The sequence below is a fragment of the Variovorax sp. CF313 genome, from assembly GCF_000282635.1.
In the GTDB taxonomy this organism is placed as follows: Bacteria; Pseudomonadota; Gammaproteobacteria; order Burkholderiales; family Burkholderiaceae_C; genus Variovorax.
The window spans coordinates 1-43436 of the sequence record NZ_AKIW01000051.1; the positions used below are offsets into that span (position 1 = coordinate 1).

Annotated in this window: 41 protein-coding genes; 16 read left to right on the forward strand and 25 right to left on the reverse strand. The window is 68.3% G+C overall.

Annotated elements, in window-relative coordinates; genetic code table 11:
* Nucleotides 1–29: 29 nt before the first annotated feature.
* Genes gatB through gatC form a run of 3 tightly spaced genes read right to left on the reverse strand, consistent with a single transcriptional unit; the run spans nucleotide 30 to nucleotide 3311 of the window.
* Entirely contained in the window at nucleotides 30–1520 is a 1491-nt protein-coding gene (gene gatB / locus PMI12_RS14005; protein WP_007833429.1) for an Asp-tRNA(Asn)/Glu-tRNA(Gln) amidotransferase subunit GatB, read from the reverse strand.
* A 1-nt stretch (nucleotide 1521) separates the two neighbouring features.
* Nucleotides 1522–3012, reverse strand: a complete 1491-nt coding sequence (gene gatA, locus PMI12_RS14010; protein WP_007833431.1) for an Asp-tRNA(Asn)/Glu-tRNA(Gln) amidotransferase subunit GatA — start codon at nucleotides 3010–3012, stop codon at nucleotides 1522–1524.
* Nucleotides 3012–3311, reverse strand: coding sequence for an Asp-tRNA(Asn)/Glu-tRNA(Gln) amidotransferase subunit GatC (gene gatC, locus PMI12_RS14015; RefSeq protein WP_007833433.1), 300 nt, complete (start codon nucleotides 3309–3311; stop codon nucleotides 3012–3014). The genes gatA and gatC overlap by 1 nt, the downstream gene beginning before the upstream one ends.
* Nucleotides 3312–3526: 215 nt before the next feature.
* Between gatC and PMI12_RS14020 the strand changes: the two genes are divergently transcribed.
* The 4 genes from PMI12_RS14020 to mrdA all read left to right on the forward strand — a co-directional run bounded on the left by PMI12_RS14020 (nucleotide 3527) and on the right by mrdA (nucleotide 8281).
* Nucleotides 3527–4570: a rod shape-determining protein gene (locus tag PMI12_RS14020; protein WP_007833435.1), complete on the forward strand. Its 1044-nt coding sequence runs from the start codon at nucleotides 3527–3529 to the stop codon at nucleotides 4568–4570.
* Nucleotides 4571–4656: 86 nt separating this feature from the next.
* Nucleotides 4657–5616 (forward strand): rod shape-determining protein MreC, encoded by a 960-nt coding sequence (mreC, locus tag PMI12_RS14025; RefSeq protein ID WP_007833437.1) that lies wholly within the window; start codon nucleotides 4657–4659, stop codon nucleotides 5614–5616.
* Complete coding sequence (gene mreD / locus PMI12_RS14030; protein WP_007833440.1) at nucleotides 5613–6134, forward strand: rod shape-determining protein MreD; 522 nt, start codon at nucleotides 5613–5615, stop codon at nucleotides 6132–6134. The genes mreC and mreD overlap by 4 nt, the downstream gene beginning before the upstream one ends.
* A 176-nt stretch (nucleotides 6135–6310) precedes the next feature.
* Nucleotides 6311–8281: a penicillin-binding protein 2 gene (gene mrdA, locus PMI12_RS14035; protein WP_007833442.1), complete on the forward strand. Its 1971-nt coding sequence runs from the start codon at nucleotides 6311–6313 to the stop codon at nucleotides 8279–8281.
* 126 nt (nucleotides 8282–8407) lie between these two features.
* Here mrdA and fahA read toward each other — a convergent pair whose 3' ends face one another.
* From fahA to PMI12_RS14065, 6 genes are all read right to left on the reverse strand, one after another.
* Entirely contained in the window at nucleotides 8408–9673 is a 1266-nt protein-coding gene (gene fahA, locus PMI12_RS14040) for a fumarylacetoacetase (RefSeq protein WP_007833454.1), read from the reverse strand.
* Between the two features lie 37 nt (nucleotides 9674–9710).
* A complete protein-coding gene (locus PMI12_RS14045; RefSeq protein WP_007833456.1) occupies nucleotides 9711–10688 on the reverse strand; it encodes a Bug family tripartite tricarboxylate transporter substrate binding protein in 978 nt (325 codons plus the stop codon).
* Complete coding sequence (hmgA, locus tag PMI12_RS14050; protein WP_007833458.1) at nucleotides 10685–11998, reverse strand: homogentisate 1,2-dioxygenase; 1314 nt, start codon at nucleotides 11996–11998, stop codon at nucleotides 10685–10687. The genes PMI12_RS14045 and hmgA overlap by 4 nt, the downstream gene beginning before the upstream one ends.
* A 47-nt stretch (nucleotides 11999–12045) precedes the next feature.
* Complete coding sequence (locus tag PMI12_RS14055) at nucleotides 12046–12243, reverse strand: DUF2783 domain-containing protein (protein WP_007833460.1); 198 nt, start codon at nucleotides 12241–12243, stop codon at nucleotides 12046–12048.
* 8 nt (nucleotides 12244–12251) lie between these two features.
* The gene (locus PMI12_RS14060; protein WP_007833462.1) at nucleotides 12252–13889 is read right to left on the reverse strand and encodes an FAD-dependent oxidoreductase; all 1638 of its coding nucleotides are present in this window, start codon (nucleotides 13887–13889) and stop codon (nucleotides 12252–12254) included.
* Nucleotides 13890–14027: 138 nt separating this feature from the next.
* Complete coding sequence (locus PMI12_RS14065) at nucleotides 14028–14987, reverse strand: MBL fold metallo-hydrolase (RefSeq protein ID WP_007833464.1); 960 nt, start codon at nucleotides 14985–14987, stop codon at nucleotides 14028–14030.
* Between the two features lie 143 nt (nucleotides 14988–15130).
* Between PMI12_RS14065 and PMI12_RS14070 the strand changes: the two genes are divergently transcribed.
* Complete coding sequence (locus PMI12_RS14070; RefSeq protein ID WP_007833466.1) at nucleotides 15131–15976, forward strand: IclR family transcriptional regulator; 846 nt, start codon at nucleotides 15131–15133, stop codon at nucleotides 15974–15976.
* Between the two features lie 4 nt (nucleotides 15977–15980).
* Here PMI12_RS14070 and PMI12_RS14075 read toward each other — a convergent pair whose 3' ends face one another.
* The 6 genes from PMI12_RS14075 to PMI12_RS14100 all read right to left on the reverse strand — a co-directional run bounded on the left by PMI12_RS14075 (nucleotide 15981) and on the right by PMI12_RS14100 (nucleotide 21043).
* Nucleotides 15981–16202, reverse strand: coding sequence for a hypothetical protein (locus PMI12_RS14075; protein WP_007833468.1), 222 nt, complete (start codon nucleotides 16200–16202; stop codon nucleotides 15981–15983).
* Nucleotides 16203–16232: 30 nt separating this feature from the next.
* On the reverse strand, nucleotides 16233–16913 hold the full coding sequence (locus PMI12_RS14080) for an ABC-type transport auxiliary lipoprotein family protein (protein WP_007833470.1): 681 nt from the start codon (nucleotides 16911–16913) through the stop codon (nucleotides 16233–16235).
* A 20-nt stretch (nucleotides 16914–16933) separates the two neighbouring features.
* Nucleotides 16934–17893, reverse strand: coding sequence for an MlaD family protein (locus PMI12_RS14085; protein ID WP_007833473.1), 960 nt, complete (start codon nucleotides 17891–17893; stop codon nucleotides 16934–16936).
* 14 nt (nucleotides 17894–17907) lie between these two features.
* Nucleotides 17908–18747 (reverse strand): ABC transporter ATP-binding protein, encoded by an 840-nt coding sequence (locus PMI12_RS14090; RefSeq protein WP_007833475.1) that lies wholly within the window; start codon nucleotides 18745–18747, stop codon nucleotides 17908–17910.
* A gap of 12 nt (nucleotides 18748–18759) precedes the next feature.
* Nucleotides 18760–19926 carry an MlaE family ABC transporter permease gene (locus PMI12_RS14095; protein WP_007833477.1) on the reverse strand — a complete coding sequence of 389 codons (1167 nt, stop codon included), beginning with the start codon at nucleotides 19924–19926 and terminating at the stop codon, nucleotides 18760–18762.
* Between the two features lie 169 nt (nucleotides 19927–20095).
* Entirely contained in the window at nucleotides 20096–21043 is a 948-nt protein-coding gene (locus PMI12_RS14100; RefSeq protein WP_007833492.1) for a LysR family transcriptional regulator, read from the reverse strand.
* Between the two features lie 118 nt (nucleotides 21044–21161).
* On the opposite strand from PMI12_RS14100, the gene PMI12_RS14105 reads away from it, so the two are divergent.
* From PMI12_RS14105 to PMI12_RS14115, 3 genes are all read left to right on the forward strand, one after another.
* Nucleotides 21162–22670 (forward strand): CoA-acylating methylmalonate-semialdehyde dehydrogenase, encoded by a 1509-nt coding sequence (locus PMI12_RS14105; protein WP_007833493.1) that lies wholly within the window; start codon nucleotides 21162–21164, stop codon nucleotides 22668–22670.
* A 166-nt stretch (nucleotides 22671–22836) separates the two neighbouring features.
* A complete protein-coding gene (locus PMI12_RS14110) occupies nucleotides 22837–24465 on the forward strand; it encodes a GMC family oxidoreductase (RefSeq protein ID WP_007833494.1) in 1629 nt (542 codons plus the stop codon).
* A gap of 284 nt (nucleotides 24466–24749) precedes the next feature.
* Nucleotides 24750–25580, forward strand: coding sequence for an alpha/beta fold hydrolase (locus PMI12_RS14115; protein WP_007833495.1), 831 nt, complete (start codon nucleotides 24750–24752; stop codon nucleotides 25578–25580).
* A gap of 42 nt (nucleotides 25581–25622) precedes the next feature.
* Here the strand turns inward: PMI12_RS14115 and PMI12_RS14120 are convergent, their stop codons facing one another.
* The 7 genes from PMI12_RS14120 to PMI12_RS14150 all read right to left on the reverse strand — a co-directional run bounded on the left by PMI12_RS14120 (nucleotide 25623) and on the right by PMI12_RS14150 (nucleotide 32336).
* Nucleotides 25623–26666 (reverse strand): ABC transporter substrate-binding protein, encoded by a 1044-nt coding sequence (locus PMI12_RS14120; protein ID WP_007833498.1) that lies wholly within the window; start codon nucleotides 26664–26666, stop codon nucleotides 25623–25625.
* A 20-nt stretch (nucleotides 26667–26686) separates the two neighbouring features.
* Nucleotides 26687–27841 carry an NAD(P)/FAD-dependent oxidoreductase gene (locus tag PMI12_RS14125; RefSeq protein WP_007833500.1) on the reverse strand — a complete coding sequence of 385 codons (1155 nt, stop codon included), beginning with the start codon at nucleotides 27839–27841 and terminating at the stop codon, nucleotides 26687–26689.
* A gap of 61 nt (nucleotides 27842–27902) precedes the next feature.
* Nucleotides 27903–29306 carry an NAD(P)/FAD-dependent oxidoreductase gene (locus PMI12_RS14130; protein ID WP_007833502.1) on the reverse strand — a complete coding sequence of 468 codons (1404 nt, stop codon included), beginning with the start codon at nucleotides 29304–29306 and terminating at the stop codon, nucleotides 27903–27905.
* A complete protein-coding gene (locus PMI12_RS14135; RefSeq protein WP_007833505.1) occupies nucleotides 29303–29608 on the reverse strand; it encodes a (2Fe-2S)-binding protein in 306 nt (101 codons plus the stop codon). The genes PMI12_RS14130 and PMI12_RS14135 overlap by 4 nt, the downstream gene beginning before the upstream one ends.
* The gene (locus tag PMI12_RS14140; protein WP_007833510.1) at nucleotides 29609–30403 is read right to left on the reverse strand and encodes an ABC transporter permease; all 795 of its coding nucleotides are present in this window, start codon (nucleotides 30401–30403) and stop codon (nucleotides 29609–29611) included.
* Entirely contained in the window at nucleotides 30400–31260 is an 861-nt protein-coding gene (locus tag PMI12_RS14145) for an ABC transporter permease (RefSeq protein ID WP_007833512.1), read from the reverse strand. The genes PMI12_RS14140 and PMI12_RS14145 overlap by 4 nt, the downstream gene beginning before the upstream one ends.
* Nucleotides 31257–32336 carry an ABC transporter ATP-binding protein gene (locus PMI12_RS14150; protein ID WP_007833514.1) on the reverse strand — a complete coding sequence of 360 codons (1080 nt, stop codon included), beginning with the start codon at nucleotides 32334–32336 and terminating at the stop codon, nucleotides 31257–31259. Before PMI12_RS14150 ends, PMI12_RS14145 begins: the two co-directional genes overlap by 4 nt.
* Nucleotides 32337–32541: 205 nt before the next feature.
* Here PMI12_RS14150 and PMI12_RS14155 point away from each other — a divergent pair, with 205 nt between their 5' ends.
* On the forward strand, nucleotides 32542–33393 hold the full coding sequence (locus PMI12_RS14155; protein WP_007833523.1) for an IclR family transcriptional regulator: 852 nt from the start codon (nucleotides 32542–32544) through the stop codon (nucleotides 33391–33393).
* A 2-nt stretch (nucleotides 33394–33395) separates the two neighbouring features.
* On the opposite strand, the gene PMI12_RS14160 is transcribed toward PMI12_RS14155, so the two are convergent.
* Both PMI12_RS14160 and PMI12_RS14165 read right to left on the reverse strand, forming a co-directional pair.
* Nucleotides 33396–33707, reverse strand: a complete 312-nt coding sequence (locus PMI12_RS14160; RefSeq protein ID WP_007833524.1) for a hypothetical protein — start codon at nucleotides 33705–33707, stop codon at nucleotides 33396–33398.
* A complete protein-coding gene (locus PMI12_RS14165; RefSeq protein WP_007833525.1) occupies nucleotides 33704–34249 on the reverse strand; it encodes a hypothetical protein in 546 nt (181 codons plus the stop codon). The genes PMI12_RS14160 and PMI12_RS14165 overlap by 4 nt, the downstream gene beginning before the upstream one ends.
* A 98-nt stretch (nucleotides 34250–34347) precedes the next feature.
* On the opposite strand from PMI12_RS14165, the gene PMI12_RS14170 reads away from it, so the two are divergent.
* From PMI12_RS14170 to PMI12_RS14190, 5 genes are all read left to right on the forward strand, one after another.
* Nucleotides 34348–34767, forward strand: coding sequence for an MAPEG family protein (locus PMI12_RS14170; protein ID WP_007833526.1), 420 nt, complete (start codon nucleotides 34348–34350; stop codon nucleotides 34765–34767).
* A 122-nt stretch (nucleotides 34768–34889) separates the two neighbouring features.
* On the forward strand, nucleotides 34890–36428 hold the full coding sequence (gene amaB, locus PMI12_RS14175; protein WP_007833527.1) for an L-piperidine-6-carboxylate dehydrogenase: 1539 nt from the start codon (nucleotides 34890–34892) through the stop codon (nucleotides 36426–36428).
* A 129-nt stretch (nucleotides 36429–36557) separates the two neighbouring features.
* Nucleotides 36558–37454, forward strand: a complete 897-nt coding sequence (locus PMI12_RS14180) for an amino acid ABC transporter substrate-binding protein (protein WP_007833528.1) — start codon at nucleotides 36558–36560, stop codon at nucleotides 37452–37454.
* Complete coding sequence (locus tag PMI12_RS14185) at nucleotides 37451–38671, forward strand: pyridoxal phosphate-dependent aminotransferase (protein WP_007833529.1); 1221 nt, start codon at nucleotides 37451–37453, stop codon at nucleotides 38669–38671. The genes PMI12_RS14180 and PMI12_RS14185 overlap by 4 nt, the downstream gene beginning before the upstream one ends.
* Before the next feature lie 157 nt (nucleotides 38672–38828).
* Nucleotides 38829–40502, forward strand: coding sequence for a thiamine pyrophosphate-binding protein (locus tag PMI12_RS14190; protein ID WP_007833530.1), 1674 nt, complete (start codon nucleotides 38829–38831; stop codon nucleotides 40500–40502).
* Between the two features lie 22 nt (nucleotides 40503–40524).
* Here PMI12_RS14190 and PMI12_RS14195 read toward each other — a convergent pair whose 3' ends face one another.
* The gene (locus PMI12_RS14195; protein WP_007833531.1) at nucleotides 40525–40824 is read right to left on the reverse strand and encodes a hypothetical protein; all 300 of its coding nucleotides are present in this window, start codon (nucleotides 40822–40824) and stop codon (nucleotides 40525–40527) included.
* A gap of 444 nt (nucleotides 40825–41268) precedes the next feature.
* Here PMI12_RS14195 and PMI12_RS14200 point away from each other — a divergent pair, with 444 nt between their 5' ends.
* Together PMI12_RS14200 and chrA are read left to right on the forward strand one after the other, a co-directional pair.
* Entirely contained in the window at nucleotides 41269–42027 is a 759-nt protein-coding gene (locus PMI12_RS14200; RefSeq protein WP_007833532.1) for a TSUP family transporter, read from the forward strand.
* 20 nt (nucleotides 42028–42047) lie between these two features.
* Nucleotides 42048–43412 (forward strand): chromate efflux transporter, encoded by a 1365-nt coding sequence (gene chrA / locus PMI12_RS14205; protein WP_007833544.1) that lies wholly within the window; start codon nucleotides 42048–42050, stop codon nucleotides 43410–43412.
* Nucleotides 43413–43436: the final 24 nt, after the last annotated feature.

Sequence of the window (43436 nt, forward strand, 5' to 3'; positions counted from 1 at the left end):
GCCGGTTCCGCGGTGTTTCCCGAAGGGCCTTAGCCGAGCTTCGCCTTGAGCAACTCGGTGACTTGCGCCGGATTGGCCTTGCCGCCGCTGGCCTTCATGACCTGGCCCACGAGGGCGTTGAGCGCCTTCTCTTTGCCGCCGCGGTATTCCTCGACGTTCTTGGCGTTCTTCGCGATCACCTCGTCGAGGATCCTGTCGAGCGCGCCGGTGTCGGCCATCGGCTTCAGGTCCTTGGCCTCGATGATCGCGTCGACATCGCTGCCTTCGCCGGTCCACAGCGCGTCGAACACCTGGCGCGCGGCGTTGTTCGGCAGTGTGCCGTCGGCGATGCGCTTCACCAGTTGGGCCAGCTGCTGCGCCTTCACCGGCGCGGCCTCGATGCCGATCTCGGCGGCGTTCAGGCGGCGCGCCATCTCGCCGGTGATCCAGTTGCTCGCGAGCTTGGGCGTGGCGCCCGCGTTCACGGCTTCGTCGAAGTAGGCGGCCAGCGCAGCGCTCTGCGTGAGCTGGGCGGCGTCGTATGCCGACAGGCCGTGCTCGCGCACATAGCGCTCGGCCATCGCGCGCGGCAGCTCGGGCATGGTGGCCTTCACGCGCTCGATCCAGTCGGCAGCGATGACCAGCGGCGGCAGGTCCGGGTCGGGGAAGTAACGGTAGTCGGCCGAGTCTTCCTTGGCGCGCATCGCGCGCGTCTCGCCGGTGTCGGGGTTGAACAGCACGGTGGCCTGCTCGATCTTGCGGCCGTCCTCGATCTCCTCGATCTGCCAGCGGATCTCGTAGTCGATCGCCTGTTGCATGAACTTGAAGCTGTTCAGGTTCTTGATCTCGCGGCGCGTGCCTAGCTTGTCGCCGGGCTTGCGCACCGACACGTTGGCGTCGCAGCGGAAGCTGCCTTCCTGCATGTTGCCGTCGCAGATGCCGATCCAGGTGACGATCTTGTGCAGTTCCTTCGCATAGGCCACGGCCTCGGCGGTGGAGCGCATGTCGGGCTCGGTCACGATTTCAAGCAGCGGCGTGCCGGCGCGGTTCAGGTCGATGCCGCTCTGGCCGATGAAGTCCTCGTGCAGCGACTTGCCCGCGTCTTCTTCGAGGTGGGCGCGCACGAGGCGCACGGTCTTCTGCTCTTCGCCGAGGAAGAACGACACCGTGCCGCCCTGTACCACGGGAATCTCGAACTGGCTGATCTGGTAGCCCTTGGGCAGGTCGGGGTAGAAGTAGTTCTTGCGCGCAAACACGCTGCGCGGCGCGATGTGCGAGCCCAGCGCCAGGCCGAGCTTGATGGCGCGTTCGACCGCGCCCTTGTTCATCACGGGCAGCGTGCCGGGCAGCGCGAGGTCGACCGCGCAGGCCTGCGTGTTGGGCTCGGCGCCGAAGGCGGTGGAGGCGCGGCTGAAGATCTTGCTCGCGGTCGACAGCTGCGCGTGCGTCTCGAAGCCGATGATGACTTCATAGCCGCGCACCAGCGGGCCGGTCGGGCGGCCCTGTTGTTGTGCTTCGAATGTGTTCACGGTTTCGCTCATCTCAAAAGCCCCCCGGCGTGCGTGCGTGCCAGTCCGTGGCCTGCTGGAAGCGGTGCGCCGCGTTCAGCAGCTTCGCTTCGCCGAAGTAGTTGCCGATCAGCTGCAGGCCCACGGGCATGCCGCCGTCGAAGCCCGCAGGCACGCTCATGCCGGGCAGGCCGGCCAGCGATGCGGGCAGCGTGAAGATGTCGGCGAGGTAGTCGGCCACGGGGTCGCCGCCGTGCTCGCCGATCTTCCAGGCGGTGGTGGGCGCGGCGGGGCCGGCGATCACGTCGCACTGCTTGAAGGCCTGCTGGAAGTCGTCGGCGATCATGCGGCGCACTTTCTGCGCCTGCAGGTAGTAGGCGTCGTAGTAGCCGTGCGAGAGCACGTAGGTGCCGATCATGATGCGGCGCTTCACTTCGTCGCCGAAGCCTTCGGCGCGCGTCTTCTCATACATGTCGGCGAGGTCCTTGTACTGCTTCGCGCGGTGGCCGAACTTGACGCCGTCGAAGCGGCTCAGGTTGCTCGAGGCCTCGGCCGCGGCGAGGATGTAGTACACCGGAATCGACAGCTCGGTGCGCGGCAGGCTCACCTCGACGCGCTTCGCGCCGAGCTTCTCGTACTGCGAGAGCGCCGCATCGATGGCCGCGCGCACGCCGGGCGCCACGCCTTCGCCGAAGAACTCCTTCGGCACACCGATGCGCAGGCCGTCGAGCGAGTCGTTCAGCGAGCGGCCGAAGTTCTCGGCGGGCTTGTCGAGCGAGGTCGAATCGCGGTCGAGATCGGGGCCGCAGAAGGCCGACAGCAGCAGCGCGCAGTCTTCGGCCGAGCGGGCCATCGGGCCGGCCTGGTCGAGGCTCGATGCGAAGGCCACCATGCCGTAGCGCGAGGCGCGGCCGTAGGTCGGCTTGATGCCGGTCACGCCGCAGAACGACGCGGGCTGGCGGATCGAGCCGCCGGTGTCGGTGCCCGTGGCCGCGGGGGCCAGGCGTGCCGCGACGGCCGCCGCGCTGGCGCCGGACGAGCCGCCCGGAATGCGCTCGCGGTTCCACGGGTTCTGCACCGGCACGGCGGTGTCGTGGCCGACGGCGGGCACGGCGACGTTCTCGTTGGCCGAGCCCATCGCGAACTCGTCGCAGCTGAGCTTGCCAAGCGTGACTGCACCAGCTTCGGCCAGGCGGCGCACCACGGTCGCGTCGAAGGGTGAGCGGTAGCCCGCGAGCATCTTCGAGCCGGCGGTGGTGGCGAAATCGGTGGTGACGAAGATGTCCTTGTGCGCGATCGGCACGCCGGCCAGTGCGGGGGCATTGCCCTTGGCGATCAGTGTGTCGGCGGCGCGGGCCTGGGCCAGCGTGACTTCTTCATTGATGTCGACAAAAGTGCCCAGCGATTCGTGCGCCTTCATGCGGCCCAGGAACGCCTGCGAGGCTTCGACGGCCGAGACCCTGCGTTCGGCCAGGGCGCGGGCCAGGGCGACCACGCCCATCTGGTGCAATTGTTCGCCGCTCATTATTCGATCACCTTCGGCACGAGGAACAGGCCGGCTTCGACGGCCGGGGCGCTCTTCTGGTTGGCTTCGCGGTTGTTCGGTTCGCTCACCACGTCGTCGCGCAGGCGCAGCGTGATGTCTTCGAGCGCGGCCACGGGATGGGCCAGCGGCTCGACGCCGGTGGTGTCCACGGAACGCATACGTTCGACTAAATCGAAGAAGCCGTTGATCTGGCTGAGCATGCGCTCGCTTTCACCGGAAGCAAGCTGCAGCCTCGCCAGCGAGGCAATGCGCGCAATATCTGAAGCGGAGAGTGACATAGGTCGGGACGGCCCAAAAAAGCGGGGGTAATCGCACGCCGAAACGGGTGCTAATACAGGAATCAGAGGGGATTCGGTTATTATCCCGCCTTTGCCGCAACCCCCGCGAACACGCCGGCTTTTGCGCCAAAAACGATCAATTCACCCCGTCACACGACCCAAAAAATAGAGCGACGACCTGCCGATGCGCAGGCCGTGCTCAGAGGATTCCGCACATGTTTGGAGCTTTCCGTCGGTACTTTTCCACCGACCTTGCGATCGACCTCGGCACCGCCAACACCCTGATATTCGCCCGCAACAAGGGCATCGTGCTGGACGAACCCTCGGTTGTCGCGATCCGCCACGAAGGCGGCCCCCACGGCAAGAAGGTGATCCAGGCCGTCGGCCGCGAAGCCAAGGCCATGCTGGGCAAGGTGCCCGGCAACATCGAGGCGATCCGCCCGATGAAGGACGGCGTGATCGCCGACTTCGTGATCACCGAGCAGATGATCAAGCAGTTCATCAAGATGGTGCACCCGCGCACGCTGCTCACGCCGAGCCCGCGCATCATCATCTGCGTGCCCTGCGGCTCCACCCAGGTCGAGCGCCGCGCCATCAAGGACGCGGCCGAGGCGGCAGGCGCCACCTCCGTCTACCTCATCGAGGAACCCATGGCTGCAGCCATCGGCGCCGGCCTGCCCGTCAGCGAAGCCTCGGGCTCGATGGTGGTGGACATCGGCGGCGGTACCACCGAGGTGGGCGTCATCAGCCTGGGCGGCATGGTCTACAAGGGCTCCGTGCGCGTGGGCGGCGACCGCTTCGACGAAGCCATCATCAACTACATCCGCCGCAACTACGGCATGCTGATCGGCGAGCCGACGGCCGAAGTCATCAAGAAGAACATCGGCTCGGCCTTCCCGGGCTCCGAAGTCAAGGAGATGGAAGTCAAGGGCCGCAACCTGTCCGAAGGCGTGCCGCGCAGCTTCACCATCAGCAGCAACGAAGTGCTGGAAGCCCTGACCGATCCGCTCAACAACATCGTCTCGGCCGTGAAGAACGCGCTGGAACAGACGCCGCCCGAGCTGGGCGCCGACATCGCCGAGCGCGGCATGATGCTGACCGGCGGCGGCGCGCTGCTGCGCGACCTCGACCGCCTGCTGGCCGAGGAAACCGGCCTGCCGGTGCTGGTGGCCGAAGACCCGCTGACCTGCGTGGTGCGCGGCTGCGGCATCGCGCTGGAGCGCATGGACCGTCTCGGCAGCATCTTCACGAGCGAGTAAAACGCGAAAGCCATCATCGGCCGGCCTCTGCTTGCGCAGGCCGGCTTTTTGTTATTTGATTCCGCACCACCGCCGGGTCTGAATTCATGCCTCTGGGCACGCTCGATCGCACAGCGCCACCCCTGTTCAACCAGGGGCAGTCGGCACTCAGCAAGCTGATCTTCTTCGGCGCGCTCGCCCTGTTCCTCATGGTGGCCGATTCACGCTTCCGCATCGTGCAGCCGATCCGTGCGGGTATCGGCGCGGTGCTCTACCCGGTGCAATGGGTGGCGATGAAGCCGGTGCAGGCGGTGCTCGGCGGCGGGCGCTACCTCGAAGACTTGCAGACCGCCCAGCGCAACGAGGAAGACGCGCGCAAGGCGCTGATGATGCAGGCCGAACGCGCCGCCCAGGCCGACACGCTGACGCAGGACAACGCCCGCCTGCGCGAACTGCTCGAACTGCGCCAGACCACCACGACGCCGGGCCGCGCGGCGGAGGTGCTCTACGACGCGGCCGACCCCTACACCCGCAAGATCGTCATCGACCAGGGCATGACCCAGGGCGTGGCGCCCGGCTCGCCGGTGATCGACGCGCGCGGCGTGCTCGGCCAGGTCACGCAGGTGCTGCCCTTCACGAGCGAGGTCACGCTGGTGATCGACCGCGACCTTTCCATTCCCGTGCAGAACACCCGTACCGGCGTGCGCAGCGTGGCCTTCGGCGACGCCTCGGCCCACGGTGGCGGGCTGGAGCTGCGCTTCATGGCCGCCAACGCCGACCTGCAGGAGGGCGACCTGCTCTCCACCAGCGGCGTCGACGGCATCTATCCCGCCGGCCTGCCGGTGGCGAAGATCGAGCGCATCGAGCGCCGCGCCGACTCCGCCTTCGCCCGCATCTACTGCGTGCCGCTGGCCCACGTGACGGCCGCGCGCTACGTGCTGGTGCTCGAACCCACCGGTGCCCCGATGGCGCCGCCGCCCGCGCCCGCGGCGGCCACGCAGCGCAAGCGGCCTGAAGGCAAGCCCGGCGCGGGCAAGAACGAGAAGAAGCCGGGAGCGCGCCAATGATCAAGCGTCCCGGCCAGCAGCAGCTCCTGCTGCCCGTCAGCCCCGTCTTCATGTGGTCGAGCCTCATCGTGGCGCTGCTCGTCAACATGATTCCCATCGGCCGCGCCGTCTGGATGCCCGACCTGCTGGCGCTGGTGATCGTGTTCTGGGGCGTGCACCAGCCCGCACGCGTGGGCGTCGGCGCGGCCTTCGTGTTCGGGCTGTGCATGGACGTGCACCAGGCCTCGATGCTGGGCCAGCACGCGCTGGCCTATACGACGCTGGGTTTCTTTGCGATCACCATCCACCGGCGCCTGCTCTGGTACCCGGTGGCGTCGCAGGCGCTGCAGGTGCTGCCGCTGTTCGCGCTGTCGCAGCTGATCGAGGTCATCACGCGGATGGTCGGCGGCGGCGTGTTCCCGGGCTGGACGGTGCTGGTCTCGCCTGCCATCGAGGCTGCGCTCTGGCCACTGGTCACTGCCTTGCTGCTCGCACCACAGCGCCGCACCCCGGAACCCGACGAGAACCGTCCGCTATGAGCTCTCCCCCAGGCTTCGCGCACTTCGTGTCGCTTCGCCAACCCCCTCGCCGGGGGCAACACCAGCGGCCGGGCAAAGCCCGTTCCGCGGTGTTTCGCGATGAATCCGCGCCGCTTCCGTTCGGCTCGGGAGGCGCATTTGCCATCGCACCTGCGCGCGCCTAAGCTCCCTCCGCCATGACCGAAATCCGCAACGTAGCCGCCGACCTTGCGCGCTTCAAGCGCCGCGTGATCGTCATCGGTCTTGCCGTACTGTTTGCCTTCGGCCTGCTGTGCGCGCGGCTGGTGTACCTGCAGGTCGTGCGCCACGAAGACCTGGCCGAGCAGGCCGAGAGCAACCGCACGGCCATCGTGCCGGTGGTGCCCAACCGGGGGCTGATCCTCGACCGCAACGGCATCGTGCTGGCCTCCAACTACTCGGCCTACACGCTGGAGATCACGCCCTCGAAGGTGGGCGACGTCGAGGAAACCATCGACAGCCTGACGCAGGTGCTCGAAGTCTCGCCGCGCGACCGCCGCCGCTTCAAGCGCCTGCGCGAGGATTCGCGCAGCTTCGACTCCATTCCGATCCGCACCCGCCTGAGCGACGAGGAAGTCGCGCGCTTCGCGGCGCAGCGCTACCGCTTTCCGGGCGTGGAGATCAAGGCGCGCCTGTTCCGCAACTACCCGCAGGGGGAGCTGGCCTCGCACGTGCTCGGCTACATCGGCCGCATCAACCAGCGCGAGAAGACCGCAATGGAAGACTGGGACGAGGAAGACCAGGCCAACTACAAGGGCACCGACTACATCGGCAAGCTCGGCATCGAGCAGAGCTACGAGAAGACGCTGCACGGCCAGACCGGCGTGGAACAGATGGAAACCTCGGCCGGCGGGCGCGCCGTGCGCCGGCTCGCGAGCCACCCCGCCACGCCGGGCAACACGGTGATGCTGTCTCTCGACATCAAGCTGCAGAAGCTGGTGGAAGACATGTTCGGCGACCGCCGCGGCGCGCTGGTGGCCATCGACCCCAAGACCGGCGAGGTGCTGGCCTTCGTAAGCAAGCCCACCTTCGACCCGAACCTGTTCGTCGAAGGCATCGACAACGAAAGCTGGGCGGCGCTGACCGAGTCCATCGACAAGCCGCTGCTGAACCGCGCGCTGCGCGGCACCTACCCGCCCGGCTCGACCTACAAGCCCTTCATGGCGCTCGCCGCGCTGCAGACGGGCAAGCGCGGGCCCAGCGTGGTGATCAACGACCCGGGCTATTTCAACTTCGGCGGCCACCGCTTCGGCAGCCCTGAAGGCAACATCGGGGGCGTCGACATGCGCCGCTCGATCCAGCTGTCGAGCAACATCTACTACTACTCGTTGGCCAACGAGATGGGCGTGGACCTGATCCACGACTTCATGAAGCCGCTGGGCTTCGGCCAGATCACCGGCATCGACCTGGGCGGCGAAGTGCGCGGTGTGCTGCCGAGCACCGAGTGGAAGCGCAACACCTACAAGCGGCCCGAGCAGAAAAAATGGTACGCGGGAGAGACCATCTCGCTGGGCATCGGCCAGGGCTACAACGCCTTCACGATGCTGCAGCTCGCGCAGGCCACGTCCATCGTGGCCGACGGGGGCATGAAGCACAAGCCGCACCTCGTGCTGGCCACGCGCAACACGGTGAGCGGGCAGGTGGTTCCGCTGCCCCAGCCCCCGGCGGAAAACCTCGGCTTTGCGGCAGCCAACGTGGCGGTGGTCCGTGAGGGCCTGACCAGCGTGGTCACCAGCGGCACCGCGCGCGGTGTGTTCGCGGGCGCGGGCTACCAGGCGGCCGGCAAGACAGGCACGGCGCAGGCGGTGACGCAGGCGCAGAACACCAAGTACAACGCGCGCGCACTCGAAGAGCATCAGCGCGACCATGCGCTGTTCATGGCCTTCGCACCGGTGAACGATCCGAAGATCGCGGTCGCGGTGATCGTGGAAAACGCGGGTTGGGGCGCCGGCGCCGCGGCGCCCATTGCGCGCCGCGTGTTCGACTACTGGTTGATGGACCAATACCCGAGCGAAGCCGACATGGCCGCGATCAAGATCGGCAAGGCCGCCGCGCCGATGGGCAAGCCGCGCGTGGCGAGCGAAGTGGCATGGCCTGCCGCTGCGGCGACTCCTGCAGCCGCGCCCTGATCTCCTGCTCCCTCTCCCCTTGGGGAGAGGGTTGGGGTGAGGGTGAGCGGCAATGAAGTCCGCGCGATGTTGCAAGGCCGGCTGCCCTCACCCTGGCCCTCTCCCAGAGGGAGAGGGGACAAGACGTCAGACCACGGTGCCGGTGACTTCACCCAGGCCGATGCGCACCGCACCGTCACGTTCGCACCAGCCACGCATCACCAGCGTATCTCCGTCCTCCAGGAACGTGCGCTTCTCGCCGTTCGGCAGCGTGATCGGTTGCTTGCCGCCCAGCGTCAGCTCGATCAGCGAGCCGGCTTCGTCGGCCTCGGGGCCCGACAGCGTGCCCGATCCCAGCAGGTCGCCCGGTTGCAGGTTGCAGCCGTTCACCGTGTGGTGCGCGACCAGCTGCGCGGCTGTCCAGTAGGCGGCCTCGGTGGTGTTGCCGCGCGTGAGGCGCACGGGCGCGACGCCCTCGGCGCGCATCTTCGCGGTCTGCAGCAGCACTTCGAGCGTGATGTCGAGCGCGCCGCTCTCGCGGTTCGACGCCGAGTCGAGGTACGGCAGCGGCTGCGGGTCTCCGGCGGGACGCTCGAATTTCGCGCGGAAGGGCGCCAGCGCCTCCATCGTCACGATCCAGGGCGACAGCGTGCTCGCGAAGTTTTTCGAGAGGAAGGGGCCGAGCGGCTGGTATTCCCAGGCCTGCAGGTCGCGTGCCGACCAGTCGTTGAGCAGTGTCACGCCGAACAGGTGTTCCTCGGCATCGGCGATGGCGATGGGCTCGCCCTGCGCGTTGCCACGGCCGATGAAGAAGCCCAGCTCCAGCTCGTAATCCAGCCGCTTCGACGGGCCGAAGCTCGGCTCGGCCGCGTCGGGCGCCTTGGTCTGGCCCTGCGGGCGCTTGAAGACCTGGCCGCTCACGCCGATGGACGAGGCGCGGCCGTGATACCCGATAGGCACCCACTTGTAGTTGGGCATCAGCGGCTGGTCGGGGCGGAACAGCTTGCCGATGGTGGTCGCGTGGTGGATGCCGGTGTAGAAGTCGGTGTAGTCGCCGATGCGGCAGGGCACCGTCATCTCGGCCTTGGCCTGCGGCAGCAGCGCCTTCGACCAGGCCGCCTGCTTCTCGCTGCCTTCGGCGAGGCCGGCGGAGATGGCGGCGCGCAGGGCCTGGCGCTCCTGGGTGCCGGCTTCCATCAGCGCGTTCATGTCATCGGTGTCGACCAGGCCTGCCGCGCGCAGGTCCAGCACCTGGTCGCCGATGGCGACGCCGATGCGGAAGGCTTCATTGCTGCCGGCGAAGCGGAAGCGGCCGAAGGGCAGGTTCTGGATCGGGAAGTCGCAGCCGGCTTCATTGGCCGAGGCGACCCAGCTGCGCAGCTTCGGGTCATGGGTGGCGTTCAGTGCGGTCATGGATGTCTTTCTGCTCGATGTCTGTTTGTCTGTCTGATCAGTCTGCGGTCATGCCGGCCTTCTTGGCCACGTCACCCAGGCGCTGGTATTCGGTCTCGGTCAGCGTCGCCAGCTCATGCGGCGTCGAGCCGCGCGGCGAGAAGCCGGCCTGTGCCAGCTTGGCCTTCACGTCGGGCATCGCGAGCGCCTCGACGAAGGCTTCGTTCAGCGCCTTCACGACCGGTGCCGGCAGCTTCGCCGGCCCGTACACGCCGAACCACGGCTCCAGCGCGTAGCCCTTCAGGCCCGCCTCGGCCATCGTCGGCACGTCGGGCAGCGAGGGCGAGCGGCTCGGCCCCGCCACCGCCAGCGCGCGCAGCTTGCCAGCCTGGATGTGCGGCAGCGAGGCCGGCAGGTTGTCGAACATCACGCCGATGTTGTTGCCCAGCATGTCGGTGATGGCCGGGCCGCTGCCTTTGTAGGCCACGTGCACGAACTCGGTGCCGGTCATCTGCGCGAACATCACGCCGGCCAGGTTCATCGAGGTGCCGGCGCCCGCGGTGGCGTAGGGCAGGCCGGGGTTCTTCTTCGCGGCCGCGATCAGCTCGGGCACCGACTTCACGGCCGAGGCCGCCGGCACTTCGAGCACGATGGTCGAGGTGCCCAGCAGGCTGATGGCGGTGAAGTCCTTGCGCGGATCGAAGGCCATCGACTTGTAGATGTGCGGGTTCAGCGCATTGGTCGAGATCGCGCCGAAGCCAATGGTGTAGCCATCTGGCGGGGCCTTGGCCACCGCGTCCATGCCGATGTTGCCGCCCGCGCCGCCGCGGTTGTCGATCAGCACCGGCTGGCCCAGTTTTTCCGACACCTTCTGGCCCACGGTGCGTGCCACCAGGTCGGTGGTGCCGCCGGGTGTATAGGGCACGATGAAGCGGATGGGCTTCGAGGGGTAGTCGGCGGCCTGCGCGAACAGGGGCGCGGCCAGCAATGCCACGGCCGCAGCGCGGCGCGTGAGGGTGAACGGTGTCTTCGTCATGCCTTGAACTGGTCCTTGAGGCCGGCCCAGCAATCGGCGTAGTCCGTGTCGAGCGCCGGGCTCTTCAGCGCGAAGTTCGTCGGCACGAAGCGATAGCGGCTCTCGAACATGAAGGCCAGCGTGTTGTCGAGCTTGTGCGGCTTGAGGTCGGCGTGCGTGGCTTTGTCGAAGGCTTCCTCGTCGGGGCCGTGCGGCACCATGCAGTTGTGCAGGCTCGCGCCGCCGGGCTTGAAGCCGCCCGGCTTGGCGTCGTACTCGCCCAGCACCAGGCCCATGAACTCGCTCATCAGGTTGCGGTGGAACCACGGCGGGCGGAAGGTGTTCTCCATCACCATCCAGCGCGGCGGGAAGATCACGAAGTCGCAGTTGGCGGTGCCGGGCGTGTCGCTCGGCGAGGTCAGCACGGTGAAGATCGACGGATCGGGATGGTCGAAGCTGATCGAGCCGATCACCATGAAGTGCGCCGTGTCGTACTTCACCGGCGAGAGGTTGCCGTGCCAGGCGACCACGTTGAAGGGCGACTGCTTCATCGGCGCCTGCCAGAAGCGGCCGCCGAATTTCTTGACGATTTCGTAGGCGCCTTCTTCCGATTCGAAGGCCGCCACCGGCGCCTGGAAGTCGCGCGCGTTGGCCAGGCCGTTCGAGCCGATCGGGCCGAGTTCGGGCAGGCGGAAGTGCGCGCCGTAGTTCTCGCAGACGTAGCCGCGCGAGAGGCCGTCAGGCAACGCCACCTTGAAGGCCATGCCGCGCGGCAGCAGCGCGATCTCGCCGGGCTTCACGTCGAGCACGCCGAGTTCGGTGGTGATGACGAGGCGGCCCTGCTGCGGCACCACCAGCATCTCGCCGTCGGCGTTGACGAAGGCGCGGCGCTCCATCGAGCGGCCCGCGAGGTACATCAGCGAGCCGATGCCGACCTGCGATTCGGCGTCGCCATTGGCCGCGATGGTGCGCATGCCGTCGATGAAGTCGGCCTTGGCCGCCGCTTCGTCCAGCGGCTGCGGGTGCCAGCGCAGCGGCTCCGGCGGCAGCGCGACCTCGCGGTCGGCGCCGGTGCTCCACAGCGGCTGCGCGTACGGCTGGTAGCGGCCCGACACCACCGACGGCTGGCGGCGATACAGCCAGGTGCGACGGTTCTCGTGGCGCGGCGCGGTGAAGGCGGTGCCCGAGATCAGCTCGGTGTAGAGGTCGAAGGGGCCGCGCTGCGGGCTGTTGCGGCCCTGCGGCAGCGCGCCGGGCACGGCCTCGGAGGCATATTCGTTGCCGAAGCCGCTCTGGTAGCGCCGTTCGGGGGACCGGGTTGCTTGGGTCATGTGCTTGCTCTTTCGGGAGTCGCGATGAGGTTGGAATGCGGTGGTGCTCAGCCCGCGCGGGCCGCGTCGAAGGCTTCGCGCAGCACGGCCAGCGAACCGACGTGGTTGGCCAGCACGAGTACGAGGCGCGCGTTGAAGGCGTGGCTCTCCTCGGTCGAGAGCCCCTGGTGCGCCTCGATGAGCGCTTCGTAGAAATCGTCGGGGGCGTCGAGGTTCGGCGCGGTGATCAGGTGTTGTTGCTGCATGGTGTTCTTCACGCCTTTGCGAGTGCGCGGTCGATGGCCGCGCGGATGTCCGCCGCCGCGGGCTGGCGCCAGCGCGCGCACACATGCTGGTCGGGCCGCAGCAGGTACACGGTGCCGGGCCGGGCGTCGTAGCGCTGCGCGGCGAGTTCGCTGCCCCGGGCGCCGTCCTCGACGCGCACCACGTGCAGCGGCAGGTCGCAGGCCTTGAGCTCGCCCAGGCTGCGCTCGGCCGCCTCGCCCTCGCCGAAAACCAGCGCGGTGAATTGCGAGACGTGGCATTCGCGCAGCAGCCAGCCGGTGCTGCCGTCCGCATGCACCACCGGCGCGTCGGCCGCCGCGGCGCCTGGCACCATCGCGCCCGAGAAGGTGTCGGCATCGGCCGTGTTCAAAGGCGAATCGCGCAGCACCGTGGCCACCGACAGCCGTCCGCTGTTGACCAGCGTGCGTGCAAAGGCGTGGCGCTTCGTCAGCTCCAGCACCGCGTCGCGGAACAGGCGGCTCACCTCGCTCTTGGGCGTGATGAAGTCGGTGGCACGGGTGGAGTTGCGGATGTTCTCGTCGGCCGCGTATTCGCGCTCGCTGGCGTAGCTGTCGAGCAGCGTGTCGGGCGCGTGGCCCTGCACCACGGCCGCGAGCTTCCAGCCCAGGTTGTCCGCATCCTGCACGCCCGAATTGGCGCCGCGTGCGCCGAAGGGCGACACGCCGTGCGCCGAGTCGCCCGCGAACAGCACGCGGCCTTGGCGGAAGTGCTCCATGCGCTGGCAGGCGAAGGTGTAGACGCTGGCCCAGCCGATCTGGAACTGCACACCCTCGAAGCCGATGCTGTCGAGCAGCGCGCGCACGCGCGGCGTGATGTTCTCGGGCTTGCGTTCTTCCACCGGGTCGGCGTCCCAGCCGAGCTGGAAGTCGATGCGCCACATGCCGTCGGCCTGCTTGTGCAGCAGCACGCTCTGGCCCGGATGGAACGACGGGTCGAACCAGAAGCGGCGCTCGGTCGGCAGGTGCGCGTCCATCGTGATGTCGGCGATCAGGAAGCGGTCGCGGAACACGCGGCCCTTGGCTTCCAGGCCCAGCAGCTGGCGCAGGTTGGAGCGCGAGCCGTCGCAGGCGGCGACGTAGCCGGCCTGCAGTTGGTAGCTGCCTTCGGGCGTCTCCACGGTGAGCACCGCGCCGTCGCCGCGCTGCGCGATGCCGGTGACCTTGTTGTTCCAGCGCAGGTCGATCAGCGGCAGCGTGGCCGCGCGTTCGACGAGGTAGCCCTCGACGTAGTACTGCTGCAGGTTGATGAAGGCCGGGCGCTCGTGGCCGGGCTCGGGCAGCAGGTCGAAGCGATAGACCTGCTCGTCGTGGAAGAACACCTTGCCGACGTTCCACGATACGCCCTTGTCGACCATGCGGTCGCCGCAGCCGAGGCGGTCGAACACTTCGAGCGTGCGCTTGGCAAAGCAGATGGCGCGCGAGCCGCTGGACAGGGTGTTGTCGTTGTCCAGCAGCACCACGGGCACCTGCCGCAGCGCGAGGTCGACGGCGAGCGCGAGGCCGACGGGGCCGGCGCCGACGATCACCACGGGGTGATGGGCGGGTGTGGCAGCGTCCTGGTCGGCGTGGCGGCGGTAGTCGAAGCGCAGACTTTGATAGTCGATCACGTGTTGTCTCCGTGTCTTTTGTCTTGCTCCTTCCCCCGTTGGGGGAAGGTCGGGATGGGGGCTCGACGGCGCTCGAAACTGGCGCTCTGCCTGCCCCCACCCCAGCCCTCCCCCAGCGGGGGAGGGAGCAATGCGGGATCAGCCTTCGAGGGCCTTCCACATGTCAATGTCGCGCTGCGCCGTCCACACGCGCGGGTCTGCATGGCCCGAGGCTTCGTCGTACGCCCGGCTCACGTCGAACGGCATGCAGTGGTCGAAGATCACCCACTGGCTGTATTTGGGCTTGAGCTTTGCGTACGTGTCCTTGTAGACCGTGTTCAGGTCGCGCCCGGCCTTCACGCCCTCCTGCACGCTGGCGTACACGTCGGAGATGAAGTTGCGCGTGCCCGTCAGGCCCTCGGCCACCTGGGCCGGCGTGGTCAGCGCGGCGCCGCGGCCCGGCACCAGCGCCACGGGCTTGAGCGCGGCGATGTTGTCCAGCGTCTGCGGCCAGTCCTTGAAATAGGCGTCGCCGGCGTACGGGGTGGCGCCGAACTCGACCAGGTCGCCCGACAGCAGCGTGCGCTCCTGCGGCAGCCAGACGACGGTGTCGCCCTTGGTGTGGCCGCGGCCCAGCTGGATCAGCTGCACTTCCAGCTTGCCGAGCCACAGCGTCATCTTGCCGGTGAAGGTCATGGTGGGCCAGGTCAGGCCCGGCGGCACGGTCTCGACGTTCTGGAACAGGCGCGGGAAGCGGCCGATCTCGCTGGCCTTGTCTTCCTCGCCGCGCTCCACGATCAGGTCGCGCGTGTCCTGGCTGGCCAGGATGTGCTCGGCACCGTAACCCGCTGCGCCCAGCACGCGCACCGCGTGATAGTGCGTGAGCACCACGTACCTGATGGGCTTGTCGGTCACTTCGCGGATGCGGCGCACCACGTCGGCCGCCATGGCGGGCGTGGCCTGGGTGTCGGCCACCAGCACGCAGTCGTCGCCGATGACGATGCCGGTGTTCGGGTCGCCCTCGGCGGTGTAGGCCCAGGCATGTTCCGAGATCTGGCTGAAGGTGACCTTTTTCTCTTCCATGTCGGCCTGGCTGGCGAATTTCTTGGCTTGGCTCATCGGGTGTCTCCGTCGGTGGGTGGGTCTTTGATTCGTTTAAAGCAAACGAATTCGCGGTTAACGAATTTCCGCAGTGTAAACCGCGGATCAGTTAATGTCTAATCCCTTCTTCATGAACGAACGACCAGAAGGCGAGGCCGGCCATGGCAGCCAATGACACCGACCGCGCCCAGCGCGGCATCCAGAGCATCGAAGTCGGCGGCCAGCTGCTGCGCGCGCTGGTGCACCACGGCCGGCCCATGGCGCTGAAGGACCTTGCGCGCGAGGCCGACATGACGGCCGCCAAGGCGCATCCGTACATGGTCAGCTTCGGGCGCCTGGGCCTGATCGAGCAGGACCGCGCCAGCGGCCACTATCTGCTTGGCCCGCTCGCCTTGCAACTGGGCCTCATCAGCCTGCAGCAGGCTGACCCGGTGCACATCGCCACCCCGCTGATCGGCCAGTTGGCCCAGCAGACCGGCCACACCGTGGCGCTGGCCGTGTGGGGCGCGCGCGGCGCGACCATCGTGCGCACGGCCGAGTCGCCGTCGCCGGTGCACGTGAACATGCGGCACGGCACGGTGTTCTCGCTGACCAACACGGCTTCGGGCCGGGTGTTCGCCGCCTACCTCGATGCCGACGCGGTGCGCCAGCTGCTCGAGGAAGAGCGCCAGCGCCGGGGCCAGCGCAAGGGGGCAGAGCCGAACCCGCCCGCCGGCATGCCGCCGGTGCAGCCTCTGCCGTCGTGGAGCGATTTCGAGCGCCAGCTGCAGGAAGTGCGCACGCACGGCATCAGCCGCTCCGACGGCGAGGTCATCCAGGGTGTCAGCGCCATGGCCGCGCCCGTCTTCGACCACACCGGTGCCATCGTGCTGGCCCTGACCGCCATCGGCCCGGCGGGCATCTTCGATACCGCGTGGGATGGCGAGATTTCCCGTGCGCTCAAGGCTTGCGCGGGCACGGTGTCGCAGCGGCTGGGCGCCACCCCTGCGCCGGCCACCCCGGGCTGAAGGTTCAGCCCTTCCTGCCGCCCAGCAGCACCAGCGCGCCGCCCACCACGATGGCGGCCACGCCGGCCCAGGCCGGGAGGTTGACGGTCTGCTTCTCCTTCATCGAGAGCTCCAGCGGGCCCAGCTTGGCCTGATGAGTTTCCTTGGTGAAGCTGAAGCTGCCGAGGCCCAGGACGGCAATGCCGCCCACGATCAGCAGGATGCCGACGATGCGTGTCGCGTTCATGGGATCGATCCTCCGTCCATCAGGTTGTGACTACTGGGGCGCCTGCGGCGATTGCTCTTGCAGCTGCCCCACCCACTGCACCACCTCGGCCACCGCGGCATCGCTGGCTGCAATCAGTGCCTTCACGCCGCCGGGCGCGTCGGCGCTGGGCGCGGGGCGGCGCACGGTGAACACGCGCTGGCCCAGCACGCGGTCGCCGCCGGCCGTGCTGCGGACCAGCGTGGCGCGCAGGCGCACCAGGCCGACGCTGGCGCTTGCCGAGTCGAAGTACTGGCTGAATTCGTCGAGCGAGATGCGCAGCATGTCTGGCACCTCGCCCTTGCTGCGCGAGATGGTGGCGCTTTCTGCCGGGCCGAGCACGGTGCGGCGTTCGGCCAGCGTGTCGCTGAGCCGCTGGCGCAGCAGTTGCGCCGGCGGCAGGCTCCAGCGCGACTGGCCGTAGGGGCGCAGCTCGTTGGCGTCTGCGTAGCCCAGCCGGTAGAGGATCTGCGTGCCATCCAGGCGCGTGTTGCTGTCGAACTCGGCCAGCGCCAGCGTGGGGAGAGGGGCGGCGGAGGAGGGCGCGGCCGCGGCAGGCGCCGCCAGGCCGGGGCCAAAGTCGTAGAGCGTGGCGCGCGTGGGCTTGTCGGGCAGCGCGCCGCAGCCGGCGGCCAGCAGCACGCAGCCCAGGACGGCGGCAGCCGGGTTCATCAAGGAGCGAATGGCGTTCATGGTCGATGGTCCTCCCTCAATCAGGGCCGTGTCGCGGCCGGCGCGCTGAAACCCGGTTCGCCCGGACCCGCGGCCGCACCGCCGTTGCCGAACAGTAGCGATTGCGGGTTGTCGTTGATGCTGTCCGCCGCGCGGCCCAGCCGGCGCACGGCGTGCGAGGTGTCGTCGGCTACGCGGTTCACGCGCGGCAGTGTGGCCGCGTTGAACGAATCGACCGCCTGCGCCAGCGCCTTGGTGCCCTCGCTCAGCCGTTCGACGGGGCCTTCGGGTGCGTTCAGCCGGCCCACGGTGGTGTTGAAGTTGTTGGCCACGCGCGAGACGTCGCCGGCCGCCTTCTTCACCGAGGCCATCGTGTCCGGCAACTTGGTCAGCGCAGGGTTCAGGCCGGTCTTCACCGTGTTGTCCAGCGTCTTCAGCAGCGTGTTGGCGCTGGCCGAGGCGGCCGCGATGCTCTCCAGCGCGTCGGCCGCACGCTTCTGGTTGGGGTCGCTCAGCAGCGTGTTGGCGCGCTTCGTCACTTCCTCGACCTGGTTGATGATGGCTTCGCCGCGGTCCTGCAGCTGCGCCAGTATCGACGGCTTGAGCGGGATGCGCGGGGGGTTGTCGTCGTCCGGCTTCAGTGCCACGTTCGACTCGCCCTTGTCGTCCAGCGCGATGAAGGCCAGGCCGGTCACGCCCTGGTAGCTCAGCGTGGCGAAGCTGGAGGTGGTGAGCGGCACCCGCTCGTCGACCGAGATGCGCACGCGCACATTGCCCTTGACCTTGGGGTCGAAGTCGATCGACGTCACCTTGCCCACCGCGATGCCGCGGTAGCGCACCGTCGCCTGCGGCTGCAGGCCGCTCACGGCGTCGCGCGTGGAGAGCTCGTAGATGTTGCGCACGGTGTTGTCGCGCGTGAACCAGATCACCAGCGCGACGAGCGCGGCGATCAGGCCGAGCACGAAGGCGCCGGCGGCGAGGGCGTGGGCCTTGTTTTCCATGGTGTGTCTGCCTTTCAGCGTTCGCCCGCGCTGGCGGGCTGCGATGGTGCATCGGCGGGCTTGTCGTGCAGCGCCTCCAGGGCGCGCTGGCCGCGCCCGCCGAGAAAGTATTCGTGGATGAAGGGGTGCGGATACGCGATGACCTCGCGCGCCGTGCCGGTGACGATCACCTTCTGGTCGGCCAGCACCGCGATGCGGGTGCTCAGGTCGAACAGCGTGTCCAGATCGTGCGTGACCATCACCACCGTGAGGCCCAGCTCGCGGTGCAGGCCGCGCAGCAGGTCGCAGAAGCTGTCGGAGGCCTCGGGGTCGAGGCCGGCCGTGGGCTCGTCGAGCAGCAGCAGCGGCGGGTCCATGATGAGCGCGCGCGCCAGCGCCACGCGCTTGATCATGCCGCCCGACAGGTCCGCCGGGCTCTTGTTCGCATGCTGCGGACCCAGGCCCACCATCTGCAGCTTCACCAGCGCCGCGTGGCGGATCAGCTCGTCGGGCAGCAGCTTCAGCTCGCGCAGCGGAAAGGCGATGTTCTCCAGCACGCTGAAGGCCGAGAACAGCGCGCCGTGCTGGAACAGCATGCCCACGTTGGCCGCGCCCGAGGCGCTGAGCTCGCCGGGCTCCTGGCCCAGCACCTCGACATGGCCGCGCGTGGGTTTTTCGAGCCCGAGGATCTGGCGCAGCAGCACCGTCTTGCCCGTGCCCGAGCCGCCGACCAGCGAGAGCACCTCGCCGCGGTCGATGTGCAGCTGCAGGTCGCGGTGCACCACCTGTTCGCCATCGGCGCTCTGGAACGCCGTCCACAGGCCACGGATGTCCACCACGGTGGTGTCGGTGTCGGGGCGCACGGGCATGCTCATGGTTTCACGCCCTCATGCACGGAAGCCGATGCCTTTGAAGAGCACGGCGAACAATGCATCGACCAGGATCACCGCGGTGATCGACGTCACGACCGACGAGGTCGTGCCGCGCCCGAGGCTTTCGGTGTTGGGCTTGACCTTCATGCCGAAGTAGCAGCCGATCAGCGCGATCAGGATGCCGAACACCGCCGACTTGGCCGTGGCCAGCCAGAGGTTCGAGATCGGCACCGCGCGCGGCAACGCCGAGAGAAAGTAGGCCGGCGAGATGTCCAGCGCCGCGTCGGCCGCCAGCATGCCGCCTGCCAGCGCGGCCATCGAGGTCCACAGGCTGATCAGCGGCATGGCGATGGCCAGCGCCAGCACGCGCGGCATCACGAGGCGAAAGCCGTGCGGAATGCCCATCACGCGCATCGCGTCGAGCTCTTCCGTCACGCGCATCACGCCGATCTGCGCCGTGATGGCCGAACCCGAGCGCCCGGCGATCAGCACGGCCGCCAGCACCGGCCCGAGCTCGCGCACCAGCGACAGCCCGAGGATGTTCACCACGAAAGTCTCTGCGCCATATTGGCGCAGCTGCTGCGAGATCAGGTAGGCCAGCACCACGCCGATCAGCAGCCCGACCAGCGCCGTGATGTGCAGCGCCGTGGCGCCGAACTGGTAGAGGTGCCCCGAGAAATCGCGCCACGGCCCGCGGTGCGGCGCGCGGATCAGCTTGCCGATGTCGAGCGCGAGCTGGCCAATGAGTTCCGTCAGGTCGCGCATGACGAACATCGCGCGCGGCCCGAGGTGCGTGAACGCGCGGACGCGGTCGTTCAGCGAAGGCCCGGGTTCGGCCGGCGTCGGCACGGTGTACTGCGCCACCTGGTCGAGCACCGCCTTGTGCTGCGGCGACATCTCGAGCGTCGCGGGCCATTGGTGGTGCCAGTGCTCCCACAGCAGCTGCGCGCCGATGTGGTCGAGCTGTTCGATGGGGCGCAGGTCCCAGGCGCGGTCGTCCGCGGTCGGGGCGGCTGCCAGGTCTTTCGCCAGTGCCTGCCAGGCCGGCTTGGACGACATTGCCAGCGTGGTCCAGCAGCCGCTGGCCACCGTCCATTGGCGGCCGTCCTGCTCCCGCCGCCCGACGCGGGGCCGCGCGCCGTCGGCGGCGGGAGCGTCGGCAGGCGATGTGGCAGGGGACATAGGGCGGATGAGAGGGAAAGTTAACAGGTGCAGGGCTGGATGCGCGCATCGTAACCGGGTGCATCCGTGCGCCATGTGTCGCAGACCCCTCGTTTGCGTAGGGCGCGACGCCGTTTTTCGGTTTCCTTTTTCACGATTCGCGCCGGCCTCCGGCCCGGCCGTGGCCCGCTCATGCCGCGAAGCCCGCCGCCAGCGCCTCGCGCAGCCACGCCACGAAGGCCGTCACTGCCTGCGGCACGTGCGTGGCATAGGGCCGGATGGCATACAGCCGCTCGCCGAACGCGCCCACCGAGCGCCATTGCGGCAGCACCTGCTGCAGCTTGCCCGACTGCAGCGCCGATTGGGCGCTGAAGTCCGGCACCAGCGCGATGCCCAGGCCGCCGAGGGCGGCGTCGCGCAGCGCCTCGCTGTTGTTGGCCACCAGCGGGCCCGAGACCGGCACCGTGATGCGCGGCGCCGCGGCCTTGCCCTTCTGCGGCGCGCGGGCCTCGAAATGCCAGGTCGGCGTTTCCTGCGCGCGCGGGTAGTGCAGGCAGTCGTGGCCGGCCAGCGCCTGCGGCTCGCGCGGCGTGCCGCGGCGGCGCAGGTAGGCGCGACTGGCCACCAGCACCGAGCGGGTCTCGCACAGCGTCCAGGCCACGTGCGTGTCCGGCGGCGCGGCCGTGTGGCGGATGGCCAGATCGAAGCCTTCCATCGCGAGCGAGCTGAGCCGGTCCGACAGGTCGAGCTCGATGCGCACCTCGGGCTGCGCGCGCAGGAAGTCAGCCAGCCGGGGCACCAGTTGCTGGCGCGCGAAAGCCACTGGCGCCGTCACCCGCACCAGCCCGCGCGGCACGCCCGCGAGGTCGCGCACGCCGGCGAAGCTGTGGGCGATCTGCTCGAAGGGGCCGCGCATGTCCTCCACCAGCCGCTGGCCGGCCTCGGTGAGCCGCACGCTGCGCGTGGTGCGCTGCACCAATGGCGCACCGGCCGCGCGCTCCAGCTCGGCGATGCGCTGGCTCATGGCCGCCTTGCTCACGCCCAGGCGCAGCGCCGCCGCCGTGAAGCTGCCCTGCTGCGCCAGCACCGTGAGCCAGTGCAGGTGCGTCCAGAGCGCTTCGATATTTTGGGGTTTCATGTATCCATTGTTCAGCAGGATGAACAATAAGTTCAAGCTTCGCGTCTAGGCGCGCGCCGAGGTGCTGCCTAAACTGGCCGCACCCCCTCATTCTTCTGCGTCAGCGAAAGCCTTCTCCATGCCCACCTCCATCGATCATTTCATCGGCGGCAAGCCCGCCGCCAACACCTCCGGCCGTACCCAGGACGTGACCAACCCCGCCACCGGCGCCGTGACCGGCAAGGTCGGCCTGGCCGACGCCGCGCAGGTCTCGGCTGCCGTGGCCGCCGCGCAGGCCGCCTTCCCGGCCTGGGCCGACACGCCGCCGATCCGCCGCGCGCGCGTCATGTTCAAGTTCCTGCAACTGCTCAACGAGCACAAGGACGAGCTGGCCCACCTCATCACCGCCGAGCACGGCAAGGTCTTCACCGACGCGCAGGGCGAGGTCTCGCGCGGCATCGACATCGTCGAGTTCGCCTGCGGCATTCCGCAGCTGCTCAAGGGCGACTTCACCGACCAGGTGAGCACCGGCATCGACAACTGGACGCTGCGCCAGCCGCTGGGCGTGGTCGCCGGCATCACGCCCTTCAACTTCCCGGTGATGGTGCCGATGTGGATGTTCCCGGTGGCGATTGCCGCCGGCAACACCTTCGTGCTCAAGCCCAGCCCGACCGACCCGAGCGCATCGCTGCGCATGGCCGAGCTGCTGAAGGAAGCCGGCCTGCCCGACGGCGTGTTCAACGTCGTGCAGGGCGACAAGGCGGCGGTGGATGCGCTGCTCGAGCACCCCGACGTCAAGGCCATCAGCTTCGTGGGCTCCACGCCGATTGCCAACTACATCTACGAGACCGGCGCCCGCCACGGCAAGCGCGTGCAGGCCCTGGGCGGCGCGAAGAACCACATGGTGGTCATGCCCGACGCCGACATCGACCAGGCGGTGGACGCGCTGATCGGCGCGGGCTACGGCTCGGCCGGCGAGCGCTGCATGGCCATCTCGGTGGCGGTGCTGGTGGGCGACGTGGCGGACAAGCTGCTGCCCAAGCTGATCGAGCGCACGAAGACGCTGAAGGTGCTCGATGGCGAGAACCTCGCGGCCGAGATGGGCCCGATCGTCACGCGCGCCGCGCATGAGCGCATCACCGGCTACATCGATCTGGGCCAGAAGGAAGGCGCGAAGCTGCTGGTCGACGGCCGCGAGTTCGACGGCAACAAGGCAGGCGCAGGCTGCGGCGATGGCTTCTGGATGGGCGGCACGCTGTTCGACCACGTCACCCCCGAGATGCGCATCTACAAGGAAGAGATCTTCGGCCCGGTGCTCGGCTGCGTGCGCGTGGCCAACTTCAAGGACGCGGTCGACCTGATCAACGCGCACGAGTTCGGCAACGGTGTGAGCTGTTTCACCCGCGACGGCAACGTGGCGCGCGAGTTCGGCCGCCGCATCCAGGTGGGCATGGTGGGCATCAACGTGCCGATCCCGGTGCCGATGGCCTGGCACGGCTTCGGCGGCTGGAAGCGCTCGCTGTTCGGCGACATGCACGCCTATGGCGAAGAGGGCGTGCGCTTCTACACCAAGCAGAAGTCGATCATGCAGCGCTGGCCCGAGAGCATCGGCAAGGGCGCCGAGTTCGTGATGCCGACGGCAAAATAGGCTCACCCCCGACTCTCGCGCACTTCGTGTCGCTCGCATCCCCCCTCAAGGGGGCGCTCCCGGCGGCCCGGCGGAGCCGGTTCCGCGGGAGCACTGGTACTGGCAAATGGCAACGGCGCGGTGGGGCGCCGTGGGCAAATAAGAACGAGCAGAAGGAGACAACCAATTGAGCGACACCACCTTCGACTACATCATCATCGGCGCCGGCACTGCCGGCTCGCTCATGGCGAACCGGCTCAGTGCCGACAAGAGCAAGCGCGTGCTGCTCATCGAGGCCGGCCGCAAGGACGACTACCACTGGATCCACATTCCGGTCGGCTACCTCTACTGCATCGGCAACCCGCGCACCGACTGGCTCTACAGCACCGAGCCCGACGCCGGCCTCAACGGCCGCGTGCTGCGCTACCCGCGCGGCAAGACGCTGGGCGGCTGCTCCAGCATCAACGGCATGATCTACATGCGCGGCCAGTCGCGTGACTACGAGCATTGGGCCGACCTCACCGGCGACGACGGCTGGCGCTGGCAAAACGTGCTGCCGGCCTTCAGGAAGCACGAGGACTTCTACCTCGGCGCCGACGAGATGCACGGCGCGGGCGGCGAATGGCGGGTGGAGAAGCAGCGCCTGCGCTGGGACATCCTCGACGCCTTTGCCGAAGCTGCGGTGCAGGCCGGCGTGCCGCACTCCACCGATTTCAATCGCGGCAGCAACGAGGGCGTGGGCTACTTCCAGGTCAACCAGAAGAACGGCTGGCGCTGGAACACCGCCAAGGCCTTCCTGCGCCCGACCTGCTACGGCCGGCCCAACTTCGAACTCTGGACCGGCGCGCAGGTCTCGCGCCTGCTGTTCGAGACGCTGCCCGACGGCACGCGTCGCTGCACGGGCGCGGAAGTGTGGAACGGCAGCGAGATGACCACCGCGACCGCGTCGCGCGAGGTTGTGTTGAGCGCAGGCTCCATTGGCTCGCCGCAGATCCTGCAGCTCTCGGGCGTCGGCCCGGCCGAGCTGCTGCGCCAGCACGGCATCGACGTGGTGCTCGATGCCCCTGGCGTCGGCGCCAATCTGCAGGATCACCTGCAGATCCGCGCGGTCTACAAGATCGCCGGCGCGCCCACGCTCAACGTGATGGCCTCGTCGATGGTCGGCAAGGCAAAGATCGGCCTCGAATACCTGCTCAAGCGCAGCGGCCCGATGAGCATGGCGCCCTCGCAGCTGGGCGCCTTCACGCGCAGCTCGCCCGAGCACGAATGGCCCAACCTGCAGTACCACGTGCAGCCGCTGTCGCTCGATGCCTTCGGCGATCCGCTGCACAGCTTTCCGGCCTTCACCGCGAGCGTGTGCAACCTCAACCCCACGAGCCGGGGCTCGGTGCGCATCAAGAGCAAGCGCTTCGAGGACGCACCGGCCATCGCGCCCAACTACCTGAGCACCGACGAAGACCGCAAGGTGGCAGCCGACTCGCTGCGCGTGACGCGCCGCATCGCCGAGCAGCCCGCACTGGCCAAGTACAACCCGCAGGAATGGAAGCCCGGCGTGCAGTACCAGAGCGACGAAGATCTCGCGCGGCTGGCCGGCGACATCGCCACCACCATCTTCCATCCGGTCGGCACCACGAAGATGGGCGCCGAGGGCGACCCGATGGCCGTGCTCGATTCGCGATTGCGCGTGCGCGGCGTGCAGGGCCTGCGCGTGGTCGATGCCGGCGCGATGCCGACCATCACCAGCGGCAACACCAACAGCCCGACATTGATGATGGCCGAGAAGGCAGCAGGCTGGATCGTCGAAGACAACCGCTGAGGTCGCGCGCAGGGTGACAACGTGAAAGGCGCAGGCATTTTGTTCAAGATTTGCCGCGCCGTTTAGCCGACAGTGCGTTGTCCGGCGAGGCAATTCCGCTTTCGCTGCCCAACAACCCTGCCCTGGAAAGAAGCATGTCCGACATCAAGACGACCCCCGCGACAGGTGCCTCGCGGCGGCGTATTCTGGCCGGCGCGGCCGGCATCGCGACCGTATCCGCCCTCGGTACTTCGAGCGCGGCTGCCGCGCAAAAGCGCGCTGACCACACGAAAGGATCCCCCACCATGAGCTTTGTCACCACCAAGGACGGCACGAACATCTTCTACAAGGACTGGGGGCCGCGCAACGCGCAGCCCATCGTCTTTCATCACGGCTGGCCCCTGAGCGCCGACGACTGGGACACGCAAATGCTGTTCTTCATCGGCAAGGGCTACCGCGTGATCGCGCACGACCGCCGCGGCCACGGCCGCTCCTCGCAGACCGCGGGCGGGCACGAGATGGACACCTACGCATCGGACGTGGCGGCGCTGACCGACGCGCTGGACCTGAAGGACGCCGTGCACATCGGCCATTCGACGGGCGGCGGCGAGGTGGCGCGCTACGTGGCGCGCGCCAAACCGGGCCGCGTGGCCAAGGCCGTGCTGGTGGGCGCCGTGCCGCCCATCATGCTCAAGACAGCGGCCAACCCCGGCGGCCTGCCGATGGAGGTGTTCGACGGCTTCAGGGCCGCGCTCACGGCCAACCGCACGCAGTTTTTCATCGACATACCCACCGGCCCGTTCTACGGCTTCAACCGGCCGGGCGCGAAGGTCTCGCAGGGCCTCATCGACCGCTGGTGGCTGCAGGGCATGATGGGCGCGGCCAATGCGCACTACGAGTGCATCAAGGCCTTCTCCGAGACCGACTTCACCGAAGACCTGAAGAAGATCGACGTGCCGGTGCTCGTGATGCACGGCACCGACGATCAGGTCGTGCCCTATGCGAATTCGGGGCCGCTCGCGGCCAAGCTGCTCAAGCGCGGCACGCTGAAGAGCTACGAGGGCTACCCCCACGGCATGCTGTCCACGCATGCGGACGTGATCAACCCCGACCTGCTGGCGTTCGTGAAGAGCTGAGGCCGGGCGCGCCGCGGTGTGCGAACACCGCGGCGTGTCGCATCAACGCTCGATGGTCTTGTTCCAGCGCGCGTTCCACGCCGGCCGGTTCGCGTTGATGCTTTCCCAGTCGATGGTGACGGCGGTCTTCATCCACTTGTTGATGTCCGCCACCTGCGCCGCGCCTTCGCCCACGGCCGGGGCCTTGGGGTTGGTCGGAATCTGCGCGCCGTACTGCAGCACGTTGGCCTGAGCCACGGGGCTCAGCAAAAACTCGGCGAGCTTCTGCGACAGCTCGGGCTCGCTGTTGTTGGCGATCACGCACTGGCCGACCATGAGCACCACGGCGCCTTCCTTGGGCGGTGCGTACTCGACCGGAATGCCCTTGGTCTTGAGCGCGGCCACGGCCGTGGGCGTGAGCGGGAAGATCGCCGCTTCACCGGTCTGCACCATCTCCGAGAGCTTGGCCGAGCTGGGGATGTACTCCAGCACGTTCGGCCCGATGGTGGTGGGCCAGGCCTTGAAGCCGGGCTCCACGTTCTTGTCGTTGCCGCCCTGGATGCGGTTGAACATCAGGAAGCCGTGCAGCCCGAAGGACGAGGACGACATCGACTGGAACACCACCTTGCCCTTGTACTTCGGGTCGGCCAGGTCCATCCACGAGGTGGGCGGCGCCCAGCCCTTTTCCTTGAACATCTTGGCGTTGTAGGCGAGGCCGGTCATGCCCAGGCTCACGCCGCTGGCCATGTCGTCCTTGAAGCGCGCGGCCGGGTAGATCTCGCTGAGGGACTGGCTGGGCTTCTGCTTCTGGCACAGGCCCATGCCGATGGCGCGCACCATGATGCCGTCGTCCAGGAACATCACGTGCATCTGCGGCTTGTCCTTGTTGGCCTGCGCCTTCGCGAGGATGTCGGAGGAGGTGCCGGGCACCACCACCACCTTCGCGCCGTAGGCCTTCTCGAAGGCGGGGAACACGTACTGCGTGTACGCCTTCTCCATGGTGCCGCCGTTCATGCCGATGTAGATGGTCTTGGTCTGCGCGCTGGCGATGCCCGCGGCTGCGAGCAGCGCGGCGAGGAGGAGGGGGGACTTGGCGGTGCGGGACATGGTGATGCTCTCCAATCAGTTCAGGTGGGGGAAGCGGCGAGGGATGGGGAAACGGGTTCTTCGTCGAAGCGCTCGATGGCGAAGGCGTCGATGGGCGTGTCGCTGCGGCCGTCGCGCGCTAGCTCGGCCAGCACTTCGCCGGCGGCCGGGCCGATCTGGAAGCCCGCACCCGCGAAGCCGAAGCCGTGGAACAGCCCCGGTGTGGTGCGGCTCGGTCCGAGCACTGGTTCGCGGTCGGGCAGGTAGCCTTCGGTGCCGCCCCAGGTGCGAATGATGTGCGCGTGGCGCAGCGCGGGCAGCAGCTCGACGGCCTGCCGCGCGAGCACGGCGATGGCGTCGCTTTCGGCGCGAGCGCGTTCGGCATCGAGCGTGATGCCCGTGCCGCCGCCCATCACGAGGTTGCCGCGAGCCACCTGCCGGCAGTAGATGCCGCCGCCTTCCACGCCGAGGCTCCATTGCATGAAGTGCGGCACCGGCTCGGTCACTGCCATCATGGGGCTGCGCGAGAACATCGGCGGCTTCTCGCCGAACTGCGCCGCGATGGCGCCGGCCCATGCGCCCGCGCAGTTGAGCAGCAGGGGCGCCTGCACTTCGAGCGCGTTGCCGCTGCGCACCATGAACGTGGCGCCGTCGTGCGCGACCTCGTCGACCTTGTGCCGCTCGAAGACCAGCGCACCCGCGCGCTGCGCCGCCAGCGCGAAGGCCGGCGACACGAGACGCGGATTGGCCTGCCCGTCTTCCGCGCACAGCGAGCCGCCCACGGCGCGGGTGCCGAGCCAGGGGCATTGCTGTCGCAGGCGCGTGGCGGAGATCAGTTCGAGGCCCAGGTCGAAGTCGCTGCTCATCGCGCGATAGCGCTCCAGCGAGGCCATGTCGGCTTCGCTGCGCGCGATCTTGAAATGGCCCGAGCGGACGTATTCGCCGTCGGTGCCCAGCAGCTCGGGCAACCGGCCCCAGATGCGGTGCGCGCGCTGCGTCAGCGGCAACTGGCTCAGGGAGCGGCCCTGCCGGCGCACGCCGCCGAAGTTCACGCCGCTGGAGCGCGAGCCGCAGAGGTCGCGCTCGAGAAGCACCACGCTGGCGCCCATGCGGCGCAAGGCCAGCGCGGCGGAGGAGCCGACGATGCCGCCACCGATGATGGCGACGTCGGTTTGCAACTTCTTGATCGAGCTCATTCAATAGCCTCCGCGCTTCGCGCTGCGGTGCGCGCTTGCTTGGGGCGGCCCGGCGCGGCGCTCATGCGTCGGCCCCCTCGGCGGGCACGAGCCGGATCGGGATCGGCTTGATCGGCGCCTGCCCGCGCAGGCGGCCGACCTGCTGCAGCGGCTGCTGCGTCGCATGTGCGAGGATCTCGGCTGCGGCCACGCCGCACATGCGGCCCTGGCAGCGGCCCATGCCGACGCGCGACAGGGCCTTGAGCCGGTTCAGCTCGTCGGCACCGGCCGTGGCGACGGTCTGGCGCAAGGTGCCCGCCGTGACGTTTTCGCAGCGGCAGATCACGAGCTCGTCGGGCGCATGCGCGGCCCAGTCCTGCGGTACCGGGAAGGCGCGTTCGAGGCCCTGGCGGAAGCCAGCGAGCTTGTGCAGCCTGCGTTCGAGTTCGGCTGCGCGTGCCGTATCGACCGCCACGCCGTTGTCCGCCAGCAGCGCCAGCGCCGCTCGTTCGCCCGCCCACTCGGCCGCGTCCGCGCCCATGATGCCGGCGCCGTCGCCCGCGAGGTACACGCCCTCGACGCTGGAGCGCCCAGCCGCATCGCGCACCGGCAGGTGCGCGCGGTGCAGCGGCACGTAGTCGAAGCGGCAGCCCAGCAGGTCGGCCAGCTGTGTTTCGGAGCGCAGCGCGTAGCCGAAGCCGACGGCGTCGCAGGCCAGCGTGCGTTCTTCGGCACCGTCCTGCCAGGCCACGCCGGTCACGCGGCTTTGCTGTTCGTCGCCGAGCACGCGCAACGGACGCACGCCGCTGTGCAAGGCCACGCCGTGCGCGCGCAGCCAGCCGACGTAGTACACGCCCTTCGCGAACACCGCGGGCTGGGTCAGCATCGCAGGTGTGGCCGCGAGCTGGTCGGCAAGGCGCGCGGTGTCGAGCACCGCGGCCACCTTCACGCCGGCCTTCGCATATTGATAAGCCACGAGGTACAGCAATGGCCCCGTGCCCATGAACACCACGCGCTGCCCGATGGCGCAGCCCTGGAACTTGAGCGCCACTTGCGCGCCGCCCAGCGTGTAGACGCCGGGCAGCGTCCAGCCCGGCACCGGCAGCACGCGGTCGGTGGCGCCCGTCGCCGCGATCAGGTGGCTGTAGGGCACGCGGCGGTTGCTGCGCGTGGGGTTGTGCATCACGTCGAGCCGATGGTCCTGGGCGTTCCACACCAGGCTGTCGCCCAGATGCTCGATGCGGCCCTGCAGCGCGTCGAAGGCCGCGTGCACGGCATCGGCGCGCTTCGACTCGAAACCATAGAGCGTTCGCGCCGTGCGCTGCGCGAGGCCGGCTGGCGGGCGGCGGTAGATCTGCCCGCCGGCGCGCGGCGCCTCGTCGATCACCACGGGCCGCAGGCCATGCGCCACCAGTGTCTGCGTGGCGCGCACACCGGCCGGGCCGGCGCCGACGATCACGGGGCGGATTGCGTCTGCCTTCGTCATGCGCCGTTCTTTCCGGTGACCAGCGCCATGCCCGGCGCGATGAAGGTCGAGCAGGCGCGCAGCCGCTCGCCTTCGTCCGTGGCAATCCAGCAGTCCTGGCAGGCGCCCATCATGCAGAAGCCCGCGCGCGGAAGGCCGCTGAATTCGTTGCGCCGCAGCTGGTCGCATTGCGTGAGCACGGCAGTCAGCACGGTGTCGCCGGCCAGCGCGCTCGCGGGCGCGCCATCGAGGGTGAAGGGCACGGCTTCGCGCCCGCTTTTCTCGGCCACGCGGTGAAGCAGGGCGTGTGCAGTCATGGTCATCTATCTGCGCCCCACCAGCACGCGGTCGAGTCCGTAGACACGGTCGAGCAGCACCATTGCGAAGGCCGTGACGGCCACCATCAGCGCCGACACCGCGGCCATCAGCGGATCGATCGACTCGGTCGCGTACATGTACATGCGCACCGGCAGCGTCACCGTGCTCGGTGCGGTCACGAAGATCGACATCGTCACTTCGTCAAAACTGTTGATGAACGACAGCATCCAGCCGCCCGTGACACCCGGCAGGATCATCGGCAGCGTGATGCGGCGGAACACCGTGGCCTGGCTCGCGCCCAGCGACAGCGCGGCCTGCTCGGCGCTGCGGTCGAAGCCCACCAGCGCCGCCACCACCAGCCGCAGCGTGTAGGGCGTGACGATGAGCGCATGCGCCATCACCAGCCAGCCGAAGCTGCCCGTGCCGCCGACCAGCGCGAACAGCCGCAGCAGCGCCACGCCCAGCACCAGGTGCGGCACGATCAGCGGCGAGAGGAACAGGCCGTTGAGGAAGTCGCGCCCCGGAAACGCGTAGCGCGTGATCGCCATGCCGGCCGGCACCGCGAGCAGCGTGGCGATGGTGGCCGAGCTCAGTGCGAGCCACAGGCTGTTCCAGAACGACTGCATGAAGTCGGGGTGCGCGAACACCGCCTTGAACCAGCGCAGCGAGAAGCTGGTGGTCGGAATGGTCAGCGTGTTCTCGGGCGTGAACGCCACGATGCACACGACCACCAGCGGTGCCAGCATGAAGGTGATGACGAGCGCGTTGAACGCGAGGGCGATGGGGCCGTTTCTTTTCATCCCAATGCCTTCTTGTAGCGGCCTTCGACCAGGCGGTTGTAGCTGAGCATGACCACGAGGTTGGCCACCAGCAGCACCAGCGCCACGGCCGCGCCCAGCGGCCAGTTGAGTTCGCTCAGGTATTCGTCGTAGACGATGGTCGCGACCATCTTCAGCCGGCGCCCGCCGAGCAAGCCGGGAATCGCGAACGAACTCGCGGCCAGGCCGAACACGATCAGGCTGCCCGAGAGAATGCCCGGCATCACCTGCGGCAGCACGATGCGCCGCAGCGTGGTGAAGGGCGTGGCATTGAGCGAGAGCGCCGCGTTCTCCACGCCGGGGTCGAGCTTTTGCAGCGAGGTCCACACCGGGATCACCATGAAGGGCAGCATCACGTGCACCAGCGCGATGATCACAGCCGTGTTGGTGTAGAGGATCTTCACGGGCCCGACGCCCAGCAATTGCAGCAGCGCGTTCACCGCGCCCTCGGGCCCGAGCAGCATGCTCCAGCCGAAGGCGCGCACCACCACCGACACGAGCAGCGGTGCGAGCACCACCAGCAGCAGCACCGAGCGCCACGGGTTGCGCATGCGGCTCAGCACGTAGGCCTCGGGAGCGCCGACGAGCACGCAGATCAGCGTGACCAGGCCCGAGATCCAGAAGGTGCGCCAGAAGATGCCGAGGTAGTACGAGTCGGAGAACACCAGCGCGTAGTGCGCCAGCGTGAACTCGCCGGACTTCGGGCCGGTGGCCGGGTCGTACACGTTGAACGACAGCACGGCCGTGAGTGCGAGCGGCACCAGCAGCAGCGCGCTGAACAGCAGCAGCGCGGGGCCGGAGAGCCACCAGGGCGTGGCCTTGTTCTGCAAGGTGCTCATGCCATCACGGCCTTCGCGGTGGCGTCCGCGGGCAGCAGCCGCATGCAGTGCGCCGGCCAGTCGATGCCGGTGCGGGCGCCTTCTTCGAGCGCATCGCGCCCATCGTTGGGGCTCAGCACCGTGAGGTCGCCGATGGGCGTGGCCACGCGGTAGAGCCACTGACTGCCGAGGAAGAAGCGTTCCTGCACCTCGCCGTCGAGCCGGCCCCGGCTCGTCGGCACGAGCTGCAGTTTCTCGGGCCGCACGCTCAGCAGCGCGGCCGTGTCGACGCCGAAGCCCGTGTCGTCCACGTCGAGCGAGAGCGCGCCGACTTCGACGCAGGTGCGTGCGGCGCCGCTGCCGGACACGCGGCAATCGAGCAGGTTGGCCTTGCCGACAAAGGTGGAGATGAAGCGCGTGCTCGGGTGTTCGTACACGCGCTGCGGATGGTCGATCTGCGTGGCGCAGCCGCCTTCCATCACCACCACGCGGTCGCTGATCGACATGGCCTCGCTCTGGTCGTGCGTGACCATCACCGTGGTGGTGCCGACCTTGCGCTGGATCTGCCGCAGCTCGAACTGCATCTCCTCGCGCAGCTTGGCGTCGAGGTTGGACAGCGGCTCGTCGAGCAGCAGCACCGGCGGCTCGATCACCAGCGCGCGCGACAGCGCCACGCGCTGCCGCTGGCCGCCCGAGAGTTCGCGCGGATAGCGCGTGGCATGCGCTTCGAGGTGCACCAGCGCCAGCGCCTGCTTCACGCGTTCGGCGCGCTCGGCCTTGGGCATCTTGCGCATCTCGAGGCCGAAGCTCACGTTGTCGGCCACCGTCATGTGCGGAAACAGGGCATAGGTCTGGAACACGATGCCCAGCCCGCGCGTGTTGGCCTTGGCGTGCGTGATGTCCTTGCCCGCGAGCTCGATGCGGCCGCTGCTCACCGCCTCGAAGCCCGCAATCATCTGCAGCGTGGTGGTCTTGCCGCAGCCCGAAGGGCCGAGCAGCGAGACGAACTCGCCCTTTTCTACCGTGAGGTTCATGGCCGACACCGCGCGGGCGGAGCCATAGAACTTGGTCACATCGGTGAGCCGGAGGAATGACATGGGAAAGCCTTTCTGTCGGTGGCAAAAGGGGCGTGCGACACCTTGGTGCGTGCCATGGACCACTTGCCGATTTCAATTCACTCTATTGCAATGAACGCGCCAGTTCGCTTGGGGTATTCCACTAATCAGAATTTTTATTCAATTTATTCCGTTCAATGGAATATGATTGCCTTAATCGATAGATTGAATTCCACAGGAGCAAGGTATGGAAACCCCATCGGCGGCCAGCGGCGGCGTGCCGCGCGTCTTCTCGGTGATCCGCGCGCTCGGCGCGGTGCAGGGCGAGGGCGGCCGCGTGACCCAGATCGCACGTTCCGTGGGCCTCACGCAGGCCACCACGCACCGTTTGCTGCAGTCGCTCATGGCCGAAGGCATGGTCGAGCAGGACGAGCGCAGCAAGCTCTATCGGTTGAGCATCGATTTCTTCGCGCTCGCAGCGAGCGCGGGCAACCCGGGCGACCTGCGCTCCATCTGCCGGCCCGTGCTGCTGCGCCTGTGCGCGAGCCTGGGCGACAGCATCTTTTTATTGGCGCGCAGCGGCTTCGACGCCATCTGCTTGGACCGCAGCGAAGGGCCGTTCCCGATCCGCTCGTTCACCGGCGACATCGGCGGGCGCATCGCGCTGGGTGTGGGGCAGGGCGCGCTGGCGATCCTGGCCTTCCTGCCCGAGGCAGAGCGCGAAGAGGTGATCCGCTTCAACCTTTCACGCGTGCGCGAGTACGGCGTGTACGACGAGGTGTATCTGCGCACCGAGATCGAGCGCGTGCGCCAGGCGGGTTATGCCGGGCGCAACACCGGGCTGCTCGAAGGCATGGCGGGCGTGGCGGTGCCGATCCTCGACCGCGAGGGGCGTGCCGTGGCGGCACTGAGCGTGGGCACGATTGCCGACCGGCTCAATGCAGACCGCATGCCGACGGTGGTCGAACTGCTCAAGCGCGAGGCCGCGGCCATCGGGCCGAAGATCAATCCGTTCGATGCGACGTTGAGGAGGCCCGCGCAGAGCCTGGCAAGCTCGCCGGCTGGGCAGCGCATCAGCCTGCCCGAGGCTCCGGCCTGAAGTCAGAGGCCGAAGAGCAAGACGACGACCATGACGGCCGCGCCCAGTGCGAAGTAGCCCACGACAAGCATCGTCGCCACAAAAAGCGCAAGGTAGATCGCGCGCCGCAGCACGCTCGGTGTCGAAGGAACGCAGCGCCAATAAATGACGGCCGCCCACAGAACGAGCACCACCTCTATGGCGTGGGCCATGATCACTTCGGCTTCGCCCGAGCGGAACATCGTCTTGCCAAGCACCGAGCCGATGATCCCCAGGATCGGGATCGCCACGGTCCAGGCGGCAACATTCAGCCCGAGACGCCAGCCGGGCTTCATCGGATCGCCTCACCTTTGAAGAAGTGCAGCGGCATGGGCTCTTCCCAGCCGGGCGTCTGGTAGCCCGCGACTCTGAGCTCGGGAACGTAGCCCATCACGCTTTTGAGAAGCGCGGCGAGATACGAGCTGCTGTTGTATTCGCCGGGGTTCATCCTGTCGCCCCGCAGCCGTGCAGGGAAGCTGTAGGGCGACACGTAGCTAGAAAAATTCAGGGCCCGCTTTATCAGTTCCTGAGAGAACGTCTCGGGACTCATGCCATTGGGCGCCGCCAATGGAATCTTGACCACGACACCCGGGGGCAGCGAATTTGTGTACATGTTGGTTCTGATCCGCAGCACGTTGCGCAGGCCCGCTTCCGCCATTGTGGGTTGCCCGTCAATGACGGTGATGCCGTTGTATGCGTCGTCAATGATGAGCGAAATGTGCAAGCTTGGATGCGGCTTGCCAACTTTGCCTATGGGTGCTGCGGCGATGCGCCCATAGAGCGTGAAGGTCGGTGCCGAATGCTGGATTCGACCGACCGAGACTGCTTCTGTCGTCACTGTTACTCCCTTTTTTAGTTCTTGACGCTGAGGCGTCGCGGGCATCATATCGAGCGGAAATTTCAGCTTTCCTCGTGTCCGCGCGAGGAGTCCCATTCATGAACAACCCCTCGATCCTCTACCCCGTATTCGCCCTCGCCGGCCTCACTGGCCTGGTGCTGCTGCTCATCCCCATCGTGCGCATCCGTGCCGTGCGGCGCCGCGAGGTCCGGGGCATCGATTTCAAGCTGGGCGAATCGGCTGCCGTGCCCGACGCCGTGCGTATCCCGAATCGCAACTACATGAACCTGTTGGAGCTGCCGGTGCTGTTCTATGTGGTGTGCCTGCTCTTCTACGTGGCGGCGCTTCCCACGCCCGCGGCGATCTGGCTGGCCTGGGTGTACGTCGGCCTGCGCGCGCTGCACAGCGTGGTGCACCTGACCTACAACCACGTGATCCACCGGCTGGTGCTGTTCGCCGCGAGCAACGGCATGCTGGTGGTGCTGTGGGTGATGGCTGCCGCCCGGTTGGTGCGCTAGCCATGAACGTGCGAGTTCATTCCTGAAACGCATCAGGTCCTTCCATATTTTCACTAGGCAAGCGCGCGGGATTCGCAGATATTGGCCGGGTCCTCCTTTCTCCTCCTTCCCGGAGCGCGTCCATGTCCGAAGCCAACACCTCCCCCTCCGTCCCCACCGAAGTCGAGCAGCTGCTGCAGCGCCTGGGCGTGCCCCCCGAGGCCCACACCGGGGGCGCGCTGACGGTGCGCTCGCCCGTCAGCGGCGAGGTCATCGCACAGGTGCCGCAGACCACGCCGGCCGAGGCCACCGCTGCCATCGGCCACGCGCACGAAGCCTTCAAGGCCTGGCGCAGCGTGCCGGCCCCGCGCCGCGGCGAGCTGGTGCGCCTGCTCGGCGAAGAGCTGCGCGCCGCCAAGGGCGACCTCGGGCGCCTCGTCACGCTGGAGGCCGGCAAGATCCCGTCCGAAGGCGCGGGCGAAGTGCAGGAAATGATCGATATCTGCGACTTCGCGGTCGGCCTCTCGCGCCAGCTCTACGGCCTCACGCTGGCCACCGAGCGCGCCGAGCACCGCATGATGGAAACCTGGCATCCGCTGGGCGTGTGCGGCGTGATCTCGGCCTTCAACTTCCCGGTGGCCGTGTGGTCGTGGAACGCGGCGCTGGCGCTGGTGTGCGGCGACTCGGTGGTGTGGAAGCCTTCCGAGAAGACGCCGCTGACCGCACTGGCCGTGCATGCCATCGCGAAGCGCGCCGTCGCGCGCTTCGGCGATGCGCCCGAGGGCCTGCTCGGCCTGCTGCTGGGCCAGCGTGACATCGGCGAGGTGCTGGTCGATGACCATCGCGTGCCGATCCTCTCGGCCACCGGCTCGACGGCAATGGGCCGCCAGGTGGGACCGAAGCTGGCCGCGCGCTTCGCCCGCGCGATTCTCGAACTCGGCGGCAACAACGCGGCCATCGTCACGCCCTCGGCCGACCTCGACCTCACGCTGCGCGGCATCGCGTTCGCTGCCATGGGCACGGCCGGCCAGCGCTGCACCACGCTGCGCCGCCTGTTCGTGCACGACAGCGTGTACGACGCGCTGGTGCCCAAGCTTGCGAAGGTTTATGGCAACGTGCAGGTGGGCGATCCGCGCGAGGCCGGCACGCTGGTCGGCCCGCTGATCGACCGCGCAGCCTTCGACGGCATGCAGAAGGCGCTCGGCGAAAGCCGCGAGGCCGGCGCCACGGTGCACGGCGGCCAGCGCGTCGAAGGCCTCGGCACCAAGGACGCGTACTACGTGCGCCCCGCGCTGGTCGAGCTGAAGACGCACGACGGCCCGGTGCTGCGCGAGACCTTCGCGCCCATCCTCTACGTGGTGCGCTACAGCTCGCTCGATGAGGCCATCGAATGGCACAACGCGGTGGGCGCGGGCCTGTCGTCGTCGATCTTCACGCTGAACGTGCGCGAGGCCGAGCGCTTCATGTCGAGCTCGGGCTCGGACTGCGGCATTGCCAACGTCAACATCGGCCCGAGCGGCGCGGAGATCGGCGGCGCCTTCGGTGGCGAGAAGGAAACCGGCGGCGGCCGCGAAGCCGGCTCCGACAGCTGGAAGGCGTACATGCGCCGTGCGACGAACACCATCAACTACTCGACGGCATTGCCCCTGGCGCAGGGCGTGACCTTCGACATCGGAGAGTAAGACTCACCCCAGGCTTCGCGCACTTCGTGTTGCTGCGCCAACCCCCTTTGGGGGGCGGCATCTGCGGCCCGGCGAAGCTGGTTCCGCGATGTCCCGCGAATCAAGAATAACCACCAGGAGACAGAAGACATGAGGACGAGATTCAAGACCATCGCCGCCGCAGCATCGCTCGCGTTCGCATTGGGCGCCGCCGCGCAAACCGCCGGCGGCACGCTCGACAAGATCAAGGCCAGCGGCAAGGTGGTGCTCGGCGTGCGCGAAGCCTCGCCGCCGATGGCCTACATGCTGGGCGCGGGCGAGAAGTACGTGGGCTACCACGTCGAGCTGTGCGAGCGCGTGCTGAAGGACATCGTGCCGCAGGCGAAGCTCGAATACATGGCCGTGACCGCGCAGAACACCATCCCCCTGGTGCAGAACGGCACGCTCGACATCGGCTGCGGCCCCACCACCAATAACACCGCACGCCAGCAGCAGGTGGCGTTCGCGCTCACCACGTACGTGAGCGAAGTGCGCATGGCGACCAAGGTCGACTCGGGCATCGCCAACCTCGACCAGCTCGCGGGCCGCAACGTGTCGGCATCGACCGGCACCACCGCCGTGCAGCTGCTGCGCAAGCGCGAGCGCGCGCAGAACGTCTCGTACAACACGATGCTCGGCAAGGACCACCTCGAGAGCTTTCTGCTGATGGAGTCGGGCCGCGCCGACGCCTTCGTGCTCGACGACAACCTGCTGGCCGGGATCATCGCGAACTCCAAGAACCCCGCGGCCTACCGCATCGTGGGCGAGCCGCTGGGCTCGGAGCCGATCGCGCTGCTGTTCCGCAAGGACGACCCGGCCTTCAAGGCCGCGGTGGACGATTCGCTGCGCCGCATGATGAAGAGCGGCGACCTGGAGAAGATCTACGCCAAGTGGTTCGTGGCGGCCATCCCGCCGAAGAACACGAGCCTGAACCTGCCGATGAGCACGGCGCTCAAGCAGCTGATGCTCGAACCCAACGACAAGCCACTGGAGGCCTACGCCAAGTGACCACGGACACTGTCGTCTTCTCGCCGGCGCAGCGCGTGCGCGCCATCGGCGTCTCGGAAATCCTGCGCATCACCGACCACGCCAACGCGCTCAAGCGCGCGGGCCGTCCGGTGATCGTGCTGGGCGCGGGCGAGCCCGACTTCGACACGCCGCAGAATGTGCGCGACGCGGCGGTGCGCGCCATCGGGCGCGGCGACACGCGCTACACGGTGCTCGACGGCAGCCCGGCGATGAAGGCGGCAGTGCAGCTGAAGTTCAAGCGCGACAACGCGCTCGACTTTGCACTCGACGAGATCAGCGTGAGCGCAGGCGCCAAGCAGGTGATCTTCAACGCGCTGATGGCCAGCCTGGACCCGGGCGATGAAGTCATCCTGCCCGCGCCGTACTGGACCTCGTACGCCGACATCGTGCAGATCTGCGGCGGTGTGCCGGTGCCGGTGGCGTGCACCGAGGCGAATGGCTTCCGGCTCGATGCCGCGCAGCTCGAGGCGGCGATCACGCCGCGCACGCGCTGGCTGTTCGTCAATTCGCCGTCGAACCCGAGCGGCGCGGCCTACAGCGCGGCGCAGCTGAAGCCGCTGTGCGAGGTGCTGCTGCGGCATCCGCAGGTGTGGGTGCTGGCCGACGACATCTACGAACACATCCTCTACGACGGACTGGCATTCGCGACGCCGGTGGCGGTGGAGCCGCGCCTGCGCGAACGCACGCTGACCGTCAACGGCGTATCGAAGGCCTATGCGATGACCGGCTGGCGCGTGGGCTACGGCGCGGGGCCGCGCGCGCTGGTCGCGGCGATGGCCGTGGTGCAGAGCCAGACGACCTCGTGCCCTTCGTCGATCAGCCAGGCCGCGGCCATCGAGGCGCTGACCGGGCCGCAGGAGATCGTGGCCGAGCGCTGCGCCGACTTCCAGGCGCGGCGCGACTTCGTGGTGGCCGCGCTGAACCGCGCGCCGGGGCTGCATTGCCGCGTGCCCGAAGGCGCGTTCTATACCTTCGCCAGCTGCGCCGGCGCGCTCGGCAAGCGCACGCGCGGCGGCACGCTGCTGCAGACGGACAGCGACTTCTGCCGCTACCTGCTGCAGGAGTTCGAGGTGGCGGTGGTGCCGGGCAGCGTGTTCGGGCTGGCGCCGTATTTCCGCATCTCGTATGCGACGTCGATGGCGCAGCTGGAAGAGGCATGCCAGCGCATCGCTGCTGCATGCGAAGCCCTCGAATGACCCCGCATTTCTCCCTTCCCCGCTGGGGGAGGGCAGGGGTTGGGGCAGGCGGCATGTCAATTGCCGTCGGCTCATCCCACGCCGCTTGCCCCCATCCCAGCCTTCCCCCAGAGGGGGAAGGAGCAAGACCCAACACCTTCATTCCATTGGACACAGCATGACTTCCTCCCGCACCGGCGGCCAGATCCTGGTCGACCAGCTCATCACCCACGGCGTCAGGCAGCTGTTCTGCGTGCCCGGCGAAAGCTTTCTGGCCGTGCTCGACGCGCTGCATGACGCATCGATCGACGTGACCGTGTGCCGCCAGGAAGGCGGCGCGGCGATGATGGCCGAGGCGCAGGGCAAGCTCACGGGCCAGCCCGGCATCTGCTTCGTCACGCGCGGCCCCGGCGCCACCAACGCGGCGGCCGGCGTGCACATCGCGCACCAGGACTCGACGCCGCTGCTGCTGTTCGTGGGCCAGGTCGCGCGCGACGCCATGGGCCGCGAGGCTTTTCAGGAGCTGGACTACGGCGCGGTGTTCGGCACCATGGCCAAGTGGGTGGTGCAGATCGACGATCCGGCGCGTGTGCCCGAGCTCGTGTCGCGTGCCTTCCATGTCGCCACCTCCGGCCGACCCGGGCCGGTGGTGATCGCGCTGCCCGAGGACATGCTGACCGAGGCCGCAGCGGTGGCCGACGCGCAGCCCTACGCGGTGACCGAAACCCATCCCGGCGCGGCGCAGCTCGCCGAGCTGCAGCAGCGGTTGTCGCAGGCGCAGCGCCCGGTGGTCATCCTCGGCGGCAGCCGCTGGTCGGAGCAGGCGGCGCTGCAGTTCGCTGATTTCGCGGCCGCGTTCTCGCTGCCCGTGTACTGCTCGTTCCGCCGCCAGATGCTGATGTCGGCCGAGCACCCCTGCTATGCGGGCGACCTGGGCCTGGGCGCCAACCCGCGCATGCTGGAGCGCATCCGCAATGCCGACCTCGTGCTGCTGGTCGGCGGGCGCCTGTCGGAAGTGCCGTCACAAGGCTACGAACTGCTGGCGATCCCGCAACCGAAGCAGGCCCTGGTGCATGTGCACGCCGATGCCAACGAGCTCGGCAAGCTCTACCGCCCCGCGCAGGGCATTCACGCCACGCCGCGGGCGTTCGCCGAAGCGGTGTCCACGCTGCGCCCCGCGCAAGCGCCGGCCTGGCAGGCAGAGACAAAGACCGCACGCGAAGACTTCCTGCGCTGGAGCGACCCGGCCCCCATCCGCATTCCCGGCCCGCTGCAGATGGGCGAGGTCATGCAGCACCTGCGTGAAGTGCTGCCGGCCGACACCATCTTCTGCAACGGCGCGGGCAACTTCGCCACGTGGGTGCACCGCTTCTGGCCGTTCCGCGCCTTCGCGAGCCAGCTCGCGCCCACCAGCGGCTCGATGGGCTACGGCCTGCCGGCCGGCGTCGGCGCCAAGAGGCTGTGGCCGCAGCGCGAGGTGGTCGTGTTCGCGGGCGACGGCGACTTCATGATGCACGGCCAGGAGTTCGCCACCGCCGTGCAGTACGGCCTGCCGATCATCGTGGTGCTGCTGGACAACGCCATGTACGGCACGATCCGCATGCACCAGGAAAAGCACTATCCCGGCCGCATCAGCGCCACGCAATTGAAGAACCCCGATTTCCGCGGCTATGCCGAAGTGTTCGGCGGCCACGGCGAACGCGTGACCAGCACCGAAGAGTTCGGCCCCGCGCTGGCCCGCGCGCGTGCGAGCTGCAAGCCGGCGATCCTGCACTGCCTGCTCGATCCGGAAGCGATCACGCCGGGCAGCACGCTGCAGTCGATCCGCAAGGCCGCGCTGGCCGCGTCCTGAACAGCGCCGCGGCAGGAAGGCGTCAGCCCAGTCCGTCCGCGTGGCGAGTGGGTATGGGCAGGGCGCCGTCGGGCTGCCGCGCCGCCAGCCGCTTGGCCCGAGCCAAAGGTTCCATCGCCTGTTCGAGCCGCATCGCGAGCTGGTAGAGCTCCTCGTCCCTGGTGTCCGCGGCATGCGCGCGCGTCATGCGCACGATCTCGGCGGCGTATTCGGCGTTGGTGGCCATCCATTCGGTGTCTGTCACGCGCCCGTGCTTTCGCCGAAGCGCCACATGAAGGCGCGCGGCGAGGGCGATGCGTTCGCTTTCGGACATGGATGGCATGCTTCCTCCGTCGGGTGGGCGACTCCCGGGTTCTTCCTGATGTGCAAGATCGGGGCCTGACCGCGCGTGCATGAATTGTGCCGCGCCGTTAACCATCGGAAACACTTTGGTTTGCGAATCGGGCTTTCCGGGCCGGCAAAGCGGGTAATTCCCAATGCACTGAGGCGGTGCGCCCCCTAAAGTCTGCGCACTCGCGAACGGGCCCTGCTCGTGCTGCCGAGGGTCCGAGGAGACAAATCTCGAGCAACTATAAAAATGCTTCCAAGGCTCCGTACGAGATGCCGTGTTTGACTTTGAAGGGCGCCGCTGGTCGGCGCCTTTTTTATGCCCGCGCGCGTCGTGCCCGAAGGGTTTTTCCTCAGTGCCAAATTGACCTCCCACAAAGGCCACGCGTGCACATGAAGCTATATTTTCGATAGCGCCACGAGTGAGACAATCGCCGCCATGGAAATGCTGGTGGTGACGGGCGCTTCGCTGCTCGCGGGTTTTGTCGATTCGATCGTGGGCGGAGGCGGGTTGATCCTGGTGCCGGCGCTGTTTGCCGTGTTCCCGGGCGCGACGCCGGCAACGCTGCTGGGCACCAACAAGAGTGCGTCCATTTGGGGCACGGCAGCCGCCGCGGCCCAGTTCAGCCAGCGGGTGCAGATGCGCTGGGGCGCGCTTTGGCCTGCCGCGGTGCTCGGTTTCGCCGGCTCGATGCTGGGCGCCTGGGGCGTCACGCTATTCCCGGGCGACTTCCTGCGCCGGGCGCTGCCGGTCATCCTGCTGGGCGTGCTGCTCTACACGCTGGCGCGCAAGGACATGGGGCGGATGCATGCGCCGCGCTTCTCCGGCCGGGCCGAGACGCTGGCGGCCTGCACCATCGGCCTGACGATCGGGTTCTACGACGGCTTCTTCGGGCCGGGCGCGGGGAGCTTCCTGGTGTTCCTGTTCGTGCGCTGGATGGGCTACGACTTCCTCAACGCCTCGGCCTCGGCCAAGATCATCAACACGCTGACCAACGCCGCGGCGCTGATCCTGCTGGCTGCCAAGGGCCATGTCTGGTGGCACTACGGGCTGGTGATGGCGGTGGCCAACGTGGCGGGCAGCCTGCTCGGCACGCGGGTTGCGCTGAAGCACGGGGCGGGCTTCGTGCGGGTGGTGTTCATCGTGGTGGTGAGCGCGCTGATCCTGAAGACCGCCTACGACGCGTTCCTGAAATAGCGAAACACGAAAGTCAGCCGATGTCCTCCTCCGAAGCGCCTGCCGAGCCGCCCGTCCCCGTCAGCTTCTGGCAGGCCTTCGGCTATTGGCTCAAGCTGGGCTTCATCAGCTTCGGCGGGCCTGCCGGGCAGATCGCGCTGATGCACCAGGAACTGGTGGAGCGCCGCCGCTGGATCTCGGAGAAGCGATTCCTCCATGCGCTGAATTACTGCATGGTGCTGCCCGGCCCCGAGGCGCAGCAGCTTGCGACCTACATCGGCTGGCTCATGCACCGCACCTGGGGCGGCATCGTGGCGGGAGGGCTGTTCGTGCTGCCGTCGCTGTTCATCCTGATCGCGTTGTCGTGGGTCTACATGGCGTATGGACAGGTGCCGGCGGTGGCGGGGCTGCTCTACGGCGTAAAGCCTGCGGTGACGGCCATCGTGCTGTTCGCGGCATGGCGCATCGGCTCGCGGGTGCTGAAGAACGCCTGGCTCTGGGCGATCGCGGCGGCCGCCTTCGTGGCGATCTTTGCGCTTCGCGTGCCGTTTCCGCTGATCGTGCTCGTGGCGGGGGCCATTGGCTACCTTGGCAGCCGGGTGGCGCCAGAGCGCTTCGCGCCGGGCGGCGCTCACGCCGCGGCGGCCGCCTCGGTCGGTCCCGCACTGATCGACGACGACACGCCGACGCCCGCGCATGCGCGCTTCGGCTGGGGCCGCTTCTTGCGCGTGCTGGGCGTGTTCCTCGCGCTGTGGCTCGTCGCCATCGGCGCCCTCGCGGCACTGTTCGGCTGGCACGGCGCGCTCACGCAGATGGGCTGGTTCTTCACCAAGGCCGCGCTGCTGACCTTCGGCGGCGCCTATGCGGTGCTGCCCTACGTGTTCCAGGGCGCGGTCGACCACTACGGCTGGCTCAGCGCCACGCAGATGATCGACGGGCTCGCGCTGGGCGAAACCACGCCGGGGCCGCTGATCATGGTGGTGTCGTTCGTGGGCTTCGTGGGCGGCTGGAACCAGGCGTTGTTCGGTGGGCAGTCGCTGTTCCTGGCGGGCGCGGTGGCGGCGACGGTGGTGAGCTTCTTCACCTTCCTGCCATCGTTCCTGTTCATCCTGTTGGGCGGGCCGTTCATCGAATCGACGCACGGCAACCTGAAGCTCACCGCGCCGCTGACGGCCATCACGGCGGCCGTGGTGGGCGTGATCGTCAACCTCGCGGTGTTCTTCGCCTGGCACGTGCTGTGGCCGAAGGGCGCGGGCGGTGGCTTCGACGCGGCATCGGCGGCGATCGGGCTGATCGCCGCCGTGGCGCTGTTCCGCTTCAAGGCCGGGGTGATCCCGGTGGTGCTCGGCGCGGCCCTGCTCGGACTGGCCTGGCAACAGGCGCTGCTGCCGCTACTCCAGCGCTGACTATTCCAGGAACACCGCGGAACC

Coding starts and splice junctions, on each gene's coding strand:
- PMI12_RS14150 (WP_007833514.1), bottom strand. CDS start 32,336: ATGTCATTCCTCCGGCTCACCGATGTGACCAAGTTCTATGGCTCCGCC.
- fahA (WP_007833454.1), bottom strand. CDS start 9,673: ATGACCGCACTGAACGCCACCCATGACCCGAAGCTGCGCAGCTGGGTC.
- chrA (WP_007833544.1), top strand. CDS start 42,048: ATGTCCTCCTCCGAAGCGCCTGCCGAGCCGCCCGTCCCCGTCAGCTTC.
- PMI12_RS14190 (WP_007833530.1), top strand. CDS start 38,829: ATGACTTCCTCCCGCACCGGCGGCCAGATCCTGGTCGACCAGCTCATC.
- PMI12_RS14195 (WP_007833531.1), bottom strand. CDS start 40,824: ATGCCATCCATGTCCGAAAGCGAACGCATCGCCCTCGCCGCGCGCCTT.
- PMI12_RS14140 (WP_007833510.1), bottom strand. CDS start 30,403: ATGAAAAGAAACGGCCCCATCGCCCTCGCGTTCAACGCGCTCGTCATC.
- PMI12_RS14135 (WP_007833505.1), bottom strand. CDS start 29,608: ATGACCATGACTGCACACGCCCTGCTTCACCGCGTGGCCGAGAAAAGC.
- PMI12_RS14055 (WP_007833460.1), bottom strand. CDS start 12,243: ATGCAGCAACAACACCTGATCACCGCGCCGAACCTCGACGCCCCCGAC.
- gatB (WP_007833429.1), bottom strand. CDS start 1,520: ATGAGCGAAACCGTGAACACATTCGAAGCACAACAACAGGGCCGCCCG.
- PMI12_RS14125 (WP_007833500.1), bottom strand. CDS start 27,841: ATGAGCTCGATCAAGAAGTTGCAAACCGACGTCGCCATCATCGGTGGC.
- PMI12_RS14200 (WP_007833532.1), top strand. CDS start 41,269: ATGGAAATGCTGGTGGTGACGGGCGCTTCGCTGCTCGCGGGTTTTGTC.
- PMI12_RS14170 (WP_007833526.1), top strand. CDS start 34,348: ATGAACAACCCCTCGATCCTCTACCCCGTATTCGCCCTCGCCGGCCTC.
- PMI12_RS14130 (WP_007833502.1), bottom strand. CDS start 29,306: ATGACGAAGGCAGACGCAATCCGCCCCGTGATCGTCGGCGCCGGCCCG.
- PMI12_RS14145 (WP_007833512.1), bottom strand. CDS start 31,260: ATGAGCACCTTGCAGAACAAGGCCACGCCCTGGTGGCTCTCCGGCCCC.
- PMI12_RS14020 (WP_007833435.1), top strand. CDS start 3,527: ATGTTTGGAGCTTTCCGTCGGTACTTTTCCACCGACCTTGCGATCGAC.
- PMI12_RS14180 (WP_007833528.1), top strand. CDS start 36,558: ATGAGGACGAGATTCAAGACCATCGCCGCCGCAGCATCGCTCGCGTTC.
- PMI12_RS14100 (WP_007833492.1), bottom strand. CDS start 21,043: ATGAAACCCCAAAATATCGAAGCGCTCTGGACGCACCTGCACTGGCTC.
- PMI12_RS14160 (WP_007833524.1), bottom strand. CDS start 33,707: ATGAAGCCCGGCTGGCGTCTCGGGCTGAATGTTGCCGCCTGGACCGTG.
- amaB (WP_007833527.1), top strand. CDS start 34,890: ATGTCCGAAGCCAACACCTCCCCCTCCGTCCCCACCGAAGTCGAGCAG.
- PMI12_RS14095 (WP_007833477.1), bottom strand. CDS start 19,926: ATGTCCCCTGCCACATCGCCTGCCGACGCTCCCGCCGCCGACGGCGCG.
- PMI12_RS14045 (WP_007833456.1), bottom strand. CDS start 10,688: ATGACGAAGACACCGTTCACCCTCACGCGCCGCGCTGCGGCCGTGGCA.
- PMI12_RS14070 (WP_007833466.1), top strand. CDS start 15,131: ATGGCAGCCAATGACACCGACCGCGCCCAGCGCGGCATCCAGAGCATC.
- PMI12_RS14090 (WP_007833475.1), bottom strand. CDS start 18,747: ATGAGCATGCCCGTGCGCCCCGACACCGACACCACCGTGGTGGACATC.
- PMI12_RS14115 (WP_007833495.1), top strand. CDS start 24,750: ATGAGCTTTGTCACCACCAAGGACGGCACGAACATCTTCTACAAGGAC.
- PMI12_RS14085 (WP_007833473.1), bottom strand. CDS start 17,893: ATGGAAAACAAGGCCCACGCCCTCGCCGCCGGCGCCTTCGTGCTCGGC.
- PMI12_RS14155 (WP_007833523.1), top strand. CDS start 32,542: ATGGAAACCCCATCGGCGGCCAGCGGCGGCGTGCCGCGCGTCTTCTCG.
- mreC (WP_007833437.1), top strand. CDS start 4,657: ATGCCTCTGGGCACGCTCGATCGCACAGCGCCACCCCTGTTCAACCAG.
- hmgA (WP_007833458.1), bottom strand. CDS start 11,998: ATGACCCAAGCAACCCGGTCCCCCGAACGGCGCTACCAGAGCGGCTTC.
- PMI12_RS14080 (WP_007833470.1), bottom strand. CDS start 16,913: ATGAACGCCATTCGCTCCTTGATGAACCCGGCTGCCGCCGTCCTGGGC.
- mreD (WP_007833440.1), top strand. CDS start 5,613: ATGATCAAGCGTCCCGGCCAGCAGCAGCTCCTGCTGCCCGTCAGCCCC.
- gatA (WP_007833431.1), bottom strand. CDS start 3,012: ATGAGCGGCGAACAATTGCACCAGATGGGCGTGGTCGCCCTGGCCCGC.
- gatC (WP_007833433.1), bottom strand. CDS start 3,311: ATGTCACTCTCCGCTTCAGATATTGCGCGCATTGCCTCGCTGGCGAGG.
- PMI12_RS14075 (WP_007833468.1), bottom strand. CDS start 16,202: ATGAACGCGACACGCATCGTCGGCATCCTGCTGATCGTGGGCGGCATT.
- PMI12_RS14120 (WP_007833498.1), bottom strand. CDS start 26,666: ATGTCCCGCACCGCCAAGTCCCCCCTCCTCCTCGCCGCGCTGCTCGCA.
- mrdA (WP_007833442.1), top strand. CDS start 6,311: ATGACCGAAATCCGCAACGTAGCCGCCGACCTTGCGCGCTTCAAGCGC.
- PMI12_RS14105 (WP_007833493.1), top strand. CDS start 21,162: ATGCCCACCTCCATCGATCATTTCATCGGCGGCAAGCCCGCCGCCAAC.
- PMI12_RS14065 (WP_007833464.1), bottom strand. CDS start 14,987: ATGAGCCAAGCCAAGAAATTCGCCAGCCAGGCCGACATGGAAGAGAAA.